The organism is Pseudomonas sp. ASL3 (genome assembly GCF_056680425.1).
In genome coordinates this window covers 115,344-172,734 of record NZ_CM155281.1, presented here as the reverse complement: position 1 = coordinate 172,734, position 57,391 = coordinate 115,344, and the positions used below count along the sequence as shown (strand labels likewise).

Here is a 57,391-nt window from a genome sequence, read left to right as displayed (position 1 = left end):
AGCGGGGCTTTTTTGTGCCTGTGTGTTTTGTAAAAGACACTCAGGACTGTAGGAGCGCGCTTGCCCGCGATGAAGGCGACTCGGTGTGCCAGACACAACGCCATCGCGGCGGGACGCGTAGTTGCAAGCGCGCTCCTACATGAAGCTTCAGTCGTCGCTGATGGTGATGCTCGGCATTGCCTGCGCCTGAGCTTCCTGCAAGACGATCCGCGCGCCCACGTGACGTGCCAGCTCCTGATACACCATGGCGATCTGGCTTTCAGGCTCGGCAATCACCGTCGGCTTGCCACCGTCCGCCTGTTCGCGAATCAGTATCGACAGCGGCAATGACGCCAGCAGTTCGACATCGTATTGCGCCGCCAACTTCTCGCCGCCGCCCTCACCGAACAGATGCTCTGCGTGACCACAATTGGAGCAGATGTGCACCGCCATGTTTTCCACCACACCCAGCACCGGGATGTTGACCTTGCGGAACATCTCGACGCCTTTCTTGGCGTCCAGCAACGCCAGATCCTGCGGAGTGGTGACAATTACAGCGCCCGCCACCGGGACTTTCTGCGCCAGCGTCAGTTGAATATCACCGGTACCTGGTGGCATATCGATGACCAGATAGTCCAGATCATTCCACGCCGTTTGCGTGATCAGTTGCAGCAGCGCACCTGAAACCATCGGACCGCGCCAGACCATCGGCGTGTTGTCATCGGTCAGGAATGCCATGGACATGACTTCAATGCCATGGGACTCGATGGGCACGAACCACTTCTGATCCTTGATCTTCGGCCGCGTGCCTTCAGGGATGCCAAACATCACACCTTGGCTCGGACCATAGATATCGGCATCGAGAATGCCGACCCGCGCACCTTCACGAGACAGTGCCAGCGCCAGGTTCGCGGCGGTGGTGGATTTACCCACCCCGCCTTTACCGGAAGCGACGGCGACAATGTTCTTCACATTGGCCATGCCCGGAATCTGCCCCTGAGCCTTGTGCGCGGCGATCACGCTGCGGACGTCGACCTTGGCCGACGACACCCCATCGAGCCCCTCGATAGCCATTTGCAGCATTTGCGCCCAGCCGTTCTTGAACAAGGCTGCGGCATAGCCCAACTCGAGTTGCACGTTGACGCGGTCGCCCTGGATATCGATGGCACGAACACAGCCAGCGCTGACAGGATCCTGATTCAAATAAGGGTCGGTATATTGGCGAAGAACGGCTTCCACCGCTGCGCGATTAACGGCGCTCATGGCTACTCCCGATAATAAAGACTGAGTAAAACAGGCGGCTATCCTACGCCTTAGCTGCTTTGGCAGCACGCCGATCATGCGCTTGATTGCAGGCAATACGGGGCGACGAGGTGAAAAATATCGCCCGGACCTTTATAGTGGCCGACCTCCGTTTCACTTCAAGTAGCCGAGCCCCATGTCCGAGCCACGCAAGATTCTCGTCACCAGCGCCCTGCCCTATGCCAATGGATCAATCCATCTTGGCCACATGCTTGAGTACATCCAGACCGATATGTGGGTGCGCTTCCAGAAGCATCGCGGCAATCAGTGCATTTATGTCTGCGCGGACGACGCCCACGGCTCGGCAATCATGCTGCGTGCTGAAAAGGAAGGCATTACCCCGGAACAACTGATCGACAACGTCAAGGCTGAACACAGCGCCGACTTTGCCGACTTCCTGGTGGACTTCGATAACTTCCACTCGACGCACTCCGACGAAAACCGTGAGCTGTCGAGCATGATCTACACCCGCCTGCGCGACGCCGGCCACATCGCTACCCGCTCGATTACTCAGTATTTCGACCCGGAAAAGAAGATGTTCCTGGCCGACCGCTTCATCAAGGGCACCTGCCCGAAATGCGGCACCGAAGATCAGTACGGCGACAACTGCGAAAAGTGCGGTGCGACCTACGCCCCGACCGACCTGAAAGATCCTAAATCGGCGATTTCCGGTGCGACGCCGGTATTGAAAGAGTCCCAGCATTTTTTCTTCAAGCTGCCCGACTTCGACGCCATGCTCAAAAGCTGGACCCGCAGCGGTACGTTGCAAGAAGCTGTGGCGAACAAAATCGCCGAATGGCTGGATGCAGGTCTGCAACAGTGGGACATCTCTCGCGATGCGCCGTATTTCGGCTTCGAGATTCCAGGCGAGCCAGGCAAATATTTCTACGTCTGGCTGGACGCGCCGATTGGCTACATGGCCAGCTTCAAGAACCTCTGCGCACGCCGCCCTGATCTGGACTTCGACGCCTACTGGGCCAAGGACTCCAGCGCCGAGCTGTACCACTTCATCGGCAAGGACATCGTCAACTTCCACGCACTGTTCTGGCCGGCAATGCTCGAAGGCGCAGGCTTCCGTAAACCGAGCGGAATCAACGTCCACGGCTACCTGACCGTCAACGGCCAGAAAATGTCAAAATCGCGCGGCACCTTCATCAAAGCCCGCACGTATCTGGACAACTTGTCGCCGGAGTACCTGCGTTACTACTACGCAGCCAAGCTTAGCCGCGGCGTCGACGATCTGGACCTGAACCTGGAAGACTTCGTGCAGAAGGTCAATTCCGACCTGATCGGCAAAGTAGTCAACATTGCCAGCCGTTGCGCCGGTTTCATCCACAAAGGCAATGCAGGCGTTCTGGTCGCGGGCAATGCCGCGCCAGAACTGACCGACGCATTCCTCGCCGCTGCTCCCGGCATCGCCGAAGCGTATGAAGCCCGTGACTTTGCCCGGGCCATGCGTGAAATCATGGGCCTGGCCGACCGCGCCAACGCCTACATCGCGGAAAAAGCGCCGTGGTCGCTGGCCAAACAGGAAGGCAAGCAAGACGAAGTCCAGGCCGTTTGCGCACTGGGCATCAATCTGTTCCGCCAACTGGTGATTTTCCTCAAACCGGTGTTGCCGCTGCTGGCCGCCGATGCCGAAAAATTCCTGAACGTCGCACCGCTGACCTGGGACGACCACCTGACGCTACTCAGCAATCATCAGCTCAATCCGTTCCTGGCGCTGATGACCCGAATCGATCCGGTAAAAGTGCAAGCCATGACCGACGCCTCGAAAGAAGACCTGACCGCCAGCCAGACCTCCACCACGCCGCAAGGCAATGGCGAACTGCTGAAAGAGCCCCTGGCCGCCGAGATCGACTTCGACGCGTTCGCGGCCGTTGACCTCCGCGTGGCCCTGATCCTCAAGGCAGAACACGTTGAAGGTGCTGACAAGCTGCTGCGTCTGACCCTGGATATTGGCGACGAACAGCGCAACGTCTTTTCCGGGATCAAGAGCGCCTATCCGAATCCGGCCGAGCTGGAAGGTCGCCTTACGATGATGATCGCCAACCTCAAACCACGCAAAATGCGTTTCGGCATCTCTGAAGGCATGGTGATGGCGGCAGGCCCTGGTGGTGAAGAGATCTACCTGCTCAGCCCGGACAGCGGCGCCAAGCCTGGCCAACGCATCAAGTAAGCCCGACAAAAAGCCCGCGAACAGCAACGTCTCGCTGTTGGCGGGCTTATTGCGCAAGAAGTACGACCGGCTTCCTTGACGGGTACTATCTTCCTTAAAGGCCCCCTCGCCTGCTCGCTTACCCCGGCACGACCATGACCGACTTCATTCTCACGCTCATCAGCGCCGCACTGATCAATAACCTCGTATTGCAGTTGCCGCTGAGCGTCGATCCGTTGTTCAACGCTACCCGCCAAACGGACTTCACCCGCTCGCAGGTGCATGCGCTGAGCATTGCGACCGCCTGGATCATGCTTTTGAGCACACTCCTCAGCCACCTGCTGTACCACTATCTGTTGTTGCCGCTGGACTTGGCATACCTGCGCTTGTTTGTGTTCCTGCCGGTCAGCGTATTGTCGATCACCCCCTGCTTGTCCGTGCTGTCCCGGCTATTGCCTCGGTTGCCGTTCGATGGACTGTGGCCGCTGCTGCTGGGTAACGCCGGCATCCTGGGCCTGGCGCTGCTGAGCACGCAGGCAGACAAAGGAATTTTCTTCACGCTGGCCCTGAGTCTTGGTGCTGGACTGGGCTTCTGGCTGGTGCTGAGCCTGTTTCACGATCTTCGCCACCGCATTCAAAGCCAGGACGTCCCGTTACCTTTTCGCGGTTTGCCGATCGAGCTGATCAGCGCCGGCTTGATGGGCCTGGCCTTTCTCGGCCTCAGTGGGCTGGTCAAACCATGACCCTGATCCAACAGATCGACGCGCTGCTGCCACAGACGCAATGCGGCAAGTGCGGCCATCCTGGCTGCAAACCCTACGCTCAGGGGATTGCCCGCGGCGAAGCGATCAACAAGTGCCCGCCCGGCGGTGACGAAACCATCGCCGCGCTCGCTCGGCTATTGGAAGTCCCTGTCGTGCAACTGGACCCTGAGCGCGGCCCGGCGCCGGCGCAGGTGGCGTTCATCCGCGAAGCCGAGTGCATCGGCTGCACCAAGTGCATTCAGGCCTGCCCGGTGGATGCCATCGTTGGCGCGGCAAAACTGATGCATACCGTGATCATCGACGAATGCACCGGTTGCGACCTATGCGTTGCGCCTTGCCCAGTGGATTGCATCGAAATGCACCCATTGCCGCTGTCCGGTGTGATCCCCATCGTTGGCGGCATGGCCTTCAGCAGCGAACAGCAACAGGCCCGCGCCAGCAAGCGCAACCACGCGCGCCAGCGCTTCGAAATGCGCAACGACCGGTTACGCCGCGAAGAAGAACACAAGCAGGCCGAACGGCTGGCACGTGCACAACGCCCGGTGCAAGCCCCAACAGCGTCACCGGCAGCGCTGAACCCCGTGCAGGCTGCCGTTGAGCGCATCCGGGCGCAGAAAGCCGCAGCCAATGACCAAGCGCTGAAAAAAGCCAAAATCACCCTGGCAATGAGCCGCGCGCAACTGAATAAATCGCTCAAGGCCTTCGGTCATCCACCCACCTACGAACAGCAAATGCAGCTGATCGTCTTGCAGCGCGAATTCGAAGCAGCGGAGCAGACCTTGAACGCGCTCGAAGCGACGGTTCAGGCACAACCCAAGGCCGATGCCCATGCCAAAGCCTGAGGCCCCCGGCGCGGTTGAAAAGATGGCCACGGTCGAACAGGTCAGCGAGCGTCTGCAAAAAACCATGGCGCTGGTGTTACTGGCCACGGTGCCCGGCGTACTGACGCTGCTGTGGTTTTATGGTTGGGGCGTTGTGATCAATTGGCTGCTGGCAGCCAGCATGGCCCTGGCGGTCGAGGCCGTGGCACTCAAGCTACGCCGACAGCCGCTCAAGCCCTCTCTGAGTGACGGTAGCGCATTGGTCAGCGCAACCCTGCTGGCCTTCGCCCTGCCGCCTTATTCGCCGTGGTGGCTAACGCTGCTGGCCAGCGGCTTTGCGCTGCTGTGTGGCAAGCATCTGTTCGGTGGCGTGGGTAAAAACCCATTCAACCCGGCCATGCTTGGGTACGCCATGGTGCTGGTGTCCTTCCCGCAGCAGATGAACCACTGGCCGGCGCCTCATGGCCTGAATCTGATGGGCGGACTGCAACAGATTTTCGGCTTCAGTTTCGGCTCAAGCGCGCAACCCGATGCCTGGGCCCAAGCCACTGCGCTGGATGCGTTGCGGATCAACAAGAGTCTGACCATCGACGAACTGTTCGCGAGCAACCTGTCGTTCGGCCGGTTCGGTGGCAGAGGTGCGGAATGGCTTAACCTGGCATTCCTCGCGGGCGGTGCGTTCCTGCTGCAACAGCGGGTGTTCACCTGGCATGCGCCGGTGGGGATGCTCGGCAGCCTGTTCATCATCAGCCTGCTCTGCTGGAACGGGTCGGGTTCAGACTCCCACGGTTCGCCGCTGTTTCACCTACTGACCGGTGCAAGCATGCTCGGCGCATTCTTTATCGCGACAGAGCCCGTGTCCGGCCCCAAAAGTCCACGCGCGCGTCTGTTGTTCGGCGTCGGCGTGGGTTTGATCACTTATTTGATTCGCACATGGGGCAGCTATCCGGACGGCGTCGCTTTCGCAGTGCTGCTGATGAACCTGGCCGTGCCCGCGCTAGAGCGCCTGAAGCCCCCCGAAGAAACAGAAAAAACCGGAGCGGCGTCATGAGTACGCCCTCCAAACCGCTTAGCGCACTGATCATCGCCCTCCTCGCCTGCCTTGGGGTTGGCCTGACGATCGCCCTGCAGCATGGTGCAGCACCGCGAATCACTGCGGAGCAGGAGGCTGCCCAAGCGCAAGCGTTTCTATCGGTCCTGCCGCCGGACAGTTACGACAATCAACCCTTGCAGCACCCGTTGACCCTGCCCGAGCGCACGCCTGACACCCAAGCGGTGATCGCCGCCTATCTCGTCACACGGGGTGGTCAACCCAGTGCCATCCTGTTTCACAGCCAGGCGCAGGGTTATTCCGGGACCATCGAGCTGTTGGTCGCGGTTTCGGCAAACGGCCAATTGATCGGCGTCAAAGTCCTCAAGCAGAGCGAAACACCCGGTCTCGGCGCACGCATCGCCACTGAGCCCAGCTGGCTGGCGAGCTTTCTCGGCAAGTCGCTGAGCGATCCGGCAGAGTCAGGCTGGGCATTGAAAAAAGACAACGGTCAGTTCGACCAGATCATCGGCGCGACGATCACCTCTCGGGCTACGGTCAGTGCGATCCATGAAACATTGCGCTTCTTCGATGCTCATCCGTCGCAACTGCTGTCGCCTTCCATCGGTAACCAGCCATGAATGAGCGAGCGCAACAGAACAACCGACTCAACGCCCTGCTCGGCCCGCTGAGCCTGACGCCGCTTTTGGGCGCGACTGACTCACTCATGCGGGCATTCGGGCTGCTGATGGCGCTGTGGGTCATTGGCGGCCTGCATGCTGCGCTGATCAGACTGATGCGACCGCGACTGAGCTCCGGCTCGTGCTTGCTCGCCAGCGCGCTGCTGGCGGCCGCACTGGTCAGTTGCGCCGAGCTGGTTTTGCAGGCACAAGTACTGGCGCTTTTTCAGGGATTAGGTATCTACCTGGCACTGATCAGCATCCATTGTGTGCTGAGCGAGCACACGAGCAACACAGCTGACGATCAACTTCACCACTCTCCACAGCTGCTCGCCCTGTTTAGTGCTCTGATGCTGATCCTTGGGCTGCTACGCGAGCTGATGGGCAATGGCACCTTGTTCAGTCATGCCCAATGGCTGTTCGGCGCAAGCGCGGCACACTGGGAAACTCATGTGTTCACTGGCGGGTTGCACCTTGCCTCACTGACACCCGGAGGACTTATCCTGCTGGGGCTGCTTCTGGCCGGGAGAAACGCCTGGGCGAACCGCTCAGGTTCAAGCCCATCGGCTGACACCGAGAACATCGATCAGCACTCCGCATCGAAGGAAACGCTTCACCCATGAACGCCGCAAAACGCCTGGAAATTTTCCGTCGCCTGCGCGAAGACAATCCGGAACCTAAAACCGAATTGGCCTACAGCTCACCTTTCGAACTGCTGATCGCCGTCATTCTTTCGGCCCAAGCGACCGATGTCGGGGTAAACAAGGCCACTGCACGCCTGTATCCGGTGGCCAACACCCCTCAGGCTATCTATGACCTGGGCGTGGCGGGGTTATCCGAGTACATAAAAACCATCGGTCTCTACAACAGCAAAGCGAAAAACGTTATCGAGACCTGCCGACTGCTGGTCGAGCTGCATGACGGCCAGGTACCGCAAACCCGAGAAGCGCTGGAGGCATTACCGGGGGTCGGGCGCAAAACCGCCAACGTTGTTCTCAACACCGCGTTCCGCCAACTGACCATGGCGGTCGACACGCATATTTTCCGCGTCAGCAATCGCACCGGCATTGCACCCGGCAAGGACGTGGTCGAAGTAGAAAAACAATTGATGAAATTTGTTCCAAAAGATTTCCTGCTCGATGCCCATCACTGGCTGATCCTGCATGGCCGTTATGTTTGCCAGGCCCGAAAGCCCCGCTGTGGCAGTTGCAGGATCGAAGACCTGTGCGAATACAAGAAAAAGACCTCTGACGATTGAGCGATAGAGGTTTTATTAGGTAATCGATTGAAAAAATCTTTTTTACCCGCTTCAGGAATGTCGCTATAAGGTGCGCCAATGACAGCCTAAGCCTGGAGTCACTTTATGAGCACTGGCAAAGAGCAACTGGACGTAGAAGACGACTTCGTTGCAGTCGAAGCGGATGAGGACGCGCACGCGCCTGTGGAGCAGGCAAAGACCAATTTGAGTAAACGTCGCACCATCGACAACCTCCTGGAAGAGCGACGCTTGCAGAAGCAATTGGCCGACTATGACTTCGATCTTTAAAGCATCAGCCCTCACAGCTGTTCACTGCCGGGCGATGACCATCGTATAAAGCCTCTCACCCGCGAGAGGCTTTAGCGTTTATTCAGTATCAATGTACTGCAGCGGCTCTAGAGCCTGCCCTCTCTATCCGATATTTCTGCCACCCCTGAACGCTGAGAAACGATGGATCAGACCAGTCCATTACGCTGAGCAAGCTCAATCAAGTCGACCAATGAACGGGCGTTGAGTTTGAGTAGCAAGCGTGTCTTGTATGTGCTGACGGTTTTATTGCTCAGAAACATTCCATCAGCAATTTCTTTATTGGTCTTCCCGCGCGCCAGCTGTTGCAGCACCATCATCTCCCGACCCGACAGGCGATCGACCATATCCGCTTCACTGGCATTTCCCAGGCTTGAGCGCACGGTGTGGAGTGCCTGGTTGGGGAAATAGCTATAGCCCGACAAAACGGCCTTGATAGCACTCAATAACTCCGTGAGATCTTGTTGCTTGCAAACATAGCCGGCCGCTCCTGCCTGCATACAGCGCATGGAAAAATGCCCCGGAGATTGCGAGGTCAGAATCAATACCTTGAAAGGCAGCGTCATGGCCGACAGACGGGCGATTACCTCGAGCCCATCCAGTTTGGGGATACCAATGTCAAGAATAACGATATCGGGCAAATGCTCGCGAGCCAGTTGCAGGGCGTCCACGCCATTGTCCGTTTCCGCGATGACCTCATAGCCATGGCGCTCCATTAGCATGCGTACAGCAAGGCGAATGACGGGGTGATCATCCACGATCAGCACTTTATTCATGGGCAAGTCCAATTTTCGCTGTTCGAATTTTCAGAGTCAGCACAATAGCCTAGTCGTTTAGTGCTTTGCATGGCGCCCCCCCCCGAGGACCAACACCCAAAGACCATTCCCACATAGACGACAGATGCATCCTACAAAAGACGCCATGCGCGATGTATTTTTTGAGCCTTTTTGACAATTGGCAACCCTCAAGGGTGGATTAAATGGTTACATCTTCGTTTGCTGATCTACAGCATCGCGATCCAAGTAATAGAATTATCACCGACCGGTCAAGCATCGGCCCAATACCCCTTCAGACTAATCAATCCGAGACCTGGCTATATCCTGTTCGCGATTCTGACCCAGCGGGACATGGCTACTAGCCACTACTTCTAACCGGCATACCGTGCTCGACCACCATCCTCCAAGGTCGGAACTTGCTCGCCGCAACGTCAGCGAAGCACGACCGTACTGATGAATGTCGTCGATCTACTGCCTACCCAGAATATGTCGGATTGTCAGACATGGCACAGGAGAAGCCTCATAAAATTATTACCAATTCCATCGTGGGTATCTCAGAGAGATTTGCCAATTCGAGACTGAAACATTACACACTTTTGCAGGGCTTATTGTCGTCCCCATGGGCTTTAGGAAAAAAGCTACACGCTATTCAGAAAACTCCTAGAACACCGATTTGCGAATACTGCTGGGATCGATACCCGCCCCCCATTTAACCAGTCTGTGTAGCTGATAAGTAATGCCCCCCCTGAGCTGACATCCCTGCGCCAGCGCACCTGACAAAAGACAGTGTCGTTAGTAGCGTCATGGCGAAAAGTACATAGTGCCTATACAAAGAGCTCATCCGACAATGAGTTAATGCTATTCATTGAATTCTAGCTACACCTGAGCAGACAAAGAGGAAAGGTACTACATCACACAAAGAAGACTTGTTAACCCCATGTAAGAAGTCGACGCTGCTTGCAACCCAATTCATGTAAAGCACTTTTTTCACTTGCAAATTTTATTACCAGTCGTTACTTTTTATCGAAAGCGACGCTATTAAGCCCTTTATATGAAGTGCGCAACGGAATCACTGAATAAAGTCATCTACTGCGCTTCAGCCTTTCGCTGACCGTGATTTCGCACACCCTCTTGGTCATTGAGTCGAGTTGATCAAACTCGGCAACTTAAACCTGGTCATTCAAGAGCCCCTACTTTCCCGACAGACAGCGGATCGAAGTGGCTCACACCTTATGAAGTGGCCATTCCCATTGCTACATTCAAAAAAGGTACATTATCGTGAACAATAAAGACCCACACCTCTCTTCTAAACCTGCCAATAAACTGGATTTGACTACCGCCGTGGAACAGTTCATTCAGCAAGGAGGCGTTATCAATGTAGTCCCTCATGGAGAAACAGCCGAGTTATCTATCGAGTCGGTGATCCCCCCCCGTCTCGATACAGAGCGGGAGGATGACAAACATAAAAAGCTGGAATTATTGAAGAGTTTGGTCGCGAAGGGCGCCGGTGTCAGCGCCCTACAATACTCTTTGAGAATGAACAAAAGAGACGTCAGGCGAATGGCTGGGGAGCATGGTCTGAAAATATCCTATAGCAGACCTATTCGCGGCGTCAGAAATGAGAAGAAGCAGGACCCGGACACCGTCGACGATGACGTCGCGGGTCACGCCATGCACTACTCCAGTCTGGGATACACCGCATGGGAGATCGCTCAGAAATTGAATTTAAGCGTGCGCCAAGTATGGAAAATCGGGCGAGACTATCGATTCGAGTTCAGGCAAACGAGCGACCGCGCAGGGCCCAGCCATCCACCCGAAGAATAAGCCATTGATAAGCCGAATGATCATCCCCCCACACTGTAGTGGGTAATGCGACAGACCCAAAGCCGGTAGAGGCGTGTTGACCGCGTCACGCTCAGCGTTTACTTATACGCCGATACCGGTTTGGACTTTCCCTCCTGCGCCTGCCCTGCCTGCATGAATCATTCTCGGGTTCATTGATCACCGATCGCAACAAAAGCGTCCTCACTACGTCCCGTTTAAAAAAAGTAATATGCCGCCCTGTCCTACTTCTTGAAAATACGACTACCTTTAAACATAGCCACTCACCTCCTTGTCTATTGCAAAGGCATCGACAATCAGTTTAAACACCCTCTACGCCCTCATACACGCTACGCAAATTAACGTTCTACCGAGGTACTATCATGATGAAAGAGTCCATCAACGGAATGAATCCAGTCAGCGTAATCGCCTTGTTCGCAGCGCTTTCCGAGGCGTCAGCGGCCACTGCACTGCCTTTCCTGGACGAGGACAGCCAGGACATTTACGTGTGGTTTTTAATTTTATTTCCGTTCGCACTGACGCTTATGTTTTTTCTGACGTTGAATTTCAACTATACCGTTCTGTATGCACCGTCAGACTTTTCCAATGAAAAAAATTTTCTCAAAATCTTCAAGAAACCCGACCTCCCCTTAGAGGACAGCACGCACAATGAACTTGCCGAACCTCCTACTTCTGACATCAAGAAAAATACGATCAGTGAAAAAACACTGTCGAATATTAAACCTGTGAAACATCATCCTCATCGTGCTGTACTGACGCGGTCCGGTCGCCCAAGCGCATCGCCTGATTACAGAACACAGCAAGACGCCGTTGAAACCAAGGTCGCGGTCAGCTTGAAAACGGCCTCATCAAGCATCCAACACTTCCGCTCGTTCTCCAAACTTCTGGCGCTCCCGGCTAACAAGGTAGATGTCATCTATGGAGGACCCATTTCTTGTATAGACGACCTTGAGCAGCTTTTATCCTTGCTGACCATTAAGGGTTGCTCTGCACATCGAAACGACGTTCAAGCGACGCGATTGATTTTATTGCTTAAAGACCGGAATGCTCAGATCAGCACGGGTGATCTCATGACGCTGGCTAACCAGTTTTCAAAACGCACACAACACCCTGATACATTCGCCGTCTTGACGCTCGACTCAAGCGAAGTTTTCTTTTTATAAATCATTGTTCGCAAACACGGCTGTACTGTTCAACTACTCGCAGTCCTCCGTAGGAAAAAACCATAGAAATGAACGCTGATTCTAGAATTCATCATGTTCTATTCGTTTTCTGGCGTAGGAATCTACTTTAAGGTGCCGAGGCAAGCTCTTCCAATGCCGTCCGACTGACGAGAGCAGCCTTGAATACCTGAAGGTTTCAACAGTGATACTTAAAACCGGATTAATTTTCCAACATTGCGACCTGAAGCGACCTCTAACAAAAGCAGCTAGTGTTGTGAAAGGCAAAGTGTGATCGCACCCGATTCCCGAAGTCGTGGCGTCCGTATCACGCAGTAAAACACTCACCGACAATAGTGGGGTTTAGCACCCCGCCGAATGACCGAACAGGAAACACTATGTCTAAACTGAAAGAATTCCACGACACCGAACAGGCACTTGAACAGCAACTACAATTGCTGGAGTCGCTTAAAAAAATGCAATACTCATGAAAGAGCTTGAATTTGAATCAAAACTTAAAGCATTGATGAAGCGGTACCGTAAAACGCTGGGGGACATCATTACGTTGCAAGAACATTCAGTGCCATCACCTGACAACACTGTCCATGAACAACCTGTCTCGTATAGGCCGCGAGCCAGCGAGCCTCAAAAAAGGCCCGAATCAAAGCGTCAGCGACTCGCTTTACAGGCGAAAACAACACTACAGGATTGAATAACAGACAAGCCCTGCACGCTGGGGTGACAGGTCCGACGATGCAGGGTGAGAGTCGACGTATAACATTGAAAAGGTAGCCCTGATCCGTCTCACAAGGAGATCAGACCGGGGCTACATTTCTTCTGTGCGCAAGCATCGCAAACAAGCCTCGGCATCATTAGCAGCGCTTGACACAAGGCATCAGAACAACTTGCGACCTTTATTTGCAGCAATACGCATGCGCAGAGCATTCAGCTTGATGAAGCCGGCTGCGTCAGCCTGGTTGTAAGCGCCGCCATCCTCTTCAAACGTAGCGATGTTGGCATCAAACAACGATTCGTCAGACTTGCGGCCGGTCACGATGACATTGCCTTTGTAGAGCTTCAGGCGCACAACACCATTCACATGAGCCTGAGACGCGTCGATCATCTGTTGCAGCATCAAACGCTCAGGGCTCCACCAGTAACCGGTGTAAATCAGGCTGGCGTATTTAGGCATCAGCTCATCCTTGAGGTGAGCGACTTCACGATCCAGGGTGATCGACTCGATAGCGCGGTGAGCACGCAGCATGATGGTGCCGCCAGGCGTCTCGTAGCAGCCGCGCGACTTCATGCCCACATAACGGTTCTCGACGATATCCAGACGACCGATACCGTTTTCGCCGCCGATACGGTTCAGGGTGGCCAATACCGTCGCCGGCGTCATCTCTACGCCGTCCAGGGCAACGATATCGCCGTTGCGATAGGTCAGCTCGAGATAGGTAGCAACGTTTGGCGCGTCCTCAGGGGACTTGGTCCAGCGCCACATGTCTTCTTCGTGCTCGGTCCAGGTGTCTTCCAACACGCCGCCTTCATAAGAGATGTGCAGCAGGTTGGCGTCCATGGAGTACGGCGACTTCTTCTTGCCGTGACGTTCGATGGGGATGTTGTGCTTCTCGGCATAGTCCATCAGTTTTTCGCGCGACAGCAGATCCCACTCACGCCAAGGGGCAATCACTTTGACGCCCGGCTTGAGCGCATAGGCGCCCAGTTCGAAACGAACCTGATCGTTGCCTTTGCCGGTGGCGCCATGGGAAATGGCGTCAGCGCCGGTTTCGTTGGCAATTTCGATCAGACGCTTGGCGATCAGCGGACGAGCGATGGAGGTACCCAGCAGGTACTCACCTTCGTAGACGGTGTTGGCGCGGAACATCGGGAATACGAAATCGCGCACGAACTCTTCGCGCAGGTCGTCGATGTAGATTTCTTTGACGCCCATGGCTTGTGCCTTGGCGCGTGCCGGCTCGACTTCTTCGCCTTGACCCAGGTCAGCGGTGAAGGTCACCACTTCGCAGTTATACGTGTCCTGCAGCCACTTGAGGATTACCGAAGTATCCAGGCCACCGGAATACGCGAGAACTACCTTGTTTACGTCCGCCATGCCATCACTCCACCGGGTTGTACGGAAAACCAATGATTCTACCGCTCAAACCCGTGAATTTACAGAGGCGCGACAGCTTGTGACGACGAAGCGACAGTTAATGTCGAGAGCACGACGAATGACAGCAGATTATGAGGTGGCGGCAGCACTGCCCAATGCCGCAACGGGAGCCGGTTTTTCGTCCGGAGCCACACGTTCCAGCTGGACATTGACCCGCCGGTTCCGCGCACGATTAGCGGCATTGGTGTTGGGCGCCAACGGGTAACGCTCGCCATGGAAACGCAGGGTGATCTGCTTCTCCGGCACGCCTTGGGCCTTGAAGAAATCCATCACCGCCAAGGCCCTGCGCCGGGACATATCACGGTTGGTCAGGCGATTGCCGCTATTGTCGGAATGGCCGTCGAGTTCGATGTGGTTGACGGTGGGATCGGCTTTGAGAAAATCGACGATGACTTGCAGCTTGGCCCGCGCCTGTGCATCCAGATCGACCCCGCTGCCCGGAAAGCTTATTTGCGCCTGCTTGACCTGCTCGTAATTCATCGGCAGCAGCTTGGAGGTGCAAGCCTGATAATCGCTGAACGCCTTGCTGAACTTGATCGGCAACAACCGCACTTCCAAAACAACACTACCCTCTTGGGTGTGATGACGAATGACCGGACTGCGGCCTTCAAGCAAACCTGCGATCAGTCGCCCGGCCTGGCCCTGGGAGCTGTTGAATGGAATCTCGCCGTTGCTCACTTTGACCGCGCCCAGATTGATGTCACCGCGCCCCGGCTGCCAGGGCGCAGCCGCGGCCAACAAGGTCGCAGAACCCGAGCCGAGCATACTGCCGCTCGCCTTGAGGCGGAATGTGGCCTGCTCCCCCGCGCGACGCACGAACTCACCCACACCGAAATCGGTGATGGGCTGGATCAAACGGCACTCGAATTTATCGCCTTCGACTTTCCATTCGGTACTTTCCAGACGCGTCTGGAAAGTGATAGCCATTGCCGGCAGGCTGGCAAACACACTGAGCAAGGCTAGATAACGCTGGCGCACGGGAGGCTCCACTAGAAATACGGCATACGTCTGGCTATCGGTAACTTTCCGGAAAACTTGATAGCGAGTGCCTGGATGAGTCTTTTCCGGTAGCATTCCCAGCGAGTTTGACCCGCCTGGAATCCCCAATGTCCGACCGCCTGACCCTTCTGCGTCCCGACGACTGGCACATTCACCTCCGCGATGGAGCTGTTTTGCCTCACACCGTTGCTGACGTTGCGCGTACTTTTGGCCGCGCAATCATCATGCCTAACCTGGTGCCTCCCGTACGCAATGCGCAGGAAGCTGACGCCTATCGCCAGCGCATCCTTGCTGCGCGCCCGGCAGGCAGCCGCTTTGAGCCATTGATGGTGCTTTACCTGACCGACCTGACACAACCGCAGGATATCCGCGCGGCTAAGGCCAGCGGCTTTGTCCATGCCGCGAAACTGTACCCGGCCGGGGCGACCACCAACTCCGATTCCGGTGTTACCAGCATCGACAAGATTTTCCCGGCGCTCGAAACCATGGCCGAGGTTGGCCTGCCGCTTTTGGTCCACGGGGAAGTGACGCGTGGCGAAATCGACGTTTTCGATCGTGAAAAGTTCTTCATCGATGAGCATTTGCGGCGAGTGGTCGAACGCTTCCCGACGCTGAAGGTGGTTTTCGAACACATCACCACCCGCGAAGCCGTGCAATTCGTCAACGAAGCGCCTGCTAACGTGGGGGCGACGATTACCGCTCATCACCTGCTTTATAACCGCAACCACATGCTGGTCGGCGGGATTCGTCCGCACTTCTATTGCCTGCCGATCCTCAAGCGCAATATTCACCAGGATGCATTGCTCGACGCCGCCACCAGTGGCAGCACGAAATTCTTCCTCGGTACCGATTCGGCTCCCCACGCCCAGCACGCCAAAGAAACAGCCTGCGGTTGTGCCGGCTGCTACACCGCTTACGCCGCTATCGAGCTGTACGCCGAAGCGTTCGAACTACGCAATGCCCTGGACAAACTGGAAGGCTTCGCCAGTGTTCACGGTCCGGCGTTCTACGGCCTGGCACCCAACCGCGACACCATAACGCTGGTCCGTGATGAATGGACCGCACCTACCAGCCTGCCATTTGGCGCGCTGTCCGTAATTCCGCTGCGCGCCGGTGAAAAACTGCGCTGGCGCCTGCTGGAGAAACACGCGTGAGTGAAGATCATTTCGACGACGAACAGGACGGTCATGGCGGCGGAGGCTCTCGGCACCCGATGGCTGCCCGTTTCCGTGGCTATCTGCCGGTCGTTATCGACGTAGAAACCGGCGGCTTCAACTCGGCGACCGACGCCCTGCTGGAAATTGCCGCGGTCACGATCGGCATGGATGAAAAAGGCTTTGTGTTCCCTGAGCACACCTACTTCTTCCGTGTTGAACCGTTCGAAGGCGCCAATATCGAAGCAGCGGCGCTGGAGTTCACCGGCATCAAGCTCGATCACCCGCTGCGCATGGCGGTCAGCGAAGAAACCGCGCTGACCGATATCTTCCGCGGCGTACGCAAGGCCCTGAAGGCCAATGGCTGCAAGCGGGCGATTCTGGTGGGGCATAACAGTAGCTTCGACCTCGGGTTCCTGAACGCTGCCGTCGCTCGCCTGGACATGAAGCGCAACCCTTTCCACCCGTTCTCCAGCTTCGACACAGCGACCCTGGCAGGTCTGGCCTACGGTCAAACCGTGCTGGCCAAGGCCTGTCAAACGGCAGACATCGACTTTGATGGCCGTGAAGCGCACTCGGCCCGCTACGACACCGAAAAGACTGCTGAGCTGTTCTGCGGCATCGTCAACCGCTGGAAACAAATGGGTGGCTGGGAAGACTTCAACGACTGAAACCTTTGCGTCCTCCAAAACCGGCCTATATGGCCGGTTTTTTTGTGCTGTCGGATACTCCGCATTCGCAGCGGGACGCGTAGTTGCAAGCCTGCTCCCACAATTGATTGAATCGCCTTTGTGGGAGCAGGCTTGCCTGCGAATGATGCAACACGGTGTATCTGACTCACCGCCCGTCGGCATCCCTCAAATTCTGGCACGCCCCCTACCAAAGTTGTTTTGACAAGCATTCTCATTAACATTAGTATCCCTCGCATTGAGCCACAACCTGCGACGGTTCTCACTTATGTATGTCTGCCTCTGCCAAGGTGTTACTGACGGGCAAATCCGGGACGCGATCCTTGAAGGATGCTGTAGTTACCGCGATGTCCGCCAAACGTTGGGCGTTGCCAGCAAATGTGGCAAATGCGCCACGTTCGCCAAAGAAATCGTGCGCGAAACCCTGACCGAACTGCAAAGCAGCCACGCTGTATTGCCTTACCCGGCAGAGTTTTCAGTCGCCTGAATGTCGCGTTCCAGAGAACCGGACCTTGTGTCCGGTTTTTTTATGCCTGCAATTCAAATGGTTAGCACCAAGATGCGGAACTCAAACATTCTTATTAGTATTTAATTGACTTATTATTCAACAACTTAGGTTTGACACCCCCTACAGTGCGGCTCAAACTCTTGACTTATCCACATAAGCCATAGAGCAGGACCTCGACATGAAAGGCGACGTTACAGTCATCCAGCATCTCAACAAGATCCTCGGAAACGAGCTGGTCGCAATCAACCAATACTTTCTGCATGCCCGTATGTATGAAGACTGGGGCCTGAAAAAACTCGGCGCGCACGAGTATCACGAATCCATCGACGAGATGAAGCACGCCGACAAGCTGATCAAGCGCATCCTGTTCCTCGAAGGCCTGCCTAACCTGCAAGAGCTGGGCAAAATCCTGATCGGCGAACACACCAAAGAAATGCTCGAGTGTGACCTGAAGATCGAACAGAAAGGTCTGGCTGATCTCAAAGCGGCCATCGCGCACTTTGAAGTCGTCGGCGACTTCGGCAGCCGCGAGCTGCTCGAAGATATCCTCGAATCCGAAGAAGAACACATCGACTGGCTTGAAACCCAACTGGGCCTGATCGATAAAGTCGGCATCGAAAACTACCTGCAGTCCCAGATGGGCGACTAATACACCCGCAACAACGAAAAAGCCCCGCTTCTCTTTCGAGGGCGGGGCTTTTTCATGGCAGGCGTTTAGCGGTGTATCAGGTCCACCATGTGAAGCTGTTCGCAGCGGGACGCGTAGTTGCAAGCCTACTCCACAGATCAGTGGGAGCCAGCGCCAATCACGCGTCGGCTTTGTCAGCCGCTGCTTTGGCGGTTGCTTCCTTGACTTGCGTTTGCAGCTCCCCACTGGCAAACAGCTCAGTGATGATGTCGCTCCCGCCGACCAGTTCGCCACCGACCCACAGCTGTGGGAACGTTGGCCAATTGGCATATTTAGGCAGGTTGGCACGAATTTCAGGGTTCTGCAGGATGTCGACATAAGCGAACTTCTCGCCACACGCCATCAATGCCTGCGAAGCTTTTGCCGAAAAACCACACTGAGGGGCATTCGGAGAGCCTTTCATGTAAAGCAGAACGGTATTGTTGGCAATCTGCTCTTTAATAGTTTCGATGATATCCATGAAGCACCTCGGCTGAACTTTCCGACTCAGTTGTCGGCACGGTGGCGCATTGTAACGGAAACCCGAGCGCTACGCTCGGTCTCCCCTTTTTCTGCCGACCATTTGCTGCTGGCTTCACGCCGCGGCCACTTGCACCGGCACGCCGTTCAGGGCGGCATTACCGGACAGCTCGTCCAATTGGCGTTCATCGGTCAGGTCGTTGGCGCTGACGCCCGGCTGATCGCTGGCGATGCCCATTTGCACCCCAGGGCGCGCGTGACCCCAGCCATGAGGCAGACTGACCACCCCCGGCATCATCTCGACGCTCCCCAACACTTGCACCTCTACCGCACCGACCCGCGAACTGACCCGAACCCATTGCCCGTCGCTCAGCCCGCGACTGGCCAGATCATCCGGGTGCATCAACAACTGATGACGCGGTTTGCCTTTCACCAGGCGGTGGTAATTATGCATCCATGAATTATTGCTGCGCACATGGCGACGACCAATCAGCAGCAGCTCCCCTGCCGGAGGGGCCTGCACAGCAGCGAATCGCGCCAGATCGGCAAGGATCACGTCAGGTGCTGCCTGAATTCTCTGATTGACGGTCTTCAACCGCGGCTCCAGGTTAGGCTTGAGCGCTCCTAGATCCAACCCGTGAGGGTGATCACGCAGCCTATCCAGCGAAAGTCTGTGTTCGCTGGCATCGCCATACAGCCCGGCGCGCAAACCTCGGTCGATCATCTGTGCCGGCGATATCGTCGGTTTCAGCTCGCGTTCGGCTCTCGCGGCAAAAGCCTGGGCCAGACCAACGAAAATCTCCCAATCGTGCAAAGCGCCCTCGGGCTTTTCGAGAATGGCGCGGTTGAAACGCGTGACATTGCGCACCGCGAACATATTGAACGTGGTGTCGTAATGATCGTTTTCCAGCGCGGAGGTCGACGGCAGAATCAGGTCGGCATAGCGCGTGGTTTCGTTGATATACAAGTCGATGCCAAGCATGAACTCCAGGCCATCGAGCGCCTGCTCCAGTTTTCGCCCGTTAGGCGTCGACAGCACCGGGTTGCCGGCCACGGTGATCAACGCGCGGACCTGTCCTTCGCCAGCGCTCAACATTTCTTCAGCCAACGCCGAAACCGGCAGCTCACCACCATATTCCGGTAAACCGGACACCCGGCTTTGCCAGCGATTGAAGTGCCCACCCGAGGTCGAGCTGACCAGATCCACCGCCGGCTCCGTGCATAGCGCACCACCCACACGGTCCAGATTGCCGGTGACCAGATTGATCAGCTGCACCAGCCAATGGCACAGCGTGCCGAAGGACTGCGTGGAAATCCCCATCCGCCCGTAGCACACCGCCTTGTCCGCACGGGCGAAGTCACGCGCCAACTGGCGAATCTGCTCCGCCGGCACACCGCAGCGCGAGCTCATCACCTCGGCGTTCAAGTGGGCGATGGCTGCGCGCACTTCATCCAGCCCATCCACAGGCAGGTGGCTGACGCGGGTCAGGTTTTCTTCGAACAGGGTGTTGAGCAGCCCGAACAACAAGGCTGCATCACCACCCGGACGAACGAACACGTGCTGATCGGCAATCGCTGCCGTTTCGCTGCGACGTGGATCGACCACCACCACCTTGCCGCCTCGGGCCTGGATAGCTTTAAGGCGCTTTTCGACATCAGGGACGGTCATGATGCTGCCATTCGACGCCAGCGGATTGCCGCCCAGAATCAGCATGAAATCGGTGTGGTCGATGTCGGGAATGGGCAGTAGCAGCCCGTGGCCATACATCAGATGGCTGCTCAAGTGATGAGGCAGTTGGTCCACGGAGGTGGCAGAAAAGCGATTGCGGGTTTTCAGCAACCCCAGGAAGTAATTGCTATGGGTCATCAACCCATAGTTGTGCACGCTGGGGTTGCCTTGATAAACCGCCACCGCGTTTTGCCCATGACGTTGCTGGATGGCGAACAAGCGTTCGGCGGCCAACTCAAACGCGGCCTGCCACTCGATGGGCTGCCATTCGCTGCCTACCCTGAGCATGGGTTGACGCAAGCGGTCAGGGTCGTTCTGGATATCTTGCAGTGCCACCGCTTTGGGGCAGATATGACCGCGACTGAAGCTGTCCAGGGCGTCGCCCTTGATCGAGGAGATCCGGGTCCCGACACCCTCTTCCGTGATGGTCTCGATGGTGAGGCCACAGATGGCTTCACATAAATGGCAGGCACGATGGTGGAGAGTCTTGGTCATTGCCAGTCTCATCATTTTGTCATGAGCGGCCTTTACGGTCGCGGGAACAAAACTATGGAGTCTGACTGACGAGTACGCCAGAGACGTTTGTCTTGTGAATCGGGCGGCATCAGGCAGGCCGATGCCGTTCCTCTAAACAGGCATCAGTCTAGCGGGATGACGATCTTGTTCTGCATTTGCAGTTCATGAACGGTTTCGATCTGTTCCTGAGCGACATGTACGCCGGTCAGTTCGCCAATCAGGCGCCAATGCTCATCGAGGCCGGTGCTGATGGTTGCCATGCGATCAATCATGCGCTTGCCGGCCGATCGGGTAATTTCATCATTGCTGCGTAGCAATTCGAATGACATTGACGTCATCGATGCGGTGAGGTGCGTCAGAGTACGTGCCGTGAGCCCGAGCAGTTCCGTTAGTTGCTGTTCTTTCGAATCCATTCCCCATAGCCCCTTCGTTGAGCAAGCGCTATTTATAACCCAGCCCCGGCTTTTATGAAATGGTCAGCCGAAGGCAGCAGCTCAGGTCTGTGCTGGAGGTAATGCAATGTCACTGTTACAGGATTGGCACTAATTGCCAAGGCGCGGGGCCGCGGTGTACAAATGCCTCTGAGTTCCCTGAGGTTAGCTCGCTATTGGCAATACGCGACATTTGCTTATACCATCGCGCCTTCCCTATTCGTCGCCCTGTGCGGCTTTCGCCGCAGGTCTCGCCCGTTTTCCCGATAAAACCCGGCTTTGAGCATCTGCGGTCTGTTGCAAAAAGGTAGTTAATGATGAGCGCAAGGCACTTTCTCTCGATGATGGATTACACGCCAGAAGAGCTAGTCAGCGTGATTCGTCGCGGCATAGAGCTGAAGGACCTGCGAAACCGCGGCGTACTCTTCGAGCCATTGAAAAACCGGGTTCTCGGAATGATTTTCGAGAAATCTTCGACTCGCACCCGTCTTTCGTTCGAAGCCGGCATGATCCAGCTCGGTGGTCAGGCGATCTTTTTGTCGCCTCGCGACACCCAATTGGGTCGCGGCGAGCCTATCGCCGATGGCGCGAGAGTCATGTCGCGCATGGTCGATGCGGTGATGATCCGTACATTCGCCCACAGCAACCTGACGGAGTTTGCCGCCAATTCCCGTGTTCCGGTGATCAACGGCCTGTCCGATGATTTGCATCCCTGCCAATTGCTGGCGGACATGCAAACCTTTCTTGAACATCGCGGTTCGATTCAGGGCAAGACCGTGGCCTGGATCGGCGACGGCAACAACATGTGCAACAGCTATATAGAAGCCGCGATCCAGTTCGACTTCCAGCTGCGTGTCGCCTGCCCTGAGGGTTATGAACCCAGCCCTGAATTCCTCGCGCTGGCTGGCGACCGGGTCACCGTCCTGCGTGACCCGCGGCAAGCCGTTGCAGGTGCGCATCTGGTCAGCACCGATGTCTGGACCTCCATGGGCCAGGAAGAAGAAACCGCCAAGCGCCTGGCCTTGTTCGCACCGTATCAAGTGACCCGTGAGTTGCTTGATCTGGCGGCCGAGGACGTCTTGTTCATGCATTGCCTTCCGGCTCATCGCGGCGAAGAAATCAGCCTCGATCTGCTCGACGACCCCCGCGCGGTGCCCTGGGATCAAGCCGAAAACCGACTGCACGCGCAAAAGGCGCTGCTGGAGTTTCTGGTCGAGCCGGCCTACCACCACGCATGAGTCAGCCAGTACTGCTGAGTCTGCGCAATCTGGCGTGCGGCTATCAGGATCAACGCGTGGTGCAGGATCTCAATCTGCACCTCAACGCCGGTGATATCGGCTGCTTGCTGGGCTCCTCCGGTTGCGGCAAAACCACGACACTGCGCGCCATCGCCGGGTTCGAGCCGGTGCATGAAGGTGACATCACTCTGGCCGGTGAAGTGATCTCCCGCGCAGGCTTTACCCTGCCCCCCGAGAAGCGTCGGATCGGCATGGTCTTTCAGGACTACGCGCTATTCCCGCACCTGAGCGTCGCAGAAAACATCGCGTTCGGCATTCGCAAACACCCGCAGCTCAAGCAGGTGACTGACGAATTGCTCGACTTGGTTAACCTTGGCACGCTGGGCAAGCGTTACCCGCACGAACTGTCGGGTGGGCAACAGCAGAGAGTCGCACTGGCCCGAGCCCTGGCACCCGAGCCGCAGTTGCTGTTGCTGGATGAGCCATTCTCCAACCTCGACGGCGAACTGCGGCGGCGCCTCAGCCATGAAGTCCGCGATATCCTCAAGGCACGCGGCACCAGCGCGATTCTGGTCACTCACGACCAGGAAGAAGCCTTTGCCGTCAGCGATCACGTGGGGGTGTTCAAGGAAGGTCGGCTTGAGCAATGGGATACGCCCTACAACCTTTATCACGAACCGTTGACGCCTTTTGTCGCGAGCTTTATCGGTCAGGGGTATTTCATTCGTGGGCAACTGATCGATTCGAAATCGGTACAGACCGAATTGGGTGTGCTTCGAGGCAACCGCGCGAACACGCAGGCGAAGGGCGGTGACGTGGATGTGCTGCTGCGGCCGGACGATATCGTTTATGCACAGGACAGCGCGCTAAAGGCTCGGGTCTTGAGTAGAACCTTTCAGGGCGCGTCGACGCTGTATCGGTTGCAGACGCCAGGAGGCAATTCACTGGAAGCCATCTTCTCCAGCCATGCCAATCATCGCGAGGGGGATGAGGTGGGGGTTCGGGTGAAGGCTGAGCGGCTGGTGGTATTTTAAGTAGCCGAAAACTGTAGGAGCTGACTTGTCTGCGATCCAGTGCGTAGCGCTGGCAAAAATGGTGAATTCACCACCGTTGGAAGGTCCTCCGGCCCTTTTCGCAGACAAGTCAGCTCCTACAGGGGACCTAGTTTGCTGCGCGACAGCGCGGCGTCGAAGACGGACCGGGCCCTCTTACAGAGAATGCCTCACCCCAACAGCAATGTACCGCTCGCCACCAGCGTGGCATGCCCGCCGATTTTCACGCGATCGCCTTCCAGACGACAAAGCAGCTCCCCGCCACGGGCCGAACATTGGTAGGCGGTCAACCCGAGTTTGCCGAGGCGATTCGACCAATACGGGATCAGGCTGCAATGGGTCGAGCCGGTCACAGGGTCTTCGGGAATACCGATACCCGGAGCGAAATAGCGCGAGACAAAATCGTGCTGGTCACCTATGGCGGTGACGATCACGCCCGGCCAAGGCAATCGCGCCAACGCCGCCATATCGGGCTTGCAATCACGCACCGCCTGTTCGGACGCCAACACCACCATCAACTCGGTTGAGCCCATTACATCGACGATGCTCACACCCAGGGCGCGTTCAAGCTCTACAGTCACACCCACTACACCGGGCACCATGGCCGGAAAATCCAGCAGCAGCCGACCGTCTTCCCGGGTGACGCTCAAAGTGCCCGCCTTGGCAATGAAGTCGATGCGTTCGGCCGGCTCTTTATAGACTTCGAACAACACGTGAGCACTGGCCAACGTGGCATGGCCGCACAGCGGGACTTCAGTGGTCGGGGTGAACCAGCGGATATGCCAGCCTTGGGCTTCGCGGACCAGAAATGCAGTTTCTGCCAGATTGTGCTCGGCTGCGATGCTCTGCATCAGCTCATCCGCTAGCCAGGTGTCGAGCCGGTAGACCATGGCCGGATTACCACTGAACGGGCGATCACTGAAGGCGTCGACCTGATGAAATTCAAGCTGCATATACGGCACTTCCCTGCTGTTGTTGGAATCGTTATTTGCATCAAGCATGCCTGCCAGCCAAGCGCACCGCCAGTGACAGAATATGCCGTTATCGACAATACAGAATGCTACGGGCGGCCGATCTCGGCAAAGGTGGCGTGAGTATGTTCGGCCAAAACGGCGGATGGAAGTTCCACTTCCAGGCCCCGGCGCCCGGCGCTGACGAAAATTGTGGCGAAGGACTGGGCAGATTGATCGATAAAGGTACGTAGCCTCTTCTTCTGCCCCAGCGGGCTAATGCCGCCCAGCAAATAGCCCGTGGCGCGCTGGGCCGCTGCCGGATCAGCCATTTCGGTTTTCTTCGCACCGGCAGCATGCGCGAGTGCTTTGAGGTCAAGACTCCCCACAACCGGGACCACCGCCACCAACAATTCACCCTTTTCGGTCGCTGCAAGCAAGGTCTTGAACACCTGGGCAGGTTCCAGTCCGAGCTTCTCCGCCGCCTCCAATCCGTAGGACGCCGCCTTGGGGTCGTGTTCGTAACTGTGAATACGGTGCTCGGCGCGAACTTTTTTCAACAAATCCAATGCTGGGGTCATGCAGCTCTCCGGGGGTCGCTGGGCGTTGAGATCGATGCCGCCACTTTAAGACATATGCCGCTAAAATACCCTATTGGTCGCGATACTCGGCCTATATCGGACTCGTTGCTCACTGCATACGCGAAGTTCACGAACGCGCAACAAGACGTTTTCTACATAAAACCAGCAACGAACCAAGGACCGGCGGTCAAAAAATGGCCTACGGTTCACTTTCGACCTTTGACAGTATTCTTTCTTGTCTATATTTTTTCGATAACGAATATTTTCAGCTCGTACTGAACTATGCTCGTGGCCTGAGCGGAAATGGGACTTTCTCCAATCAGGCAAAAAATGAGCGCTGACGATCTTCGGGCAGCGCTCGAAAAAAACAACAATAAGGAGGTTTCCATGACAACTGTTCTTCAGCCACCGCTACAAGTACCCACATTGACCGGCCAATGCGTGGCCGAGTTTCTAGGCACGGCGCTATTGATCTTCTTCGGGACCGGTTGCGTTGCAGCGCTCAAGCTCGCTGGTGCCAGCTTTGGTTTGTGGGAAATCAGTGTCATCTGGGGTATTGGCGTCAGCATGGCGATCTACCTGACCGCAGGTGTTTCCGGTGCTCACCTCAATCCAGCTGTCAGCATCGCTTTGTGCATTTTTGGTGACTTCGAAAAAAGAAAACTGCCGTTCTACATCGCCGCCCAAGTGGTCGGCGCCTTCTGCGCGGCCGCGTTGGTGTACGGACTTTACATCAGCCTGTTCTTCGAATTCGAACAAGTGCATCACATGATTCGCGGCACGCAGGCCAGCCTTGAATTGGCTTCAGTATTCTCGACGTACCCCAACCCGGCGATTTCCACTAGTCAGGCGTTTCTGGTCGAAGTGGTGATTACCGCCATTCTTATGTGCGTGATCATGTCTTTGACCGACGACAACAACGGCTTGCCAAAGGGCCCGATGGCGCCGCTGTTGATCGGCTTGCTGATCGCCGTGATCGGCAGCGCCATGGGTCCGCTGACCGGGTTCGCCATGAACCCTGCGCGGGATTTCGGCCCTAAGCTGATGACATTCTTCGCGGGATGGGGCTCGATGGCGTTTACCGGTGGCCGTGAAATTCCGTACTTTCTGATTCCGATTTTTGCGCCAATCCTTGGCGCCTGCCTCGGTGCCGCAGGCTATCGCGGGCTGATCGCCCGTCATCTGCCCAGCGCCATTGTCGTTGTAGAAAAACAGGACGCTGCCATCGCCGGTGGCAAAGTCCAGGCTTCATCTTGAACCCCACTCATTAAGTGCAAGGCAATCGACATGACCGACACACAAAATAAAAACTACATCATTGCCCTTGACCAGGGCACGACCAGTTCACGAGCGATTATTTTCGACCGCGATGCCAATGTGGTCAGCATCGCGCAAAGTGAGTTCGCCCAGCATTACCCGCAAGCTGGCTGGGTCGAACACGACCCGATGGAAATCTTCGCTACCCAGACCGCGTGCATGACCAAGGCGCTGGCCCAGGCGGACCTGCACCACGACCAGATCGCCGCCATCGGCATCACCAACCAGCGTGAAACCACGGTGGTCTGGGAGAAGGAAACCGGACGCCCTATCTACAACGCCATCGTCTGGCAATGCCGTCGCAGCACTGAGATCTGCCAACAGCTCAAGCGTGATGGTCACGAAGACTACATCCGCGAAACCACAGGCCTGGTCACCGACCCGTACTTCTCTGGCACCAAGCTCAAATGGATTCTCAACCACGTTGAAGGCAGCCGCGAACGCGCACGCAAGGGCGAGTTGCTGTTCGGCACCGTTGATAGCTGGCTGATCTGGAAATTCACCGGCGGCAAAGTCCATGTCACCGATTACACCAACGCCTCGCGCACCATGCTCTTCAACATCCATACCCTGGAATGGGATGAAAAGATGCTGCAAGTGCTGGATATCCCGCGCGAGATGCTGCCAGACGTCCGCTCATCCTCCGAAGTTTACGGGCACAGCAAAAGCGGCATCCCTATCGCCGGTATTGCTGGCGATCAACAAGCAGCCTTGTTCGGCCAGATGTGCGTCGAACCCGGTCAGGCAAAAAACACCTACGGTACCGGCTGCTTCCTGTTGATGAACACCGGCAAAAAAGCCGTGCAGTCCGCTCACGGCATGCTCACCACCATCGCCTGTGGCCCGCGTGGCGAAGTCGCTTATGCCCTGGAGGGTGCTGTGTTCAACGGCGGGTCCACCGTTCAATGGCTGCGTGACGAACTGAAGCTCATCAATGACGCGACGGATACCGAGTACTTCGCCGGCAAGGTCAAGGACAGCAACGGCGTCTATCTGGTGCCAGCCTTTACCGGTCTGGGCGCACCGTACTGGGACCCGTATGCCCGTGGCGCATTGTTCGGTCTGACCCGTGGGGTCAAGGTCGACCACATTATTCGTGCCGCCCTTGAGTCCATCGCCTACCAGACCCGCGACGTACTCGATGCCATGCAACAGGACTCCGGCGAACGCCTCAAAGCCCTGCGCGTGGACGGCGGTGCGGTGGCCAACAACTTCTTGATGCAATTCCAGGCCGATATCCTCGGTACCACGGTCGAACGCCCGAAAATGCGCGAAACCACTGCCTTGGGTGCAGCTTATCTGGCGGGCCTGGCCGTCGGCTTCTGGAGCAGCCTCGACGAGTTGCGTAGCAAAGCGGTGATCGAGCGCGAATTCGAACCGCAACTCGCCGAAGCGGAAAAAGAAAAGCTCTACGCTGGCTGGAAAAAAGCCGTGAGCCGCACCCGCGACTGGGAACCGCACGAAGAAAGTAACTGATCGATAAACGCCCACAAGGGCGGGGAGCAGTATGAGTTTCCGGCGATCAAGTTGTATGAAAGCGTAGTTTTCATACAACTTGTGACAGGTGGTGGTGGCCTGCGGCATCATGGGCGCCATTTGCTTGGCAGCCTGAAGGAAAATCAAAACAATGAATCTGCCTCCCCGCCAGCAGCAGATCCTCGAACTGGTACGCGAACGCGGCTACGTCAGCATCGAAGAAATGGCTCAACTGTTTATCGTGACCCCGCAAACCATCCGCCGTGATATCAATCAACTGGCGGAAATGAGCCTGTTGCGCCGCTACCACGGCGGCGCAGCCTATGACTCAAGCATCGAGAACACGGCCTACGCCATGCGAGCGGACCAGATGCGCGATGAAAAACAACGGATCGCCGAAGCCATCGCCGCGCAGATCCCGGACCACGCCTCGCTGTTCATCAATATCGGCACAACTACCGAATCCATCGCCCGGGCGCTGCTCAATCACAATCACCTGAAAATCATCACCAATAACCTGCATGTCGCATCGATCCTCAGCGGCAAGGATGACTTCGAAGTCCTGCTGGCCGGCGGCAATGTACGCCGCGATGGTGGTGTGGTGGGTCAGGCCTGTGTCGACTTCATCAATCAGTTCAAAGTCGATTTCGCCCTGGTCGGCATCAGCGGCATCGATGAAGACGGCAGCTTGCTGGACTTCGATTATCAGGAAGTGCGCGTTTCCCAGGCGATCATCGCCAACGCCCGGAAAGTGCTGCTGGCCGCCGACTCCAGCAAGTTCGGACGCAACGCCATGGTCCGCCTGGGCCCGATCAGCCTGATCGATTGTCTGGTCACCGACCAGGCACCCGTCCCGGCCCTGATGCAGTTGTTGACGCAGCACAAGATTCGGGTGGAAGTGGTCTGATCTGCTGATCTTGGCTGGCCCCAAATGTGTGGTTGATCCCGGATCCCCGTGGGAGCGAATTCATTCGCGAAGGGCGCGACGCGGTGTAACTGATTCCCCGCGCCCTAATGTTCGGTTTTTTTCCTTTTCTATTGCCTTGATCAGTATTTTCAATGGGTCTTGACTGGCTGCATCTTCTTTATTGCGCTATGATTTTCGTAATCGAACATAAATGTTCGAATTCGACATTCGAAGATTAAAGTAAAGAGGCCATCCGATGCCCCACTCCACCTTGCCCGTGCTACCGCTTTCCGAAACCTACGACATCGCCGTCATTGGGGGTGGTATCAATGGCGTCGGGATCGCAGCGGACGCAGCCGGTCGTGGCCTGTCAGTATTCCTTTGTGAAAAGGACGACCTGGCCAGCCACACGTCATCGGCCAGCAGCAAGCTGATCCACGGCGGCCTGCGCTATCTCGAACATTATGAATTTCGCTTGGTGCGCGAGGCCTTGGCCGAACGTGAAGTGCTGCTGGCCAAAGCACCCCACATCGTCAAACCGATGCGTTTCGTGCTTCCCCATCGTCCGCACCTGCGTCCGGCCTGGATGATCCGTGCCGGTCTGTTTTTGTACGACCACCTGGGTAAACGAGAAAAACTGCCCGCCTCGCGCAGCCTGCGCTTTGGCAGCGACAGCCCGCTCAACGCGACGATCACCCGGGGTTTCGAATACTCCGATTGCTGGGTCGACGACGCCCGCCTGGTGGTGCTCAACGCCATGGCCGCCCGCGAAAACGGTGCTCACGTCCACACCCAGACGCGCTGCATCAATGCTCGTCGCAGCAAGGGCCTGTGGAACCTCAACATGGAGCGCGCCGACGGCAGTCTGTTTTCCATTCGCGCCAAAGCACTGGTCAACGCCGCTGGCCCTTGGGTCGCCAAGTTCATTCGTGACGACCTGAAACTCGACTCCCCTTATGGCATCCGCCTGATTCAGGGCAGCCATTTGATCGTGCCCAAACTGTACGAAGGCGAAAACGCGTTCATCCTGCAGAACGAAGATCAACGCATCGTCTTCGCGATTCCTTACCTGGAACGCTTCACCATTATCGGTACCACGGATCGTGAATATCAGGGCGATCCGAGCAAAGTGTCGATCACCGAAGGCGAAATCGACTACCTGCTCAAAGTGGTCAACGAACACTTCAAGAAACAACTGAGCCGTAGCGACATCCAACGCACCTACTCAGGCGTTCGTCCGCTGTGCAACGACGAATCGGACAACCCTTCGGCGATCACCCGCGACTACACGCTGTCGCTGTCGGGCAGCGCTGAAGAAGCACCGATCCTCTCGGTGTTTGGCGGCAAGCTGACGACGTATCGCAAGTTGGCCGAGTCGGCGATGGCGCAACTCGCGCCCTTCTTCACGCAGATGAAGCCAAGCTGGACCGCCACTGCCAGCCTGCCGGGCGGCGAAAACATGAGCACGCCACACGCTTTGACTAGCGAACTGAGGACGCGCTTCGACTGGCTGCCCACTGAAATCGCACGGCGATGGGCCCGCACCTATGGCAGCCGCAGTTGGCGTTTGCTCGAAGGCGTGCAAAACCTCGCCGATATGGGCGAGCACCTCGGTGGCGGCCTTTATACCCGGGAAGTCGATTACCTGTGCAGCGAGGAATGGGCCATGAATGCCGAAGACATCCTTTGGCGTCGTACCAAGCTGGGCCTGTTCACCACACCTGGCGAACAATTGCGCGTTCAGGAATACCTCGACACCGTCGCGCGCAATAAAAGCAGCATCGAAGCCGCCTGACCCTCCTAGGGTCTGTTGACGTTTGGTGACGACCGCGACCAAACGTCAACAGACCCTAGCAACCAGCCTCCTTGCAACGAGGAGGCTGTGCAGATCCCGGCTCAAGCCATTCGGTTTTCCGAACGAACCACACCCACTAGTTCGGCCCACCGGACGCACCGTGTGCAAAGGGCTTTAAAAATCAAAATAAAATCCTTTTAAATCAATGTATTAATCCTTGTCGCGAGCTTGGCATGAGTCCTGCTCTACACTTTCTGTCAAATGCGTCGACCGTAGCGTGCGCCCCTGACTGGGCCGTCGTTGAGGTATTCGCTGATTGAGAGGACCGCCACTTCGGTTCCATAAAAAAAACAAAGTCGAGGATTAACTGATGCGCATCGTTCCCCATCTTTTGGGCGCAGCAATCGCTGCCGCTCTGATTAGCACTCCAGTTTTCGCTGCCGAACTCACTGGCACACTGAAGAAAATCAAAGAGTCCGGCACCATCACCCTCGGACACCGCGATGCTTCCATTCCGTTTTCCTATCTCGCTGACGCATCCGGAGTTCCGGTTGGCTATTCCCACGACATCCAGCTGAAAGTCGTCGAAGCCATCAAGAAAGACCTCGGCATGCCGGACCTGAAGGTCAAGTACAACCTGGTCACTTCGCAAACCCGCATCCCGCTGGTGCAAAACGGCACTGTAGACATCGAGTGCGGTTCCACCACCAACAACGCCGAGCGTCAGCAGCAGGTTGACTTCTCGGTCGGCATCTTCGAAATCGGCACCCGCTTGCTGTCCAAGAAAGATTCCGTCTACAAAGATTTCGCTGACCTCAAAGGCAAGAACGTCGTGACCACGGCGGGCACCACATCCGAGCGCATTCTCAAGTCGATGAACGCCGACAAGCAGATGGGCATGAACGTCATCTCCGCCAAAGACCACGGTGAATCCTTCCAGATGCTCGAGTCCGGCCGCGCGGTCGCATTCATGATGGATGACGCCTTGCTCGCAGGCGAAATGGCCAAAGCCAAGAAGCCTGATGACTGGGCCGTGACCGGCACTCCGCAATCCTATGAAATCTATGGTTGCATGGTCCGCAAAGAAGACGCCCCGTTCAAGAAAGCCGTGGATGACGCCATCAAGGCAACCTATGCCTCGGGCGAAATCAACACCATCTACGCCAAGTGGTTCACCCAGCCGATCCCGCCAAAGGGTCTGAACCTGATGTTCCCGATGAGCGACCAGTTGAAAGCGCTGATTGCCACCCCTACCGACAAGCCAGCTCCCGACGTAAAAATCTAAGAAGCACTGGCCCATCTTTCCCCTGAGTGCGCCAACGCGCACTCAGGGGATCGACATCGATCCAACTGAGGGGAGACCCTGATGAATTACAACTGGGACTGGGGCGTATTCCTCAAGTCCACCGGTATCGGCAACGAAATCTATCTGGACTGGTACCTTACCGGACTGGGCTGGACCATCGCGATTGCCGTCGCCGCCTGGATCATCGCTTTGCTGCTGGGCTCTGTGCTCGGGGTAATGCGTACTGTGCCGAACCGTTGGGTGTCGGGCATTGCCACGGTCTACGTGGAAATCTTCCGCAACGTTCCGCTGCTGGTGCAGCTGTTTATCTGGTACTTCCTGGTGCCGGATCTGCTGCCCGCCAATTTGCAGGAATGGTACAAACAAGATCTTAACCCTACGACGTCGGCCTTTCTGAGTGTCGTGGTCTGTCTGGGCCTGTTCACCGCCGCACGGGTTTGCGAACAAGTGCGCACCGGCATCCAGGCGCTGCCTCGCGGTCAGGAACCAGCGGCTCGAGCCATGGGCTTCAAACTGCCGCAGATCTACTGGAACGTGCTGCTGCCCCAGGCTTACCGGATCATCATTCCACCCCTGACCTCGGAATTCCTGAACGTCTTCAAAAACTCGTCCGTTGCCTCGCTGATCGGCCTGATGGAGCTGCTTGCGCAGACCAAACAGACCGCCGAGTTCTCCGCCAACCTGTTCGAAGCCTTTACTCTGGCAACGCTGATCTACTTCACCTTGAACATGGGCCTGATGCTGTTGATGCGCCTGATCGAGAAGAAAGTCGCGGTGCCCGGGCTGATCTCCCTGGGAGGTAAATAATGGACTTCAGTGGAATCGTTCCTGCTCTGCCCGGCATGTGGAACGGCATGGTCATGACCCTGCAACTGATGGTGCTTGGCGTCATCGGCGGTGTCGTACTGGGTACCATCCTGGCATTGATGCGTTTGTCATCGAGCACGGTGCTGGCCCGGTTCGCCGGTGCCTATGTGAACTACTTTCGCTCGATCCCGCTGCTGCTGGTGATCACCTGGTTCTATTTGGCGGTGCCATTCGTACTGCGCTGGATCACCGGCGAAGACACCCCGATCGGAGCGTTCACCTCCTGTCTGGTGGCGTTCATGATGTTCGAGGCGGCGTACTTCTGCGAAATCGTTCGTGCCGGGGTCCAGTCCATTCCCAAAGGCCAGATGGGCGCAGCCCAGGCGCTGGGGATGAACTACGGGCAAATGATGCGCTTGATCATCCTGCCTCAGGCATTTCGCAAAATGACCCCGCTGCTGTTGCAGCAGAGCATCATTCTGTTCCAGGACACCTCGCTGGTTTATACCGTCGGCCTGGTGGACTTCCTCAATGCCTCGCGCTCCAGTGGCGACATCATCGGCCGCTCCAATGAGTTCCTGATCTTCGCCGGTCTGGTGTATTTCACGATCAGCTTTGCCGCCTCGCAGCTGGTGAAGCGTCTGCAAAAAAGGTTTGCCGTATGATTTCCATCAAGAATATCAACAAGTGGTACGGGGACTTCCAGGTGCTGACCAACTGCAGCACCGAGGTCAAAAAAGGTGAAGTGGTGGTGGTTTGCGGCCCATCGGGTTCGGGCAAATCGACGCTGATCAAGTGTGTGAACGCACTGGAACCCTTTCAGAAGGGCGACATCGTTGTCGATGGCACGTCGATCGGCGACCCTAAGACCAACCTGCCCAAACTGCGTTCGCGGGTGGGCATGGTGTTCCAGCATTTCGAGCTGTTCCCGCACCTGTCCATCGTTGAAAACCTGACCATCGCCCAGATCAAGGTTCTTGGCCGGAGCAAGGAAGAAGCGACCAAAAAAGGCCTGCAACTGCTGGAGCGTGTCGGCCTGTCAGCCCATGCTCACAAGCATCCGGGTCAGCTTTCCGGCGGCCAGCAACAGCGCGTGGCGATTGCCCGTGCATTGGCGATGGACCCGGTGGTCATGCTGTTCGATGAACCGACCTCGGCCCTGGATCCGGAAATGGTCAACGAAGTGCTCGACGTCATGGTGCAACTGGCCCAGGAAGGCATGACCATGATGTGTGTGACCCATGAAATGGGCTTTGCCCGTAAAGTGGCAAACCGGGTGATCTTCATGGATCAGGGGCAAATCGTCGAAGACTGCCAGAAAGAAGAGTTCTTTGGTGATGTTACCGCCCGCTCCGACCGTGCCCAGCATTTCCTCGCCAAAATCCTGCAGCACTAAACAGGCCCGACTGTCCGTGCCCGCGGTTATCGGGCACGGACAGCTGGTCGGTCCCGGACGACTGTGATGAAATGCGACCCCACTCTCTATCGCGCCGCGCCGCCATCACTTGCCGTGAAACCCCGCCTGATACGCCAACTGTTTCTACCCCCGCTGGTCATCTTGCTGATGGTCGCGCTGGGCTATGTCAGCTATCTGATCAGTGAACGCAACGGTGTTAAGGCCCTGAGCGAGAACGGCGAGCGTCAGCTGGAGCTGCATGCTCGCACCGTAGAAAGCGAGATCAACAGATACACCTACCTGCCGAGCGTTCTCGAACTCGAAGCCAACGTCTCGCGCTTGTTGAAGGACCCGACGCCGGAACTGCGTCAGAGCGTCAACGATTACCTTGAAGGCCTCAATCGCCGCAGCCGCAGCCGGGCAATTTATGTGCTCGACACCACCGGTCGGGTGCTCGCCACCAGTAACTGGCGCGATGCCGACAGTTACCTCGGCGAAGACCTGTCGTTCCGTGCCTATTTTCAGGACGCCGTGCGTGGCCTGCCCGGCCGCTTCTACGGAATTGGCAGCACCACCGGCGAACCCGGCTATTACCTGGCCCACGGCCTGGAAGAGCAAGGCAAGATCATTGGCGTGGCAGTGATCAAGGTACGCCTGGAAGCCCTGGAAGAACGCTGGCAGCGCGCGCGCCTGGAAGCCTTTGTCTCTGATGAGAACGGCATCATCATTCTTTCCAGCGATCCGGCACGCCGGCTCAAATCGGTTCGTCCGCTGACCCCGGAAATCAAAGAACGACTCGCGCGCAGCCTGCAATATTACTGGTGGCCACTCAACGAACTGGTGCCGCTGGCCCGAGAGCGACTGGCCGAGGGCGTCGAGAAGCTGACCTTTCCCGCCAACATCAGCGTCGATCATGAGCATACCGAGGTCAGTTACCTGGCCCAGACCCGGCCGCTGAGCGACACGCCGTGGCACCTGACCCTGCTCACCCCGCTGGAAGAGTTGCGCAGCGAAGCCGCGCGCCAGGGGATGTTGGTGGCCGTGGCCTGCGCGCTGGTGGCGTTTCTGCTGATCGCCTGGAACGAGCGGCGCAAAGTGATCTCTACCCGACTTGCCGCGCGCGAGGCGCTGCAAGTAGCCAACAACGAGCTGGAACGCAAGATCGCCGAGCGCACTGCCGATCTGCGCGCGAGCAACGAACGCCTCAAGAGCCAGATCCGCGAGCGGCGCCAGGCCGAAGAAACGTTGCGCCGCGCTCAGGATGAACTGGTCCAGGCTGGCAAACTTGCCGCCATTGGCCAGATGTCCACCAGCATCGCCCACGAACTCAATCAACCCCTCGCCGCCCTGCGCACGCTGTCCGGCAATACCGTGCGTTTCATCGAGCGTGGCGCATTGGACACCGCCAGTACCAACCTGCGAACCATCAATGATCTGGTCGATCGCATGGGCCGGATTACCGCCAGCCTGCGCGCCTTCGCCCGGCGGGGCGATGACAAGGGACAAGCGTCGCTGGGCAAGGCCGTCGACGCCGCACTGCAAGTGCTCAATGGCCGACTGGAGAACTTCCATCTCGAACTGCACGAGCATTTCGATGATGTGCCCTTGAGAATCGATCAAACGCGCCTTGAGCAGATTCTGGTGAATCTCATCGGCAACGCTCTGGATGCCATGCAGGTTCAGCCACTGCCCCAGTTGTGGCTGGAAGGTGAAACCGCCGACGGCCGCTACCGCCTGTACGTACGCGACAACGGTCACGGCATCGACCCTGAAGCGCGCAAGCACCTGTTCGAACCGTTCTTTACCACTAAGCCGGGTGAACAAGGCCTGGGCCTTGGCCTGACCCTTTCGGCCAGCCTCGCCGCCGCAGCCGGTGGCAGTCTCAGTGCGGAGCATCCGCCGGGCGGCGGCACTGCCTTTGTCCTGAGCCTGCCGTTGCTCAACGCGCCCGAGCCTCGCGAAGCCGAGCCGATATGAATGAGGCTATATACATGAACAGCGACTTGACCGTTCTGATCGTCGAGGATGACCCGCATGTTCTGCTGGGTTGCCAGCAAGCCCTGGCCCTGGAAGACATCACCAGCGAAGGCGTGGCCAGCGCCGAAGAGGCGCTGGCGCGGATCGACGATAATTTTGCCGGCATCGTCATCAGTGATATCCGCTTGCCAGGAATGGACGGGCTGGAGCTGTTGACCCACCTCAAGGCGCGCGACCGCAGCCTGCCGGTGGTGCTGATTACTGGCCACGGCGATATTTCCATGGCCGTCAACGCAATGCGCGATGGCGCCTACGACTTCATGGAAAAACCCTTCTCCCCTGAACGTCTGGTGGAAGTGGCCCGCCGGGCGCTGGAGCAGCGCGGACTGGCGCGTGAAGTCTGGTCGCTGCGTCGGCAACTGGCCGAACGCAACTCACTGGAAGGCCGAATCATCGGGCGCTCGCCGGCCATGCAAAACCTGCGGGCATTGATTGCCAACGTCGCCGATACCTCAGCCAACGTCCTGATCGAAGGCGAAACCGGTACCGGCAAGGAGTTGGTCGCCCGCTGCCTGCACGACTTCAGCCGCCGTCATCCCCAGCAGTTCGTCGCCCTCAACTGTGGTGGCCTGCCGGAGAACCTGTTCGAAAGCGAGATCTTCGGCCATGAGGCCAATGCCTTTACCGGCGCGGGCAAACGTCGTATCGGCAAAATCGAACACGCGCACAACGGCACGCTGTTTCTCGATGAAGTGGAAAGCATGCCGATGAACCTGCAGATCAAACTGCTGCGGGTGTTGCAGGAGCGCACGCTGGAACGCCTCGGCTCCAACCAGAGCGTGGCCGTGGACTGCCGGGTGATTGCCGCGACCAAATCCGACCTGGATGAATTGAGCAAGGCCAGCCAGTTCCGCAGTGACCTGTATTACCGACTGAATGTGGTGACCCTGGAACTGCCGCCCCTGCGCGAGCGGCGCGAGGACATCCTGCAGCTGTTCGAACACTTCTTGCAGTTGTCATCATTACGCTTCGACCGCGACACCCCGGAGCTGGACCGCCAGACCCTGTCAAGCCTGATGAGCCACGACTGGCCGGGTAACGTGCGTGAACTGCGCAACGTCGCCGAACGTTATGCCCTCGGCTTGCCGGCATTCAAGAAATCCGGTGCCCACACCGCCAGCAATAGCCTGGACTTTGCCGAAGCGGTCGAGGCCTTCGAAAAAAACCTGCTCAGCGATGCCTTGCAGCGCAGCGGCGGCAACCTCAGCCAGGCCAGCCAGGAGCTGGGCATGGCCAAGACCACCCTGTTCGACAAAGTCAAAAAATACGGATTGGGCTGATCGCTCTTGCCTGTACAAGCTGCGTGAAAATCACTGCCTTATAAGCCACCCTACATTTAGAGAACACCGTGGACCTGATGTTCAAAGCCTTGCTGGGCGCCGCCGTGGTAGTGATTCTGGCCGCACTGGCCAAGACCAAAAATTACTACATTGCAGGGCTGGTGCCGTTATTCCCGACCTTTGCCCTGATCGCCCACTACATCGTCGGCAAGAGCCGTTCACTGGACGACCTGAAGACCACCATCCTGTTCGGTATGTGGTCGATCATTCCCTACTTCGTTTATCTGGCGGCCCTGTATCTGTTGATCGACCGCTGGCGCCTGGAAGTGTCCCTCGCCCTCGCGGCGCTGGCCTGGCTGGTCGCGGCGACGCTATTGGTGACCCTGTGGGTGCGATTTCACGGGTGATCTACCACATCCCTATGGGGGAGATCCCGCCCCGCCTTCGACGCTGCGCTGTCGCGCAGCAAACTCGGTCTCGATTCTGCCCGGAGGGCGTAGGAGCTGACTTGTCTGCGATCGGTCCGGGGTCGCGCTCGACCGAAGCAGTCGCAAAATGGCTGGACACGATATCGCTGGAAGGTCCTTCGTGTCGGACGCGACCCCGGCCTTTCGCAGACAAGTCAGCTCCTACAGGGGGACCGCGTTTGCTGCACGACAGCGCGGCGTCGAAAAGGGCGCGGGATTTCCCACAGGTATCCGGTCATCCATAACAACCCGACCAGACCAAAGACTGGCCCGCCCTTTGCATTAATCCGACCCACTTCCCTTTCGCCCGGTCGGCAGGAGCTGTTCCCTTGACCCCAACCGTGATCCTGCTGATCGCGCTGTGCATCGCGCTCGATGTTATTGGCCAGATTGCCTTCAAGTACGGCCTGGACCGTCTGCCGGAGCATGTCGGTGGCTTTCGCTTGCGCAATTTCTGGCGACAGATCGCCGGAGCCCCCATGCTGTGGTGTGGCGTCGGGTGTTATACCGTCCTTTTTATTGCCTGGCTGGAGGTGCTTTCACTGGCACCGCTAAGCCTGGTGTTTCCCGCTATCAGCCTGAGTTACTGCGGCGTAGTGCTCGGCGGGCGTCTGGTGTTGGGCGAAACCGTCAGTCGACGGCGCTGGCTCGGCACTCTCGTTATCACGACCGGCGTCATGCTGGTTTGCGCCACGGGCACATGAGACCGCTATGACAAAGAATTGGATCGAAGGTCGCGGCGCCAGTCTCGGCCTCTGGGCGTTGTTGATCGGCTTTGAAAGCGGCGCGCAAATTTCGCTGAAGGTAGGCGGTGACGGGTTGGCATTGATTCCATTCGGCGTGAGCTGGCTGCAGGCAGCCGTGAGCAGCCTGGCGGTCATGGTGGCGATTGGGTGCTATATCGGCTCGTTCCTCACCTGGATGCTGATCCTGCGCCGCAGCAGCCTGTCGCTGGCCTTCCCATTGAGCTCTCTGGTGTTTGTGGTGGTGCTGCTCAGCTCTTGGCTGGGCCTGGGCGAAAGCATCAGCCCGCTGCACTGGCTGGGCGTGGGCGTGATCATCGGCGGGATTGTGTTGCTGGCAGAGGGGAAAGAAGCGACCGCTTGACGCTAGCGTATCGCTCTTGCTTTCACCTCATGCCTTTCTCTCTACAGGCCCTTGAAGTGATAAGCCACGGCAATGCTGACCTCGCCCTGGTTCTCGTCACCCTTTTGTTTGACGATGGAGCTGTCCGCCGCCGAGTTCGTCAGATGAGTCCAGGTGGCACTGGTCAGCAGTAACCAGCCTGGAGCTAAAGGAAACTGGACGCTCTGCGTTAGCGCAACTTTCTGCAGACCGCCGCTGGCGTTGTATTCACGAATTCCCGAGGCCTGGGCCTCCTGCTCGCTCACACCGAAGAAGGTCTGGGCTTGCCGACCATCCGCAAAATGTGCGGCGACCGACGTATCGCCGATGATGCCCAGCCCCAGCGGGTAACCCAGCTCACCACCGACCCGACCCAGCACACCGCCCTGACCATGGCCGCCGCCCAGCGCACGGCCCATTTCGGCAAACACACGCCAGTAATCATCGGGACTGTATTGCACGAAACCACCCACCTCAGCCATGTCCGACACATCACGCAAGCCACGCAATGAGCCATCGGAAGTACGACCCGACAGGTAATTGGCAAACGGCCCGACGCTCCAGCCATCAAGCTTCAGCGCCTTCCAGTTCAGACCATCGTCCGTACTGAGATTGACGTCACCCCAGTCCAGATCGAGATACGGAACAGGTTGGAATTCGTAGCGGCTACCACTAGGATCATGGGGTTTGTAGCTCATGCCTGCGCCAAGATCACCGGTGATCGCCTCGGCGTGTCCTGACGCACTGAAACCGAGAGCGCACACGAGGCCTGCAACGCCGGTAAAAAAGAGATGTACACGGCGGTTGAGCCTGAATAAAGGCATAGATGCTATCTCGCACTGAGGGCATGCACGCATCAATCGTTATGACCGACTGTCGCGCGCAAGCACTTATGTTGTTTGTAGCAAGCTACAAAAATTGTAGCTTGCATGCCCGCTGCATTTGCCATCTACGTCGCCAACCCGCGCCACGTCGACATCCCAGCGACTACAATCGTATTGGCACAGTCTATGCTACACCCCTCTGCAAGCGCAAAGTGCGCTCTTACCTAAATAGGCACCTGCAGATGATGCATTGGCATATCGTGTGTGATTTCGATGGGACTGTCACCCGCACCGATGCGGTGGACAACATCCTCGAGCGTTTCGCCGACCCTAGCTGGGAGGCCGTCGAAGACGAATGGCTCTCTGGCAAGATTGGTTCGCGAGAATGCCTGAGCCGTCAGCTGGCGATGGTCAAGGCCACTCCAAACGAGCTCCTGGGTTATTTCGACACCGTTGATATAGACCCGGCGTTTCCCGACTTTGTCGAACTGGTCATGGGTCGCGGCGCGACGCTGGACATCGTCAGCGACGGCATCGAACAAGGTATCGCCCGAGTTCTTTCGCGCAACAACAGCCCGCTGCTACCGATCATTGCCAATCGCCTGCGTCAGGTCGGTGAAGACGGCTGGCGCATCGAATTCCCTTATTCCAGCGACGCCTGCCGTGCAGCCTCCGGCAACTGCAAATGCAAGTCCGCCCCCAAAGGCAAACGCATCCTGGTGATCGGCGACGGTCAATCGGACATGTGCGTAGCCGGGACCGCCGACTTCGTATTCGCCAAAGATCGCCTGGCCGAACACTGCGAACGCAACGGCATTCCGTATGCGCGCTTCACTTCGTTCGCCGACTTACCCGCTCTGCTCGCACGCTTGCCACACAGCGAACCGGCTCGTGCACTCAGCATCCCTCTTGAAAAGCAGGAACTCTTCCACCATGTCTGATATTCGTATCGCTACCCCTGAAGACCAGATTCTTCTGGAAAAAGAAGCCAAGTATTGCTCCTTTGGCGACACCGTTCATTACATCGATCCACCCCGGATTTTCAATCGCTGCGAAGGTTCGTACGTTTACGACACCAGCGACCAGGCTTACCTCGACCTGCAAATGTGGTACTCGGCCGTTAACTTCGGTTACGCCAACCCACGCTTGAACAATGCCCTCAAGGCACAGATCGACGCGATGCCGCAGATTGCCAGCCAATACCTGCACCGCGGCAAAATCGAGCTGTCGGAAATGATCGCTGTCGATGCCAAGAAGAAATTCGGTCTGGACGGTCGCGTTCACTTCAACGTCGGCGGTTCGCAGTCCATCGAAGACTCCTTGAAAGTCGTGCGTAACGCCAGCAACGGCAAGAGCCTGATGTTCGCCTTCGAAGGCGGTTACCACGGTCGTACCCTGGGTGCTTCGTCGATCACTTCCAGCTACCGCTACCGTCGCCGCTACGGCCATTTCGGTGAGCGCGCACAGTTCATTCCTTTCCCGTACCACTTCCGTGGCCCGAAAGGCATGACCAAAGAAGAATATGGCAGCCACTGCGTTCAGCAGTTCGCCCGCCTGTTCGAGACTGAATACAACGGTGTTTGGGATCCGAAAACCAACCAGTGCGAATACGCGGCATTCTACGTCGAGCCGATTCAGGGCACTGGCGGCTACGTCATCCCGCCGATGAACTTCTACAAAGAACTCAAGCACGTACTGGATCAGCACGGCATCTTGATGGTTGTCGACGAAATCCAGATGGGTTTCTACCGCACCGGCAAGCTGTGGTCGATTGAACACTTCGGCGTCCAACCCGACGTGATCGTGTTCGGTAAGGCTCTGACCAACGGTCTGAACCCACTGGGCGGCATCTGGGCTCGTGAAGAACTGATCAACCCGGGCATCTTCCCGCCAGGTTCGACTCACTCCACCTTCGCCTCCAACCCATTGGGTACGGCTGTTGGTCTGGAAATGTTCAAAATGACCTCCGAAGTCGACTACGGCGCGATGGTCATGGAAAAGGGCAAGTACTTCCTGGCTGGCCTGCAAGATCTGCAAAAACGCTACCCGATCATCGGCGACGTAGACGGCCTGGGTCTGGCACTGCGTGCAGAAATCTGCGGCCCGGATGGCTTCACCCCGGACAAGGCCACTCTCGACTTCATGGTTGATGAAGGCATGAAGGGCGACATCGAAATCGACGGCAAGAAACTCGGCCTGATCCTCGATGTGGGCGGCTACTACAAAAACGTCATCACCCTGGCGCCGTCGCTGGAAATCAGCTACCCGGAAATCGACCTGGGTCTGGCCCTGCTCGACCGCCTGCTGCATCGGGCAATGAAGCGGTGAACCTGCTAGAGATCGATATGGGCGAAGGTAACGCCGGTTTCGTTCTCGGCAGTGGCCCGGTCGCGGTGTTGTTGATCCACGGCCTGACCGGCACCCCGACGGAACTCCGTCGGGTAGCCCAAGGCCTGGCCAAGCGGGGGCACACGGTGTACGTGCCCACGCTTGCCGGGCACTGCGGTGACACCGCCGACCTGCAAGCCACCGGCTGGAAAGACTGGTACGCAAGCGTGTGCAAGACCTTTGCCGGCATCCGCCAACGACACGAAACGGTGTTCGTCGGTGGGCTGTCGATGGGCGCGGTAATGTCCATGCACATGGCCGCCGAGCATCCGGGGCAAATTGCCGGCTTGCTGCTGTATTCGACGACCCTGCGCTATGACGGCTGGAATATACCGAAAGTCGCGATGTTGGTACCGTTGGTGATGGCGATTCCGTTTGGCGTGCACTTGTGCCGCTTCAACGAGACGTCGCCGTACGGCATCAAGGATGTGCGCTTGCGGGCGATCGTCGAACGCCAGATGAAAGCCGGCGAAAGCAGCAATGCCGGACTGCTGACCATGTCTGGTGTCAGCGTGCGGGAACTGCATCGGCTGGTCGCGGTAGTGAAACGAGGCATGCCTTCGGTCACCACGCCGGCACTGGTACTGCATGCGAGCGAAGACGACATCACCAGCACCTGGAACGCCGACTATGTCGAGAAACACCTCGGCGGACCAGTGACCAAGGTACTGCTCGACGACTGCTATCACATGATCACGGTGGACCTGCAATACCGTTCGGTGATTTCGCTAAGCGCGGACTTCATCGATCGCCTGGTCAAACAACCGGTACGTGAAGCTGCCTCTTTGAATGATCATCGACAACTGGCCTGACATACCATGTTCACCGCCCCTGCCTTCTCCAGCCTCCACGCCAGCCGACGCAGCACCTGCAACGACTGTTTTTCCGGGGTGCTGGAGGACTGGGCTGAAACCGGGCAATCTCGCTGTTCACTGGATCGCTTCGATCCTGGCATGGCTGCTGCGATAAGCGAACGTTGATGACCGAAGAAATCAGTCACACCCGAAAATTCTTTTCCCTTTCGCGCTGGAGCGTGCAGCGTAAGCTGGTACTGGCGTTCTGGCTGGTCAGCGTGATTCCGACCATGATTGCCGCCGAACTGGCAGCGACCACCCTGTCGCAGATTTTCGAAAACAACGTGCGCATCTGGTTGAAAGAGTCAACCAAGATCGTCCAGGACGAGATCAGCGAAATCCTGCGTTCAAACGCCAGAGTCTCGCAGTTGTTCCTGCAGAACACCCGGCCGTCTTCACCGTCCTCGGCCCGGCACAATAAGCTGACCTCCGATCTCGCCAGTGCCATGGGCATGGATGTCGTCGCGCTGATCCGCAGCACTGACCACAAAATAGTATTTTCCACCGTCGCCGATAACATCATCGAGCAGATCAGCCTCGCGCCCAACGCGGTGATGCAAACCATTCATAACGGCGGCGTGTTCACTGGCATCGTCATTTCAACCTATCAGTCAATTCAGGACGGAGTCGATTATGAATTGCTGATCGGGACCTACCTGGACAGCCGCTTTCTCACCAGCGTGGGCGATGTGCACTCCCTCGACCTGCGGCTTTACATGAATAATGCCACCGGCTTCAGCGAGATTTACTCGAGCCAGCGCTTTGATAATCTCCCGGCTGTCGTACCGCGCGACATCGAACAGATCCTGCGTGAGACCAAAGAGCCGAGCGAGCAGTCCACACCGCAATACAGTGGTGTGTATTCGCCGATCTTCAACGACGCTGGAGAGCTTCAAGGCATCATTTTCAGTGGCCTGCAGCGGCATGCCACACTGGTTGGTATGGTCAACCAAACCAACCTGTTCCTGCTGATTCTGCTGTTCGGTTCAGTTCTGTCCCTGAGCGTCGGCTGGTTGATCTCCCAACGCCTGACCCGGCCCCTGCGCGGGTTGTCCGAAGGCGTTCGAGCCGTGACGGCTGGCGATTATCGACAACGCGTCGAGGTCATCGGCAGCGACGAACTGGCCGAGTTGAGCGTGACTTTCAACCACATGACCGAACGCCTCAAACAGCTTCAGCATCTGGAAGCCCAACTGCGCCGCCGCGACCGCTTGCATACCCTGGGTGAAGTGGCCATGGGGCTGGCCCACGAAATCCGCAATCCGCTGGGGATCATCAAGACCGCCACCCAGCTCTTGCACCGACGCGCGTCGCTACCAGAAACCGACATGCGCCACCTGGAGTACGTGATTTCCGAGGTCACCCGAATCAACGACCTGATCACCGAGTTCCTCGACTTCGCCAAACCCAGCGCGCCGATCCGCTGCACGCAGCTGGCCCGCCCCCTGCTCGAAGATTTGCTGGGGTTTTGTGCCCCGGAGCTGTCGATCCACAACATCGACGCGGTGGTCATCGAACACGACGCCGACGCCACTATCTACGCAGACGCTCGGCAATTGACCCAAGCCTGCCTGAACCTGGTGCTCAATGCGATTGACGCCATGCCCACAGGCGGGCGCTTGACCATTGGCATCGCCAGCGCTGAAGACACCACAATTATCAGTATTGCCGACACCGGCCATGGCGTCGAAACCGACATGATCGAACGTATCTTCAGCCCCTTCGTCACCACCAAGGCCTCCGGCACCGGACTGGGCCTGGCAAAGGTCTTCTCGATCATGGAAAACCACGACGGCCGAGTGGAGTGTGTCAGCACAATGGGTCACGGGGCGACTTTCAATCTGTATTTGCCAGCCCATGACGGAGAGCAGCCATGAGCCATAACGTGCTGGTGGTCGATGATGAACCCAAGCTCTGCGATTTACTTGCCTCAGCCCTGAGCCAGAACGATATCCAGGTGTTCACCGCCGGAAACGGCCTGCATGCCTTGGCAGTGCTCGAACGCGAAGAAATTGATCTGGTGATCAGCGACTGGCGCATGCCCGGCATGGATGGCCCGCAATTACTGGCTGAAATCAGAACACGGTTCCCAGGCCTGCCGGTGATCGTCATGACCGCCTACAGCACGGTGAAGAATGCGGTGAAGTCGATGCGCGACGGCGCCTTTGACTACATCAGCAAGCCCTTTGATATCGATGAGCTGGACATCACTGTCAACAAGGCCCTGCAATTTCGCGACATTCTGCGCGACAACGCCCGCCTGCGCGCCGAACTCGATCAGCACCAGCAGATCGACAGCCTGGTGGGAGAAAGCCCGGCCTTTCGCCGGGTGTTACAAGCGGTGGACTCAGTACGCGACAGCACCGCCACCATCCTGTTGACCGGCGAAAGCGGCACTGGCAAAGAGATGGTCGCCCGCGCCATCCACAAACACGGTAACCGCGCAGACAAACCCTTTGTCGCAGTCAACTGCGCCGCGATCCCCGAAGGCTTGCTCGAAAGCGAGATGTTCGGCCATCGCAAGGGCGCCTTTACTGGCGCCGTGGCCGATCGCGTCGGACGCTTCATGCAGGCCGACAAGGGCACATTATTTCTTGATGAAGTCGGCGATATGCCGCTGGCGTTGCAAGCGAAAATTCTACGCGCCTTGCAGGAGCGGGTGATCGAGCCGGTGGGCGATCCGCGTGAGCGCAAGGTTGATGTGCGGGTGATTGCCGCGACCAACAAAGACCTGCTCGAAGCGGTGGCGAACAAAGAATTCCGTGAAGACCTCTATTACCGTCTGAATGTGTTCCCTATTCCGCTACCGGCCCTGCGCGAGCGGCCCGAGGACATCGCGCCACTGGCCAGGCATTTTGCCCATGTCCTGGGCGCCACTGCGGGCAAACGCATTAACGGTTTCAGCCCGGAAGCCTTGCTGGCGATGGCCAATTACCCCTGGCCGGGCAATATTCGAGAGCTACAGAACTGCGTGGAACGCGCCACCATCGTCGCTTCCAGCCACACCATCGAAGAAAGCGATCTGCCGGCATACCTGTTCGGCTCGCAACCAATGGACGGCAGCGCCGGCAGCCCGCTCAGCGACGGCCCGGTCATCCCGGAAAACCTGGATGCTGCCCTCGCCGAAGTGGAAAAAACCTACATCCTCGCCGCCCTGCAAGAAACAAATGGCGTCCAGGCCGCCGCCGCGCAATTGATCGGCATCTCCGAGCGCAGCCTGTGGTATCGGCTGAAAAAGCTGGCGATCCATGTGGACAAAATCGTTCGGTAAGCAGAGCACCTGAACTACCGCGCCTACAGAGGAATGCGCGAAAGCGGCAAATCAGACGCCGCAAAACTTCATCATTGCGGCTCAACACTCTCACTGATGATCTGACGAATAGCATCGGTAAACGCTTCCACCGGTTGCCCGCCGGACACGGCGTAGCGGTCATTGAAGACAATGGTCGGCACTGAGCTGACGCCACGCGAAACCCACAGCTGTTCCAGCTCTCGAACTTCAGCGGTGTATTCACCCGAGGCCAGAATCGCTTCGGCACGCAGGCGATCCAGCCCAACCTGTTCAGCCACGGCGGCCAGCACTGTGTGATCCGAAGGGTCGCTATGATCAGTGAAGTACGCCGCGAACAAGGCTTCCTTCAGCGCTTGCTGCTTGCCTTCCAGCTCGGCCCAGTGCAGCAGGCGATGAGCGTCGAAGGTGTTGTAGATCCGTCGGTCACCCTGCGAGAAGGTGAAACCCAACTCGGCACCGCGCTCACGAATCACTTCGCGATTGCGTTGTGACTGCTCCGGCGTCGAGCCGTATTTCTCGAAGATGTGCTCGTTGAGGTCCTGCCCTTCCGCGGGCATGTTCGGATTGAGTTCGAACGGCTGGAAATGGATTTCGGCCTTGACCTCGTCGCCCAGCCCTTCCAGCGCCTGGGTCAACGCCCGCAGGCCAACCACACACCAGGGGCAGGAAACATCGGAGACGAAATCGATTTTCAGGGCAGTGCTCATGGAATCCTCGCTCACTTATCGCAGTGGGAAAGCTCGCACCTTACACCTTCGGACGCATCCTTTTCACTTGAGCTACAACTGCGCTACATGGCTGCCATCATGTTGATGCGCTTTCAGATACGGCAGAACCGCCGCCAGGAGCGGTGCTTTGAACGCTTCCTGAAAACGATGAGCCAGGCCCGGAATCAAGCGCAACTGGCTGCCCTGGATATGCGCGGCGACATGTATGCCATGCATCACCGGCAACAACGGATCGGCTGTGCCGTGCACGACCAGCGTCGGAAGGCGCAGTCGGTCGAGCAGTTCGACGCGACTGGGCTCGGCCAGAATCGCCAAAATCTGGCGCTTCACGCCGTCGGGATTGAAGGCTCGGTCATAAGACACCGCCGCCTGCTGCAACAACAGCTTGCGATCATCGACCACCTGCGGACTGCCCAGCGCAGCCAGCAGATCAGCCTGCTGCTCGATGGCCATCTCACGGTTCGGTGCACCGCGTCGGGCCAGCAATTGCAGCAACGCAGGGCTTGGCGCGGGCAACCCCTGGGCGCCGGAACTGGTCATGATCAGGGTCAAGCTTTCCACGCGATCCGGCGCCATGTCGGCCAGATGCTGGGCAATCATCCCGCCCATGCTCGCGCCCAGCACATGGAATTGCCGAACGTGCAGCGCATCCATCAAACCGAGGGTGTCATTGGCCATATCGGTCAAGGTATAAGGCGCGGAAACCGGCAGGCCAAGCTTGTAACGCAGCACTTCATAGGTGAGGTCGGGGCTGGCGGGAGCCTGCACCCAGGTGGACAAGCCCACATCGCGATTGTCGTAACGGATCACCCGGAAGCCTTGCTGGCAGAGGGCGACCACCACTTCGTCAGGCCAGTGAATCAGTTGCCCGCCCAGCCCCATCACCAAAACCAGAGCCGGGTCGGAGTTACGCCCTATGCTCTGATAAGCCAGATGTACCTCTTGGAGGTCCGCCACTTGCGTGGGGACATTGACATCGCATCGAGAAGCCGCAAAAGACGGCAAGCCGCACAGCAACACGGCCAGAAAAATGAACACCCGCATGAAAAACACCAAGCCGAAAATCCCCAGTAGGTGCGGAGTGTGATGATATTTTTCAAAGCGCGCTGCCACAGTTGCGTGACATTTTGATGAAGGGGGCTGAGTGGTCGTTCAGCTGCGGCAAGCTTCGAGCTTTGTTGATCGTTCCCACGCTCTGGGAACGCCTCCCGTGACGCTCCGCGTCACATCCCCAATGCATTGAAAAGCCAGGAATGGACGCGGAGCGTCGAGGGCTGCATTCCCGCGCGGAGCATGCGAATGATCAAAGAACAGGCCATGTCGATCGATAGGTCGGCGTAAGAACGGACCGAGATATTTGCGGGAATAATCCCTAACTCCCTTATGAAAGGGAAAAAGACTGGCAGATGTTTACTATTCGCAGAAGAGCGAACCTTCCATAAAAGAGCTGGAATCAGATCTAGGGGTAAAGCTATTTGAACGGACAACAAGAAGCACTCTACTTACCCGTTCAGGGGCCCCCGTAGCTACATTACTTGCCATCATTGCGATGGCTGGATAGCGATTTTTATATATTCTGCCTGAGACCCCAAGCAGACTTTGTTTACAGGAGTTCAACTTATGAGCCGCAAGCTCACTATTCGCCTTATTGGTGGAGCGCTATTGATGTCTGCTGCGTTTCACGCACATGCCTCTATGCGTTGTCAAAATGGGATCATCAGTGGAGGTGAACCCATTTCAGAAGTGATCCGAAAATGCGGTCAGCCGGACAATCGAGAGACTATACAACCCATCGTAGGTGGTCATGGGAAAGCACCCTATAAAACTGCAACTATTGAAAATTGGGTTTATGGGCCGAAAAACGGGATGTATCAGTACTTGCGTTTTATCGATGGAAAGTTGACCTCGATAAGAAGCGGGCGCACTTAGGCGATTCCATTTGCTTCGATTGCAACATTGGTAACTGACCTGCCGCTTTCGCAGGCAAGCCCGCTCTCATCAAACAAAAAATAACGCATTGTTTTTTATGCCTTTTATTTGGCCATAACTAACTGCATCCCAAGCTTGTGTGCCTTGCGTTCCAGGGCACGCAGTTGACGGTGTCGACTCTCGGCTTCATAGGCTTCCATACCTCGCTCCACGTAGGGTTGGCCTTTGGTCAACATGACGTAGATCAGGCGGGCCAGTTGATGCGCGGTGGCTTTGATGGCGCACGCGGTATCCATGCGCGCCAACCGGGCTCGATGGCTGGCGCCGATGAAGCTCTTGTCGTTGCGCGCGTTGGACGCGGCCTGCTTCAAGGCCTGCGCGGCTCGATTCGAGACCTTTGGCGGACTACCAGGCAGCTGCCTGCCGCCGGATATCCGGGTCGCAGGTGCCAGGCCGAGCCAGGAACAGAAGTGTTGTTGTGTGGGAAATCGCGATAAATCAGGCCCGATTTCGCTCGCCAGTGCCAAAGCGGTTTCGACGCCGATGGTGGGAATAGCGGTCAAATCAACGCCCATTATTTTTCCCAGCGCACGGTGCAAACGGGCTTGCTCGGCTGACGAGCGGTGCGGGCTGCGCAGTGCCTTGGCCGGCGGCAGAGGTTCATCGTTCAATACCGGCAGTCGATCAATGGCGTGAGCGATGGCCTGATCGCATTCGGCAATTTGCTGTTCCAGAAAATCATGCGTCGCCATTTCCTGAGCCAGGGCATGCAGATGCTCGGTTCGCCAGTTACCGCGCAGGCTGCGGGCAATGGTTTCATGATCGGCCTTGATGTGACCGTTTCGAAAACCGGCCAATACGTACGGATCACGCTCGCCGCCGATGATCGCGTTGAGGATTTTCTTGCCCGTCAGGCCGGTGATGTCACTGATGACAGTGGCTAGCTGGATGTTCATCTGGGTCAAGGCTTTCTGCATGCGATTGACGCTCTTGGCCTGATCGCGAACTTTCATTGCGCGCTGGCGAACCAGAGAGCGCATCGAGCAAATGTCGTCGGCGGGCCGAAAGGCGCCTCTGAGCAAGCCGTGGGTCATGAGCTGCCAAATCCACTGGCAGTCCAGCACATCGGATTTGCGCCCGGAGGTCTGGCGGGTGGCGCGGGAGTTCACCAAATACACCTCGAAGCCCCGTGCATCGAGGATTTCAAACAGCGGTATCCAGTAGACCCCGGTTGCCTCCATGGCCACGACATTGATCTTCAACGCTTCGAGCCAATCGGCTAATGCGAGCAACTCGTCGGTGAACGTTTTAAACGAGCGGACAGGGGTGTCGCTCTGGTCGGGGTTGACCCCCACCCAATGCTCGCGACTGCCAATATCGATACCCGCACAATGAGGGTGAACCACTTCAAAACGTTTCTGCTGGTTCTTGCGCGCCATGACAATTCCTCGCAGGATTGAGGGGCGCGCGGGGAGCACGGTGGCGAATGGATTCACTCTCTCATACGTGGTCACAGCTTGCTGTGCCGACAACGACTCCACGCCGATACCGTGCGGACCACTCTCCCATGCGGGTGCGTACACACCAGTGATGGCTACGGTCTTGGTCCCCGCGCGCACTTCGATTCTACGACGTGCCCCTGTTTGCTGCGCGACAGCGCGGCGTCGAAGACGCGGCGAGGCCTCCCATCAAACAACCTATAAGCCGTTGAAAAATAAAGAGTATATTTTATGGAATTTTCAGCCTGACGCTAATTCCTTGTAGGAGCTGACTTGTCTGCGATCCAGTGCGAAGCGCTGGCAAAAATGGTGAATTCACCACCGCTGGAAGGTCCTTCGGCCCTTATCGCAGACAAGTCAGCTCCTACGCCCTCCGGGCAGAATCGAGACCGAGTTTGCTGCGCGACAGCGCGGCGTCGAAGACGCGGCGGGCCCTCCCACAGGATAAATGCAATCGCTGTGGGAGTAGGCTTGACCGCGAATGGCTTTACGCCAATTCCCGCCGTAGTTGCCTCGCCGCCGCCACCATATTGACCAACGCAGCCTCAGTCTCGGCCCAACCCCGCGTCTTCAACCCGCAGTCCGGGTTGACCCACAGGCGCTCGGCAGGGATGAGTTTGACTGCTTTGGCCATCAGTTTGACCATCTCGACGGTGTCCGGCACCCGCGGCGAGTGGATATCGTAGACGCCCGGACCGATGTCATTCGGGTAATCGAACGCTTCGAAGGCCTTCAGCAACTCCATGTCCGAACGCGACGTCTCGATGGTGATCACGTCGGCGTCCATGGCCGCGATGGAGTCGATCACGTCGTTGAATTCGCTGTAGCACATGTGGGTGTGGATCTGGGTTTCATCACGCACACCGGAGGCACAAAGACGGAAGGCTTCCACCGCCCAATCCAGATATTCCTGCCATTGCGCACGGCGCAGCGGCAAGCCTTCACGGAAGGCAGCTTCGTCGATCTGCACGATTTTGATCCCGGCCTGCTCCAGATCCACTACTTCGTCACGAATCGCCAGTGCCAGCTGTTGTGCCTGAACCTTGCGTGAAATATCTTCACGCGGGAACGACCACATCAGCATGGTCACCGGGCCGGTCAACATGCCCTTCATGACTTTGCCGGTCAGGCTCTGAGCGTAGCGAATCCAGTCGACAGTCATCGCCTGCGGACGGCTCAAGTCGCCGAAGATCACCGCCGGTTTAACACAGCGTGAACCGTAGCTCTGTACCCAACCAAAACGGCTGAACACATACCCGTCCAGTTGCTCGGCGAAGTACTCGACCATGTCGTTACGCTCGGCTTCGCCATGCACCAACACGTCCAGCCCCAGACGCTCCTGGATCTCCACCGCATGGCGAATTTCGCTGTGCATGGCATCGGTGTAGTCTTTGACCGACAACGTGCCCTGTTTGAACGACTGTCGCGCCAGACGAATGGAAGCAGTCTGTGGGAACGAGCCAATGGTGGTGGTCGGAAACGCCGGCAGATTCAGCCGCGCCCGTTGCAGCACAATTCGTTTGGCAAAGGGCGACTGACGTTGACTGTCGGCCGCGGTGATCGCCGCCAGCCGCGCCTGAACCTGCGGTTTGTGAATGCGTGGCGACTGCTGCCGACTGGCCTGTACCGCACGACTTTGAGTCAATGCGGCTTGCACAGCAGCGTCTTGCGGGTCGTTCAAGGCCGCGCTGAGCACGGCGATTTCTTCACACTTCTGCACGGCGAAGGCCAACCAGCTTTTCAGTTCGGCATCGAGCTTGTCTTCACGCTGCAGATTCACCGGGCTGTGCAGCAGCGAGGACGAACCGGCCACCCACAGATTATTGCCAAACCGGCTTTGCGCCTCGTGCAGGTGCTCCAGCGCTTTGTCCAGATCGCAACGCCAGACGTTGCGACCATTGACCACGCCCAGGGACAGCACCTTGTAGGTCGGCAGACGATCAAGCACCGCGGCCAGTTGTTCTGGCGCACGCACCAGATCGATGTGCAGACCATCCACTGGCAGCGACACCGCCAGCCCAAGGTTGTCTTCGAGACCACCGAAGTAGGTCGCCACCAGCTTTTTCAGCGGCGAGTATTGCAGGCTGTGGTAAGCGCGCTCGAAAGCGTTTTTCCAGTCTTGTGGCAAGTCAAGGGTCAGGATCGGCTCATCGATCTGCACCCACTCCACGCCCTGCGCCGCCAGACGACCGAGGATTTCGCCGTACAACGGCAGCAGCCGCTCCAGCAGGTCAAGCTTGTCGAAGCTGTTGCCCTTGGCTTTGCCCAACCACAGGTAGGTCAGCGGGCCAATCAGCACCGGTTTGACGGCATGACCGAGGGCCTTGGCTTCATCGACTTCCTCGAACAACTGCTCCCAGCTCAACTGGAAACGCTGATCTTCAGTGAATTCCGGCACCAGATAGTGGTAGTTGGTATCGAACCACTTGGTCAGTTCCTGGGCGTATTGCGCCTTGGCATGGCTGCCGCCGCAACAACTGTCACTGGCGCCACGGGCCATGGCGAACAAGGTATCGAGGGTCGGCAAGCCAGCGTCATCGGCAACGGCAGCGAAGCGCTCGGGGATCACACCGAAGGTCAGCGAATGGGTCAACACCTGATCGTACCAAGCGAAGTCGCCGACCGGCAGCAGGTCGATCCCGGCCTCTTTCTGCAACTGCCAATGGGTGGCGCGCAACTCGCGACCGACCGCGCGCAGACCCGCTTGGTCGAGGTCGCCGTTCCAGTAAGCTTCCAGCGCTTTTTTCAATTCACGATCAGCGCCGATGCGCGGAAATCCAAGCGTGTGGGCCAAGGCCATGACAACGTCCTTCCTATAAAAGATGGTGCTATTGTCGACAGCCAGAGCAACATGAGACAAACTCATTGTATTCGTGTTGATCACAAAGTTTATTCATGGAGCCGTCGTGCTGGAAATTCGCCACCTGAAAACCCTGCACGCCTTGCGCGAGGCCGACAGCCTTGTGGAAGCGGCCGAACGCCTGCACCTCACGCAGTCCGCCTTGTCCCATCAGTTCAAGGAGCTGGAGGAACGCATGGGCATGCCGCTGTTCGTGCGCAAGACCAAACCCGTGCGCTTCACCAGTGCCGGGCTACGTCTGTTGCAGCTGGCTGATTCGGTACTGCCACAGCTGCGCGGTGCCGAGCGTGATATCGCGCGCTTGGCTGGCGGCACTGCCGGACGCCTGCACATGGCGATCGAATGCCACAGCTGCTTCCAATGGCTGATGCCGACCATCGACCAATTTCGCGATGCGTGGCCGGAAGTGGAGCTGGATCTGGCGTCAGGCTTTTCCTTCGCGCCGCTGCCAGCCCTGGCTCGGGGCGATCTTGATTTGGTAGTGACCTCCGATCCGCTGGAGCTGGTGGGCATCACTTATGTGCCGCTGTTCACTTACGAAGCGATGCTCGCCGTCGCCAACCAGCATCCGCTGGCGAACAAGCCCTACATCGTCCCGGAGGATTTGCTCAAGGAAACCTTGATCACCTACCCGGTGGAGCGCGACCGGCTGGACATCTTCACCCGCTTCCTCGAACCGGCCGATATCGAACCGGCGCAGGTGCGTACCTCGGAGTTGACGGTGATGATGATGCAACTGGTCGCCAGCGGACGCGGCGTGTGCGGTGTGCCCCATTGGGCGCTGCATGAATACAGTTCACGGGGCTATGTGAAAGCCAAGCGCCTGGGCGAAAAAGGCCTGTTCGCCACGCTGTACGCCGGCATCCGCGCCGATATGCTCGACGCGCCGTACATGCGTGATTTTCTGCTGACCGCCAAGGACACTTCGTTCTCGACACTGGATGGGGTGAGTGCGGTGCGTTGAAATCAGGCGCTGCGACGCTGCTCCAGCATCAGACGCACGGCCAGCGATGCCAACACGCAACTCATCACATACCGCTGGACCGCCATCCACATCCGATTGGCGGCAAACCATGTCGCCAAGCCTGCCGCAAACATCGCGATCAGCAGATTGACCGAGAAACTGACGAAGATCTGAGTCAGCCCAAGGGTGATGCTCTGCGCAAACACCGAACCGTGTTCCGGCGAGATGAACTGCGGCAGCACCGACAGATAGAAGATCGCGATTTTCGGATTGAGTGCGCTGGTGAGAAAGCCCATGGTCAACAGCTTACGGCGCGAATCCGGCGACAGACTCTTGGGTTCGAACGGTGAACGTGCACCGGGCTTGACCGCTTGCCATGCCAGCCACAGCAGATATAACGCGCCCGCCCACTTGAGCAACTCATATGCCACCGGCACCGCCATGAATAACGCGGTCAGCCCTACCGCCGCCGCGACCATGTGCACGAGAAAACCGCCCACCACACCCACCAGCGAAATGATCCCGGCTTTCGGCCCCTGACAAATCGAGCGGGAAATCAGGTAAATCATGTTTGGCCCGGGCGTGAGGACCATCAACAACGCCGCACCAGCGAACAGCAGCCATTCTTGAACGGGGATCATGTGCACTCCTTGCAGTGAGAATCGAAAACAGGTGATAACCAGAACGGAACTTATGCCGTCGTTTGAATGGCGCGGTACAGCGGCAGAATAGAGTCACGCGTCAGCGGCGCCAACACCAAATCATCAATATTGTCAGAACCGACCCACACTACTTCCTCGATCTCGGCGGCGGGCACCACGTCGGCGTCGATGTGCAGCCGATACAACTGGCACTGCACCTCGAACCCAGGCTCGTTCGCGGCGGGCGCGGTAAACTCGCCGAGGTAATGGGCGTGCAGCGGATCAATGACCAGACCCAACTCCTCTTCCAGTTCCCGCGCCAATGCCGCAGCCGGGCTTTCGTGAGCATCGATCTTGCCCCCCGGCTGCATGAACGCCGTGGTCCCTCGTTTCCGCACCAACAGTGTCCGGCCATCGGCGCCAATCAGTAAGGCTGCCGCGATGCGAATGATCGACGTCTGGGTCATACGAAAATCTCGGTCTTGAGCAACCGCGCCTCTTCAGCACGCTCAAGCGCCAGCACAATCAATCGGTCGATCAGCCCGGCATACGACAGCCCGCTCGCCTGCCACAGCTTGGGGTACATGCTGATCGAGGTGAAACCGGGGATGGTGTTGACTTCGTTGATGATGATGGCATTCGCCTCGGTTACGAAAAAGTCCACCCGGGCCATGCCGGCACACTCAAGGGTCTGATAGGCACGCAATGCAACCTCGCGCACCTGATCACCCACACCCAGCGGCAGTTCGGCCGGGATGGCGATCCGCGCCTGGCCGTCATTCAGGTATTTGGTGTCGTAGGCATAGAACTCATCGTTGGCAATCACTTCACCGCAAACACTGGCCTGCGGCTCACGATTACCCAGCACCGCGCATTCAACTTCCCGGCCGACGATGCCGCGCTCGATCAACACCTTATGGTCGTAGTCGAACGCCAGTCTCAGCGCCTTGGTAAAGCCAGCTTCGTCGGTCACCTTGCTCACACCCACGGACGAGCCCTGGCTGGCGGGCTTGACGAAGAACGGCAGGCCCAACTGCTCGACCAATGCGCTGAAGTCCGCCGATTGATTGCGTGTCAGCACCACAAAAGGCGCCACCGCAATCCCGGCATCGCGCAGCAGACGCTTGGTCACGTCCTTGTCCATGCACACCGCCGAGCCCAACACATCCGGGCCCACGAACGGAATATTCAGCAGGCGCAGCAGGCCTTGCAGCGAGCCGTCTTCACCGAAACAACCGTGAATCAATGGAAACACCACGTCGATCCGCGCCAGCTCCACACCGCTTTCGACCTCGACGAACTGCCCGCCAGCACTCCCCGGAAGCAGAGACAGGTACTTGCCCGATGGGCTTAGCTTGATCTTCGCCGGATCGTTGGCGTTCAGCAGATAGTCGCGCTCATCGAACAGCAACCAACGACCCCGCTTGTCGACGCCGATCAAAGTGATGTCGTAACTGCCGCGATCGATCGCATTGATCACATTCCGGGCTGACTGCAACGAGACTTCATGCTCGCTGGATTGCCCACCGAAGACGATGGCGACTGTTTTTTTCAATGCAGATGCTCCGTGGTTACGGGAAGAGTCATTAAATCAATCAGGGGCGTTAGCGGCGTGCCAGAAAGCGCTTTCCATCAGCTCGATATCACTGCGACGCAACCCCTGTTTCCGGGCAGCAGCCTGCCATGTGTTCACCACCGCCGTCACCTGCCGGATGATCAATTCCGCCTCTTGCGTATGCAGTCGGTAATAATCCGCTGTCGCCACCAATGTCTCCAGGCTGGGCCGTGGATCAGCGTCATCGATGGCCAGTACGTGCTCATCTTTATAAGGGTTGGGGTTCATGTCGTATGCCATCGACAGACGCCAACCTTCGGCCTCTCTAATGAAACCGTGATTACGCAAATGATCGTCACGGTTGCCAATCATGATGTTGAAAGCCACGCGTCGGAACAATTGAGCGAGATCAGTGTGGATATGTGCCGCAGCACCGTTACGGCTAATGAATTCCGCTAATTCCAGATAGGAGCCACTGTCGCCTTCATCTTTTTTCAGCAAGGTCATTGCTGAGGTGAAGAATCGGCGACGTTCCTTGTTTTGGTTGTACACCCGGTCAAAGCGCTGAACGCAGAATGTCCGGTGCTCTGAGCTGAAAACCCTCAGCTCAGACCTTGGCACCCAAATCCCTGCCTTGGCGGCCAGATCATGGGCGACCTTTTCCCAGGCACCGATATCGTATTCATCGTCACGAGCGGGAA

56 protein-coding genes (1 of these 56 running past the window's edge) are annotated in these 57,391 nt (G+C 57.5%); 38 read left to right on the top strand and 18 right to left on the bottom strand.

Translation table 11 applies throughout. The features are described from left to right. Nucleotides 1–147 precede the first annotated feature (147 nt). The gene (gene apbC / locus AC1MEE_RS00775; protein ID WP_480413242.1) at nt 148–1,242 is read right to left on the bottom strand and encodes an iron-sulfur cluster carrier protein ApbC; all 1,095 of its coding nucleotides are present in this window, start codon (nt 1,240–1,242) and stop codon (nt 148–150) included. 175 nt (nt 1,243–1,417) lie between these two features. Here apbC and metG point away from each other — a divergent pair, with 175 nt between their 5' ends. From metG to AC1MEE_RS00735, 8 genes are all read left to right on the top strand, one after another. Next, the gene (gene metG, locus AC1MEE_RS00770; RefSeq protein ID WP_480413241.1) at nt 1,418–3,460 is read left to right on the top strand and encodes a methionine--tRNA ligase; all 2,043 of its coding nucleotides are present in this window, start codon (nt 1,418–1,420) and stop codon (nt 3,458–3,460) included. A gap of 134 nt (nt 3,461–3,594) precedes the next feature. Beyond that, nucleotides 3,595–4,182: an Rnf-Nqr domain containing protein gene (locus AC1MEE_RS00765; RefSeq protein ID WP_480413240.1), complete on the top strand. Its 588-nt coding sequence runs from the start codon at nt 3,595–3,597 to the stop codon at nt 4,180–4,182. Then, nucleotides 4,179–5,045, top strand: a complete 867-nt coding sequence (gene rsxB, locus AC1MEE_RS00760; protein WP_480413239.1) for an electron transport complex subunit RsxB — start codon at nt 4,179–4,181, stop codon at nt 5,043–5,045. Before AC1MEE_RS00765 ends, rsxB begins: the two co-directional genes overlap by 4 nt. Before the next feature lie 22 nt (nt 5,046–5,067). Beyond that, on the top strand, nt 5,068–6,075 hold the full coding sequence (locus tag AC1MEE_RS00755) for an RnfABCDGE type electron transport complex subunit D (RefSeq protein ID WP_480416119.1): 1,008 nt from the start codon (nt 5,068–5,070) through the stop codon (nt 6,073–6,075). Beyond that, nucleotides 6,072–6,695 carry an RnfABCDGE type electron transport complex subunit G gene (locus tag AC1MEE_RS00750; protein WP_480413238.1) on the top strand — a complete coding sequence of 208 codons (624 nt, stop codon included), beginning with the start codon at nt 6,072–6,074 and terminating at the stop codon, nt 6,693–6,695. The genes AC1MEE_RS00755 and AC1MEE_RS00750 overlap by 4 nt, the downstream gene beginning before the upstream one ends. Next, nucleotides 6,692–7,357, top strand: a complete 666-nt coding sequence (locus AC1MEE_RS00745) for an Rnf-Nqr domain containing protein (RefSeq protein ID WP_480413237.1) — start codon at nt 6,692–6,694, stop codon at nt 7,355–7,357. Before AC1MEE_RS00750 ends, AC1MEE_RS00745 begins: the two co-directional genes overlap by 4 nt. After that, nucleotides 7,354–7,992, top strand: coding sequence for an endonuclease III (gene nth / locus AC1MEE_RS00740; protein ID WP_480413236.1), 639 nt, complete (start codon nt 7,354–7,356; stop codon nt 7,990–7,992). The genes AC1MEE_RS00745 and nth overlap by 4 nt, the downstream gene beginning before the upstream one ends. A gap of 105 nt (nt 7,993–8,097) precedes the next feature. After that, entirely contained in the window at nt 8,098–8,280 is a 183-nt protein-coding gene (locus tag AC1MEE_RS00735) for a PA3496 family putative envelope integrity protein (protein ID WP_480413235.1), read from the top strand. Between the two features lie 167 nt (nt 8,281–8,447). Here the strand turns inward: AC1MEE_RS00735 and AC1MEE_RS00730 are convergent, their stop codons facing one another. Next, nucleotides 8,448–9,074 carry a response regulator gene (locus tag AC1MEE_RS00730; protein ID WP_480413233.1) on the bottom strand — a complete coding sequence of 209 codons (627 nt, stop codon included), beginning with the start codon at nt 9,072–9,074 and terminating at the stop codon, nt 8,448–8,450. A 1,278-nt stretch (nt 9,075–10,352) separates the two neighbouring features. Between AC1MEE_RS00730 and AC1MEE_RS00725 the strand changes: the two genes are divergently transcribed. Together AC1MEE_RS00725 and AC1MEE_RS00720 are read left to right on the top strand one after the other, a co-directional pair. Beyond that, the gene (locus AC1MEE_RS00725; RefSeq protein WP_480413232.1) at nt 10,353–10,898 is read left to right on the top strand and encodes a hypothetical protein; all 546 of its coding nucleotides are present in this window, start codon (nt 10,353–10,355) and stop codon (nt 10,896–10,898) included. A 380-nt stretch (nt 10,899–11,278) separates the two neighbouring features. Beyond that, complete coding sequence (locus AC1MEE_RS00720; protein WP_480413231.1) at nt 11,279–12,079, top strand: hypothetical protein; 801 nt, start codon at nt 11,279–11,281, stop codon at nt 12,077–12,079. Nucleotides 12,080–12,971: 892 nt separating this feature from the next. Here AC1MEE_RS00720 and AC1MEE_RS00715 read toward each other — a convergent pair. Together AC1MEE_RS00715 and AC1MEE_RS00710 are read right to left on the bottom strand one after the other, a co-directional pair. Beyond that, nucleotides 12,972–14,189, bottom strand: a complete 1,218-nt coding sequence (locus AC1MEE_RS00715; protein ID WP_480413230.1) for an argininosuccinate synthase — start codon at nt 14,187–14,189, stop codon at nt 12,972–12,974. Nucleotides 14,190–14,318: 129 nt separating this feature from the next. After that, nucleotides 14,319–15,227, bottom strand: coding sequence for a flagellar protein MotY (locus AC1MEE_RS00710; RefSeq protein WP_480413229.1), 909 nt, complete (start codon nt 15,225–15,227; stop codon nt 14,319–14,321). Nucleotides 15,228–15,355: 128 nt separating this feature from the next. On the opposite strand from AC1MEE_RS00710, the gene pyrC reads away from it, so the two are divergent. The 4 genes from pyrC to bfr all read left to right on the top strand — a co-directional run bounded on the left by pyrC (nt 15,356) and on the right by bfr (nt 18,248). Further along, nucleotides 15,356–16,402 (top strand): dihydroorotase, encoded by a 1,047-nt coding sequence (gene pyrC / locus AC1MEE_RS00705; protein WP_480413228.1) that lies wholly within the window; start codon nt 15,356–15,358, stop codon nt 16,400–16,402. Further along, nucleotides 16,399–17,073, top strand: coding sequence for a ribonuclease T (gene rnt, locus AC1MEE_RS00700; protein ID WP_480413227.1), 675 nt, complete (start codon nt 16,399–16,401; stop codon nt 17,071–17,073). The genes pyrC and rnt overlap by 4 nt, the downstream gene beginning before the upstream one ends. 286 nt (nt 17,074–17,359) lie before the next feature. After that, on the top strand, nt 17,360–17,578 hold the full coding sequence (locus AC1MEE_RS00695; protein ID WP_480413226.1) for a bacterioferritin-associated ferredoxin: 219 nt from the start codon (nt 17,360–17,362) through the stop codon (nt 17,576–17,578). 199 nt (nt 17,579–17,777) lie between these two features. Next, nucleotides 17,778–18,248 (top strand): bacterioferritin, encoded by a 471-nt coding sequence (bfr, locus tag AC1MEE_RS00690; protein WP_480413225.1) that lies wholly within the window; start codon nt 17,778–17,780, stop codon nt 18,246–18,248. Between the two features lie 157 nt (nt 18,249–18,405). Here bfr and grxD read toward each other — a convergent pair whose 3' ends face one another. From grxD to AC1MEE_RS00675, 3 genes are all read right to left on the bottom strand, one after another. Then, nucleotides 18,406–18,747: a Grx4 family monothiol glutaredoxin gene (gene grxD / locus AC1MEE_RS00685; RefSeq protein WP_480413224.1), complete on the bottom strand. Its 342-nt coding sequence runs from the start codon at nt 18,745–18,747 to the stop codon at nt 18,406–18,408. A 114-nt stretch (nt 18,748–18,861) separates the two neighbouring features. Then, nucleotides 18,862–20,970, bottom strand: a complete 2,109-nt coding sequence (locus AC1MEE_RS00680) for a molybdopterin oxidoreductase family protein (protein WP_480413223.1) — start codon at nt 20,968–20,970, stop codon at nt 18,862–18,864. 143 nt (nt 20,971–21,113) lie between these two features. Further along, the gene (locus AC1MEE_RS00675) at nt 21,114–21,404 is read right to left on the bottom strand and encodes a hypothetical protein (RefSeq protein WP_480413222.1); all 291 of its coding nucleotides are present in this window, start codon (nt 21,402–21,404) and stop codon (nt 21,114–21,116) included. A gap of 335 nt (nt 21,405–21,739) precedes the next feature. Between AC1MEE_RS00675 and argF the strand changes: the two genes are divergently transcribed. Both argF and AC1MEE_RS00665 read left to right on the top strand, forming a co-directional pair. After that, nucleotides 21,740–22,660 carry an ornithine carbamoyltransferase gene (gene argF / locus AC1MEE_RS00670; RefSeq protein WP_480413221.1) on the top strand — a complete coding sequence of 307 codons (921 nt, stop codon included), beginning with the start codon at nt 21,740–21,742 and terminating at the stop codon, nt 22,658–22,660. After that, nucleotides 22,657–23,694: an ABC transporter ATP-binding protein gene (locus AC1MEE_RS00665; protein WP_480413220.1), complete on the top strand. Its 1,038-nt coding sequence runs from the start codon at nt 22,657–22,659 to the stop codon at nt 23,692–23,694. The genes argF and AC1MEE_RS00665 overlap by 4 nt, the downstream gene beginning before the upstream one ends. Nucleotides 23,695–23,882: 188 nt before the next feature. Here the strand turns inward: AC1MEE_RS00665 and AC1MEE_RS00660 are convergent, their stop codons facing one another. Further along, nucleotides 23,883–24,665 (bottom strand): PhzF family phenazine biosynthesis protein, encoded by a 783-nt coding sequence (locus AC1MEE_RS00660; protein WP_480413219.1) that lies wholly within the window; start codon nt 24,663–24,665, stop codon nt 23,883–23,885. 107 nt (nt 24,666–24,772) lie between these two features. Further along, nucleotides 24,773–25,243, bottom strand: coding sequence for a Cys-tRNA(Pro) deacylase (gene ybaK / locus AC1MEE_RS00655; RefSeq protein WP_480413218.1), 471 nt, complete (start codon nt 25,241–25,243; stop codon nt 24,773–24,775). 387 nt (nt 25,244–25,630) lie between these two features. Between ybaK and AC1MEE_RS00650 the strand changes: the two genes are divergently transcribed. The 13 genes from AC1MEE_RS00650 (at nt 25,631) to AC1MEE_RS00590 (ending at nt 39,138) form a co-directional block, all read left to right on the top strand. After that, nucleotides 25,631–26,500 carry an MIP/aquaporin family protein gene (locus AC1MEE_RS00650; protein ID WP_480413217.1) on the top strand — a complete coding sequence of 290 codons (870 nt, stop codon included), beginning with the start codon at nt 25,631–25,633 and terminating at the stop codon, nt 26,498–26,500. 30 nt (nt 26,501–26,530) lie between these two features. Beyond that, entirely contained in the window at nt 26,531–28,036 is a 1,506-nt protein-coding gene (gene glpK, locus AC1MEE_RS00645) for a glycerol kinase GlpK (protein WP_480413216.1), read from the top strand. A gap of 151 nt (nt 28,037–28,187) precedes the next feature. Next, on the top strand, nt 28,188–28,943 hold the full coding sequence (locus AC1MEE_RS00640) for a DeoR/GlpR family transcriptional regulator (protein ID WP_480413215.1): 756 nt from the start codon (nt 28,188–28,190) through the stop codon (nt 28,941–28,943). Nucleotides 28,944–29,199: 256 nt separating this feature from the next. Continuing rightward, on the top strand, nt 29,200–30,738 hold the full coding sequence (gene glpD / locus AC1MEE_RS00635; RefSeq protein ID WP_480413213.1) for a glycerol-3-phosphate dehydrogenase: 1,539 nt from the start codon (nt 29,200–29,202) through the stop codon (nt 30,736–30,738). A gap of 370 nt (nt 30,739–31,108) precedes the next feature. Beyond that, nucleotides 31,109–32,023: a glutamate/aspartate ABC transporter substrate-binding protein gene (locus tag AC1MEE_RS00630; protein ID WP_480413212.1), complete on the top strand. Its 915-nt coding sequence runs from the start codon at nt 31,109–31,111 to the stop codon at nt 32,021–32,023. An 81-nt stretch (nt 32,024–32,104) separates the two neighbouring features. Next, entirely contained in the window at nt 32,105–32,851 is a 747-nt protein-coding gene (locus AC1MEE_RS00625; protein ID WP_480413211.1) for an amino acid ABC transporter permease, read from the top strand. Beyond that, a complete protein-coding gene (locus AC1MEE_RS00620; RefSeq protein ID WP_480416118.1) occupies nt 32,848–33,516 on the top strand; it encodes an amino acid ABC transporter permease in 669 nt (222 codons plus the stop codon). The genes AC1MEE_RS00625 and AC1MEE_RS00620 overlap by 4 nt, the downstream gene beginning before the upstream one ends. Beyond that, entirely contained in the window at nt 33,513–34,247 is a 735-nt protein-coding gene (locus AC1MEE_RS00615) for an amino acid ABC transporter ATP-binding protein (protein ID WP_480413210.1), read from the top strand. The genes AC1MEE_RS00620 and AC1MEE_RS00615 overlap by 4 nt, the downstream gene beginning before the upstream one ends. Before the next feature lie 66 nt (nt 34,248–34,313). Continuing rightward, entirely contained in the window at nt 34,314–36,224 is a 1,911-nt protein-coding gene (aauS, locus tag AC1MEE_RS00610) for a two-component sensor histidine kinase AauS (RefSeq protein ID WP_480413209.1), read from the top strand. A gap of 14 nt (nt 36,225–36,238) precedes the next feature. Then, the gene (gene aauR / locus AC1MEE_RS00605; RefSeq protein WP_480413208.1) at nt 36,239–37,564 is read left to right on the top strand and encodes a two-component response regulator AauR; all 1,326 of its coding nucleotides are present in this window, start codon (nt 36,239–36,241) and stop codon (nt 37,562–37,564) included. Nucleotides 37,565–37,641: 77 nt separating this feature from the next. After that, nucleotides 37,642–37,971 carry a GlpM family protein gene (locus tag AC1MEE_RS00600; protein WP_480416117.1) on the top strand — a complete coding sequence of 110 codons (330 nt, stop codon included), beginning with the start codon at nt 37,642–37,644 and terminating at the stop codon, nt 37,969–37,971. Between the two features lie 389 nt (nt 37,972–38,360). Next, the gene (locus tag AC1MEE_RS00595; protein ID WP_480413207.1) at nt 38,361–38,735 is read left to right on the top strand and encodes a DMT family transporter; all 375 of its coding nucleotides are present in this window, start codon (nt 38,361–38,363) and stop codon (nt 38,733–38,735) included. Between the two features lie 7 nt (nt 38,736–38,742). Next, entirely contained in the window at nt 38,743–39,138 is a 396-nt protein-coding gene (locus tag AC1MEE_RS00590) for an EamA family transporter (protein WP_480413206.1), read from the top strand. Between the two features lie 41 nt (nt 39,139–39,179). Here the strand turns inward: AC1MEE_RS00590 and AC1MEE_RS00585 are convergent, their stop codons facing one another. Further along, nucleotides 39,180–39,854, bottom strand: a complete 675-nt coding sequence (locus tag AC1MEE_RS00585; protein ID WP_480413204.1) for a MipA/OmpV family protein — start codon at nt 39,852–39,854, stop codon at nt 39,180–39,182. 368 nt (nt 39,855–40,222) lie between these two features. Between AC1MEE_RS00585 and AC1MEE_RS00580 the strand changes: the two genes are divergently transcribed. Genes AC1MEE_RS00580 through AC1MEE_RS00555 form a run of 6 tightly spaced genes read left to right on the top strand, consistent with a single transcriptional unit; the run spans nt 40,223 to nt 46,493 of the window. Then, a complete protein-coding gene (locus AC1MEE_RS00580; RefSeq protein ID WP_480413203.1) occupies nt 40,223–40,921 on the top strand; it encodes an MtnX-like HAD-IB family phosphatase in 699 nt (232 codons plus the stop codon). Further along, the gene (locus tag AC1MEE_RS00575; RefSeq protein WP_480413202.1) at nt 40,914–42,308 is read left to right on the top strand and encodes an aspartate aminotransferase family protein; all 1,395 of its coding nucleotides are present in this window, start codon (nt 40,914–40,916) and stop codon (nt 42,306–42,308) included. Before AC1MEE_RS00580 ends, AC1MEE_RS00575 begins: the two co-directional genes overlap by 8 nt. Then, nucleotides 42,305–43,180 (top strand): alpha/beta hydrolase, encoded by an 876-nt coding sequence (locus AC1MEE_RS00570; protein ID WP_480413201.1) that lies wholly within the window; start codon nt 42,305–42,307, stop codon nt 43,178–43,180. The genes AC1MEE_RS00575 and AC1MEE_RS00570 overlap by 4 nt, the downstream gene beginning before the upstream one ends. A gap of 6 nt (nt 43,181–43,186) precedes the next feature. Then, nucleotides 43,187–43,348 (top strand): hypothetical protein, encoded by a 162-nt coding sequence (locus AC1MEE_RS00565; RefSeq protein ID WP_480413199.1) that lies wholly within the window; start codon nt 43,187–43,189, stop codon nt 43,346–43,348. Further along, nucleotides 43,348–45,099: a sensor histidine kinase gene (locus AC1MEE_RS00560; protein ID WP_480413198.1), complete on the top strand. Its 1,752-nt coding sequence runs from the start codon at nt 43,348–43,350 to the stop codon at nt 45,097–45,099. Before AC1MEE_RS00565 ends, AC1MEE_RS00560 begins: the two co-directional genes overlap by 1 nt. Beyond that, entirely contained in the window at nt 45,096–46,493 is a 1,398-nt protein-coding gene (locus AC1MEE_RS00555; RefSeq protein ID WP_480413197.1) for a sigma-54-dependent transcriptional regulator, read from the top strand. Before AC1MEE_RS00560 ends, AC1MEE_RS00555 begins: the two co-directional genes overlap by 4 nt. Before the next feature lie 71 nt (nt 46,494–46,564). On the opposite strand, the gene AC1MEE_RS00550 is transcribed toward AC1MEE_RS00555, so the two are convergent. Together AC1MEE_RS00550 and AC1MEE_RS00545 are read right to left on the bottom strand one after the other, a co-directional pair. Then, entirely contained in the window at nt 46,565–47,221 is a 657-nt protein-coding gene (locus AC1MEE_RS00550) for a DsbA family oxidoreductase (RefSeq protein WP_480413196.1), read from the bottom strand. Between the two features lie 72 nt (nt 47,222–47,293). Next, nucleotides 47,294–48,286 (bottom strand): alpha/beta fold hydrolase, encoded by a 993-nt coding sequence (locus AC1MEE_RS00545; protein ID WP_480413195.1) that lies wholly within the window; start codon nt 48,284–48,286, stop codon nt 47,294–47,296. Nucleotides 48,287–48,641: 355 nt separating this feature from the next. On the opposite strand from AC1MEE_RS00545, the gene AC1MEE_RS00540 reads away from it, so the two are divergent. Both AC1MEE_RS00540 and AC1MEE_RS00535 read left to right on the top strand, forming a co-directional pair. Continuing rightward, the gene (locus AC1MEE_RS00540; protein WP_480416116.1) at nt 48,642–48,803 is read left to right on the top strand and encodes a helix-turn-helix domain-containing protein; all 162 of its coding nucleotides are present in this window, start codon (nt 48,642–48,644) and stop codon (nt 48,801–48,803) included. Nucleotides 48,804–48,862: 59 nt separating this feature from the next. Continuing rightward, nucleotides 48,863–49,171 carry a DUF2845 domain-containing protein gene (locus AC1MEE_RS00535; RefSeq protein ID WP_480413194.1) on the top strand — a complete coding sequence of 103 codons (309 nt, stop codon included), beginning with the start codon at nt 48,863–48,865 and terminating at the stop codon, nt 49,169–49,171. Nucleotides 49,172–49,275: 104 nt separating this feature from the next. Here AC1MEE_RS00535 and AC1MEE_RS00530 read toward each other — a convergent pair whose 3' ends face one another. Both AC1MEE_RS00530 and metE read right to left on the bottom strand, forming a co-directional pair. Further along, entirely contained in the window at nt 49,276–50,610 is a 1,335-nt protein-coding gene (locus AC1MEE_RS00530; RefSeq protein ID WP_480412050.1) for an IS110 family RNA-guided transposase, read from the bottom strand. A gap of 547 nt (nt 50,611–51,157) precedes the next feature. Further along, nucleotides 51,158–53,470, bottom strand: a complete 2,313-nt coding sequence (gene metE, locus AC1MEE_RS00525) for a 5-methyltetrahydropteroyltriglutamate--homocysteine S-methyltransferase (protein ID WP_480413192.1) — start codon at nt 53,468–53,470, stop codon at nt 51,158–51,160. Between the two features lie 106 nt (nt 53,471–53,576). Here metE and metR point away from each other — a divergent pair, with 106 nt between their 5' ends. Beyond that, on the top strand, nt 53,577–54,494 hold the full coding sequence (metR, locus tag AC1MEE_RS00520) for a transcriptional regulator MetR (protein ID WP_480413191.1): 918 nt from the start codon (nt 53,577–53,579) through the stop codon (nt 54,492–54,494). Between the two features lie 2 nt (nt 54,495–54,496). Here the strand turns inward: metR and AC1MEE_RS00515 are convergent, their stop codons facing one another. The 4 genes in view from AC1MEE_RS00515 to AC1MEE_RS00500 are tightly spaced (at most 50 nt apart) and all read right to left on the bottom strand, a layout consistent with a single transcriptional unit that may run on beyond the window. After that, nucleotides 54,497–55,135, bottom strand: a complete 639-nt coding sequence (locus AC1MEE_RS00515) for a LysE family translocator (protein ID WP_480413190.1) — start codon at nt 55,133–55,135, stop codon at nt 54,497–54,499. A gap of 50 nt (nt 55,136–55,185) precedes the next feature. Then, on the bottom strand, nt 55,186–55,602 hold the full coding sequence (locus tag AC1MEE_RS00510; protein WP_480413189.1) for an NUDIX hydrolase: 417 nt from the start codon (nt 55,600–55,602) through the stop codon (nt 55,186–55,188). Then, entirely contained in the window at nt 55,599–56,690 is a 1,092-nt protein-coding gene (ddlA, locus tag AC1MEE_RS00505; RefSeq protein WP_480413188.1) for a D-alanine--D-alanine ligase, read from the bottom strand. Before ddlA ends, AC1MEE_RS00510 begins: the two co-directional genes overlap by 4 nt. Nucleotides 56,691–56,726: 36 nt before the next feature. After that, nucleotides 56,727–57,391, bottom strand: the 3' portion of a protein-coding gene (locus AC1MEE_RS00500; protein WP_480413186.1) for a type II toxin-antitoxin system HipA family toxin. The gene runs 610 nt beyond the window's last position; 665 of the gene's 1,275 nt are visible here — the last part of the coding sequence; its start codon lies off the right edge, out of view — the gene reads right to left on this strand; it ends in the stop codon at nt 56,727–56,729.

Coding starts and splice junctions, on each gene's coding strand:
- glpK (WP_480413216.1), top strand. CDS start 26,531: ATGACCGACACACAAAATAAAAACTACATCATTGCCCTTGACCAGGGC.
- AC1MEE_RS00640 (WP_480413215.1), top strand. CDS start 28,188: ATGAATCTGCCTCCCCGCCAGCAGCAGATCCTCGAACTGGTACGCGAA.
- AC1MEE_RS00625 (WP_480413211.1), top strand. CDS start 32,105: ATGAATTACAACTGGGACTGGGGCGTATTCCTCAAGTCCACCGGTATC.
- AC1MEE_RS00755 (WP_480416119.1), top strand. CDS start 5,068: ATGGCCACGGTCGAACAGGTCAGCGAGCGTCTGCAAAAAACCATGGCG.
- AC1MEE_RS00675 (WP_480413222.1), bottom strand. CDS start 21,404: ATGGATTCGAAAGAACAGCAACTAACGGAACTGCTCGGGCTCACGGCA.
- AC1MEE_RS00750 (WP_480413238.1), top strand. CDS start 6,072: ATGAGTACGCCCTCCAAACCGCTTAGCGCACTGATCATCGCCCTCCTC.
- AC1MEE_RS00590 (WP_480413206.1), top strand. CDS start 38,743: ATGACAAAGAATTGGATCGAAGGTCGCGGCGCCAGTCTCGGCCTCTGG.
- AC1MEE_RS00735 (WP_480413235.1), top strand. CDS start 8,098: ATGAGCACTGGCAAAGAGCAACTGGACGTAGAAGACGACTTCGTTGCA.
- AC1MEE_RS00630 (WP_480413212.1), top strand. CDS start 31,109: ATGCGCATCGTTCCCCATCTTTTGGGCGCAGCAATCGCTGCCGCTCTG.
- apbC (WP_480413242.1), bottom strand. CDS start 1,242: ATGAGCGCCGTTAATCGCGCAGCGGTGGAAGCCGTTCTTCGCCAATAT.
- AC1MEE_RS00720 (WP_480413231.1), top strand. CDS start 11,279: ATGATGAAAGAGTCCATCAACGGAATGAATCCAGTCAGCGTAATCGCC.
- pyrC (WP_480413228.1), top strand. CDS start 15,356: ATGTCCGACCGCCTGACCCTTCTGCGTCCCGACGACTGGCACATTCAC.
- aauS (WP_480413209.1), top strand. CDS start 34,314: ATGAAATGCGACCCCACTCTCTATCGCGCCGCGCCGCCATCACTTGCC.
- AC1MEE_RS00510 (WP_480413189.1), bottom strand. CDS start 55,602: ATGACCCAGACGTCGATCATTCGCATCGCGGCAGCCTTACTGATTGGC.
- bfr (WP_480413225.1), top strand. CDS start 17,778: ATGAAAGGCGACGTTACAGTCATCCAGCATCTCAACAAGATCCTCGGA.
- AC1MEE_RS00730 (WP_480413233.1), bottom strand. CDS start 9,074: ATGAATAAAGTGCTGATCGTGGATGATCACCCCGTCATTCGCCTTGCT.
- glpD (WP_480413213.1), top strand. CDS start 29,200: ATGCCCCACTCCACCTTGCCCGTGCTACCGCTTTCCGAAACCTACGAC.
- AC1MEE_RS00765 (WP_480413240.1), top strand. CDS start 3,595: ATGACCGACTTCATTCTCACGCTCATCAGCGCCGCACTGATCAATAAC.
- AC1MEE_RS00580 (WP_480413203.1), top strand. CDS start 40,223: ATGATGCATTGGCATATCGTGTGTGATTTCGATGGGACTGTCACCCGC.
- ybaK (WP_480413218.1), bottom strand. CDS start 25,243: ATGACCCCAGCATTGGATTTGTTGAAAAAAGTTCGCGCCGAGCACCGT.
- AC1MEE_RS00680 (WP_480413223.1), bottom strand. CDS start 20,970: ATGACCAAGACTCTCCACCATCGTGCCTGCCATTTATGTGAAGCCATC.
- AC1MEE_RS00745 (WP_480413237.1), top strand. CDS start 6,692: ATGAATGAGCGAGCGCAACAGAACAACCGACTCAACGCCCTGCTCGGC.
- AC1MEE_RS00545 (WP_480413195.1), bottom strand. CDS start 48,286: ATGCGGGTGTTCATTTTTCTGGCCGTGTTGCTGTGCGGCTTGCCGTCT.
- rsxB (WP_480413239.1), top strand. CDS start 4,179: ATGACCCTGATCCAACAGATCGACGCGCTGCTGCCACAGACGCAATGC.
- AC1MEE_RS00715 (WP_480413230.1), bottom strand. CDS start 14,189: ATGGCGGACGTAAACAAGGTAGTTCTCGCGTATTCCGGTGGCCTGGAT.
- AC1MEE_RS00600 (WP_480416117.1), top strand. CDS start 37,642: ATGTTCAAAGCCTTGCTGGGCGCCGCCGTGGTAGTGATTCTGGCCGCA.
- nth (WP_480413236.1), top strand. CDS start 7,354: ATGAACGCCGCAAAACGCCTGGAAATTTTCCGTCGCCTGCGCGAAGAC.
- AC1MEE_RS00530 (WP_480412050.1), bottom strand. CDS start 50,610: ATGGCGCGCAAGAACCAGCAGAAACGTTTTGAAGTGGTTCACCCTCAT.
- AC1MEE_RS00585 (WP_480413204.1), bottom strand. CDS start 39,854: ATGAGCTACAAACCCCATGATCCTAGTGGTAGCCGCTACGAATTCCAA.
- grxD (WP_480413224.1), bottom strand. CDS start 18,747: ATGGATATCATCGAAACTATTAAAGAGCAGATTGCCAACAATACCGTT.
- AC1MEE_RS00565 (WP_480413199.1), top strand. CDS start 43,187: ATGTTCACCGCCCCTGCCTTCTCCAGCCTCCACGCCAGCCGACGCAGC.
- AC1MEE_RS00535 (WP_480413194.1), top strand. CDS start 48,863: ATGAGCCGCAAGCTCACTATTCGCCTTATTGGTGGAGCGCTATTGATG.
- argF (WP_480413221.1), top strand. CDS start 21,740: ATGAGCGCAAGGCACTTTCTCTCGATGATGGATTACACGCCAGAAGAG.
- AC1MEE_RS00650 (WP_480413217.1), top strand. CDS start 25,631: ATGACAACTGTTCTTCAGCCACCGCTACAAGTACCCACATTGACCGGC.
- AC1MEE_RS00560 (WP_480413198.1), top strand. CDS start 43,348: ATGACCGAAGAAATCAGTCACACCCGAAAATTCTTTTCCCTTTCGCGC.
- metG (WP_480413241.1), top strand. CDS start 1,418: ATGTCCGAGCCACGCAAGATTCTCGTCACCAGCGCCCTGCCCTATGCC.
- AC1MEE_RS00550 (WP_480413196.1), bottom strand. CDS start 47,221: ATGAGCACTGCCCTGAAAATCGATTTCGTCTCCGATGTTTCCTGCCCC.
- AC1MEE_RS00575 (WP_480413202.1), top strand. CDS start 40,914: ATGTCTGATATTCGTATCGCTACCCCTGAAGACCAGATTCTTCTGGAA.
- AC1MEE_RS00665 (WP_480413220.1), top strand. CDS start 22,657: ATGAGTCAGCCAGTACTGCTGAGTCTGCGCAATCTGGCGTGCGGCTAT.
- metE (WP_480413192.1), bottom strand. CDS start 53,470: ATGGCCTTGGCCCACACGCTTGGATTTCCGCGCATCGGCGCTGATCGT.
- aauR (WP_480413208.1), top strand. CDS start 36,239: ATGAACAGCGACTTGACCGTTCTGATCGTCGAGGATGACCCGCATGTT.
- AC1MEE_RS00615 (WP_480413210.1), top strand. CDS start 33,513: ATGATTTCCATCAAGAATATCAACAAGTGGTACGGGGACTTCCAGGTG.
- AC1MEE_RS00695 (WP_480413226.1), top strand. CDS start 17,360: ATGTATGTCTGCCTCTGCCAAGGTGTTACTGACGGGCAAATCCGGGAC.
- AC1MEE_RS00555 (WP_480413197.1), top strand. CDS start 45,096: ATGAGCCATAACGTGCTGGTGGTCGATGATGAACCCAAGCTCTGCGAT.
- AC1MEE_RS00660 (WP_480413219.1), bottom strand. CDS start 24,665: ATGCAGCTTGAATTTCATCAGGTCGACGCCTTCAGTGATCGCCCGTTC.
- AC1MEE_RS00515 (WP_480413190.1), bottom strand. CDS start 55,135: ATGATCCCCGTTCAAGAATGGCTGCTGTTCGCTGGTGCGGCGTTGTTG.